This is a genomic window from Lederbergia sp. B243.17, assembly GCF_057657925.1.
The window spans coordinates 1-57,671 of the sequence record NZ_JBWBKF010000093.1 but is presented as its reverse complement, the minus strand read 5'-3'; the positions used below and the strand labels follow the sequence as shown (position 1 = coordinate 57,671).

The window sequence follows — 57,671 nt, the reverse complement described above, 5'->3', positions numbered from 1 at the left end:
TATAATCTTGTGCTAAAACTTGAGGATCAACAATTCGCTGAAAGATCGTTCCAAGATAATGGGATATGGCCCATGTATTCGTCAGTCCTTCAACGAGAGGTTCTTTATAACCCGCTTTTTGAAGGCTTTCCAGAACATCGATGAACTCATCATACGTCTTCGGGATGCTGATGCCGTTTTCCTCAAATACCTTCTTGTTATAGAAGAATGCCTTGCCATCAACCGTAAAAGGAATACCATACGTAACGTCGTCAAAAGTAAAACCTTCATATTGCGACTCGATGATGTTGGACCCCCACTCTTGATCCTCATCGATAACCCCATTCAATTCCATTATTCTGCCGGAGGATACCAGATTTTCTGCAAAGGAGTTTGACCAAGCTGAGAAAATATCAGGTAAATTGTCGTTTGATACCAAAACCCTGATTTTTTCTTTATAGGAGTCGTTCAAGACAGAATCAACGTTAATGTGTACATTCGGGTTCTTTTCCATATACTCTTTGATTTTTTGGTCATAGAAAGACTTTCTTGGCTCATTGGGCCACCTATGGAAAAAGTTAATTTCAACTTGCCCATCTTTTGCAACGGTACGCTTGCCATCGGAACTGCAAGCACCCAATATAGATATCACGAATACAAGGCTGATCAAACATGCAAATACCTTTCTCATTACAAACCCCCATTTCCAAATTTATTGGTATCCCTCTTACTTATCCGGCGATCAATAGTCCATTTTCCACATATATCTTCTTACGGACAGCGGATGTCCTGTATGCTCTGCCAGCCCGTCTGCATAAAGCCTCAAAACAAACCCTGCGAGAGCTGGTCCGAAATACTCCTCCAAATCCTTATCAATGCCGCTGTAATCGAAGGTTTCCACATCTACCACTTCCACCTTCTCGCTGAACTTTTCAGCAAAGTCGATCGCTCTTTCATCAAGCGGCCTGCTCGGTCCATCGCCTTTCACAATTAGGAATGGGACATCGTAATCGGTGATTTCAAATGGTCCGTGGAAATACTCGCCGGAATGGATGGCATTTGAATGGATCCACAACATCTCCATTAACAAACAGCTTGTAAACGAATAGGCATGATGGATATAAGCACCGCTCGCCATCGTATAAATTAATTTCTCTCGCTTATTTTTTCTTCCATATTCGTCTGCGCGTTTGCTGAATAGCGCTACGTTCCGATCAATTAAGCCCTGCAGATTGCCGATTTGCCCTAAAAATCTTTGAAACTTTTCATTTGGGGAGAAAATATTCATCAATTCAAAAATCAATGTATAGTAGATTCCCGTTTCTCCATCGATCGCATCAGAACCGTCTTTATAGTTATAGTGAATGGTGAATTCAGCCTCTTTGCATAGAGGGGATTCCGTTTCCATCGAAATGGCTGCTGTCAAAGCTCCTTTTTCTCTAGCAAATGTGGCTGCCTTCACTGTTTCAGGGGTAGTGCCGGAATGTGATCGCAAGATGACCAAACTATTTTCCCCTAATGACTTTGGATTTCTATGGATAAATTCATTTGATGTATACACAAAGCTTGGAAGTTCCGTTTCTTTTGTAAAGAAATAATCTCCGAATGATAGCGCTGCCATTGAACCGCCACAAGCAACGAAGAATACGTTTTCAATATTCCTCGACTTAACAGCCTCTACCACTTGTTTAATTTGTTCCTCATGTTCTCCCTTCATTTTCTTCAATCCCTTTACCTCTTCTTGTACCAAAACACCATTCTCTTGTTTCATGTTTACACCTCCGATTTTTATAACGTCATATAACGTTATATTGTTTATCAGTTTACACTCGTAAAACCGGAGTGTCAATCGTATTTTTTAAATTATTTATATATTTGACTAATTCAGTGCATTCGGTATATACGTCTGTAATTTTCCTCCAATTTTCACTCTGATTTACCTACTGGGAGGACGAAGAGAGCAAAAAAGACTCTCCCTTAAGGTGACGTCCAGTTGGCCTGAGGCTCAAGTTTCAGGCGACAGGAGTTTTTGGCTCGGGATAATTCGGTAAATTGGTAGATAACTTTCCTGAGGCGGTAGATACTTTTGCCGAGGCGTACATACTTTTCTTGAGACATACATACTTTTCTTGAGACATACATACTTTTCTTGAGGCGTACCTTGATTGCCATATGGCGGTAGGTACTTTCCATTTATCCACGAAAGGAAGCCTTGCCCCGCGGAAAACGACCGCCTGGAGCGCAGATCCACGGGGTCAAAGGAAAAACCAAGAATAGGGAATCGCCCCATTCTCGGTTTCCAGTTCTTTTATTGACTTTTCAGCGGGCTGCCTTAAAGTGAAGTCCTGACCGGGTCATGCCCACCACATATCCGCCGGTTTTTCTTCGATATTGATCGCTTTCAGATTTTTTACCGCTTGCCTGAAGCCTTCGTCGATCGACATGATCGGATCTTCGTGTTCGATACTGATGACATAATCATACCCGTACGTGCGCAGGGCGCTGATAATGTCAGACCATTCCTTGATGCTGTGTCCGTAACCGACCGAACGGAAGGTCCAGCCGCGGGTCTGGACCTTTGAGTAGGGCTGCATGTCGGTCAAGCCGTACATATTGACGTTGTCCTGGTCGATGTATGTGTCTTTTGCATGGAAATGATGGATCGCATTCTCTTTTCCGAGAATTTTAATCGCTGCAACCGGATCGATCCCCTGCCACCAAAGATGACTCGGATCCAGGTTCGCTCCGATGGCATCGCATGTCGCCTCACGCAGTTTCAACAGTGTGTGCGGAGTGTGGACGGAGAAGCCCGCATGAAGCTCAAGGCCGATTTTGACCCCGTGGTCTTTCGCGTATTGGCCAACCTCTTTCCAGTAAGGGATCAGCTTCTTTTCCCATTGCCATTCATAGATATCAGAGTAAACCGTCGGCCATGGTGTGACCGGCCAGTTTGGCACTTTCGACCCTTCATGCGCTCCCGGTATGCCGGAAAATGTATTGACGACCGGCACATCCATCAGCTTTGCAAGCCGAATCGTTTTACGTAAAGTCTCATCACACTCTTGGGCTTCCGCTTTGTCCGGAGAGACCGGATTGTTATGGCAGCTGAACGCGCTGATCGTTAAGCCGCGGGAATGAATTTGATCTAAGTATTTCTTCCGCTTGTTCTCATCCTCAAGCAGTTCATCCACATTGCAGAAATGATTCCCCGGGTTTCCTCCCGTACCGATTTCCACCGCTTGCAAGCCGGCGTCTTTTACATAATCGAGCATTTCCTCAAATGATTTCTCTGCGAATAGAACGGTAAACACACCAAGTTTCATTTGACTGCCTCCCTTGTCCAGCTTTCTTCTTATTCAGCTGCTTTGATAAATCTCCTCAATCACCCGGTTAACCTGGATCGCCTGTTCCACCTTCACTACAGGTTCTTCCAGACCAAGGCAGCTTTTGACAAAATTCTCAGCCTGCCGCAGTCCGGCCTCCCCTTCGTTATGGGCAGCGGTATCCGTTTCACTGACGAGGAACGTGCCATATTTAGGCTGGTATAGTTCAAATGGATAGACACTGAGCCCGCCTTCTGTTCCCGATAGGCTGAGGTGCATCGTATCTTCCTTGATGTTTGCAGCCCATGAACATTCAAACTGGAGCGATGCCCCGTTCTCGAATGTCATATAGGCGGTGACATGATCGTCGACGTCAAATGTCGCGTAATCAAACGTTCCCCAGTCATTCAATTGGTCTGCCCTTTTGCTGACACTGTTGTAGGTAGAACCCACGACTTTAACTGGTTCTGGGTTGTCCAACAACCACAAAGCCGCGTCAAGCAAATGGCAACCATAGTCGATTAAGCTGCCTCCGCCCTGCAATTCACGGTTGGTGAACACTCCCCAGCCAGGAACTTTCCTTCTGCGCATCGCCCGCACTCTGACGACGAGCGGATCTCCGGCAATTCCATCAAGCATTGCTTTTTTCGCTGTCTGGAGTGCATCGGTAAAACGGTAATGATAGGCGATGGTCAGGATTTTCCCCGACCGTTCGGCTGCACTCTGCATCGCCAAACATTCTGCAGTTGTCATCGCCATCGGCTTCTCGCACAGGACATGGACGCCCGCCTCTAAGGCAGCAATCGCAATTTCCGCATGGAACTTGTTCGGCGTACAGATGGTCACCGCATCAACTTTGGAGAACAGCTCCTCATATGTTTCGCATACAAACGGAACATCGAATTTTTCTGCCGCTTCTTTTGCCCGCTCGGGATTGCTGTCGGTCAAAGCTGTTACTTCAACGATTTCTCCCAAGCTGAGGTAAGCCGGGATATGCCTGCTCTGGGCAATTCCGCCTGTTCCGATGATTCCCATTTTCAATTTCTGCATGTTACCCTCTCCAATGTTTAAGGACTTCGATGTATCAGGATTTGCTCGTGATCGTTTCCAGCGGTTTAGCGTTTCCGTATACTGGTCTCGGCCTTCCGGAGCCGCATGCCCATTTCACCCCATTTTGGATTACCTTTTGAATCTCTTTGTTATGGTAAGTCGGATACGTTTCATGGCCCGGACGGAAGTAGAAGATCTTCCCGTTGCCCCGTTTGAATGTGGCGCCGCTCCGGAACACTTCTCCTCCTTCAAACCAGCTGATGAAGACGACTTCGTCCGGTGCCGGGATGTCAAAATGCTCCCCGTACATCTCTTCTTTCTCAAGCTCAATATACTCGCCGAGACCTTCCGTGATCGGATGGCTCGGGTCAACTATCCAAAGCCTCTCTTTGTCGTCCGCTTCCCGCCACTTCAAGTCACAGGAAGTGCCCATCAGCTTTTTGAAAATTTTGGAGAAGTGACCGGAATGAAGCACAATCAGCCCCATCCCTGCAAGCACCCGCTCCTTCACCCTTTCGGCAATCTCATCTTCGACTTCATCATGGGCTTTATGCCCCCACCAGACGAGCACATCGGTCTCCGCCAATTTTTCTTCCGTAAGTCCATGCTCAGGCTCATCAAGCGTCGCAGTCGACACTTGATGCCCGTCTTCCTCTAGAAAACCTGCGATCGTACGGTGAATTCCTTCAGGATAAATATTCCGCACCGTTTCATTTTCCTTTTCATGACGATATTCATTCCAAACCAATATATTCATCAAATTCCCTCCTAATCATTAAAAAAAGTGTAAGCGCCTTGCTCAGCCCGACAAGCATAGGTCAATTCCCGAGGAATAGTTTTTCAGCTGCCACAGAGAGTGACTTGTCACCTCGAGGGGCTAGGCGCTGGTGCTAGACAGCTTTTTTCTCTCAGTCAAAATAAACGGCTTTTCCACTTTTGGCCGACTCATAAATCGCTTCGAGGATTTTTGTGACAACGAGCGCCTCCTCCGGCTTCACGAGTACATCGGTATCATGGATGATGGCATCAATCCAGAGTCGCGCTTCCAAATCTGCCGCATCCTCTGTCTCTCCCTCATAAAAGTCGACCCCGCTATTGTCGAGTTCAATTTTTGTTGTATACAGCTTGCCGAACTCCTCGCCGTTGATCCGCAAGCCGTCTTTCATATCGGCGCCCCCTTCCGTCCCGGAAAGGGAGCACTTCGCTTCATCCACTTCCAGTGAATTGAGCGCCCAGCTTGATTCAAGCATGATCGTAGCTCCATTTTTCATCCGGATGAACCCAAAGGCCGAATCCTCAACTGTAAACTTCTCCGGATCCCATGGCCCCCAGGCATTCGCTGCATCGGCCTTTTTGCTCAGCTTGTGAAAAGACGAGCCCATAACCGACTCGGGTTCATAGTTGTCCATCATCCACAGGGTCAAATCCAAAGCATGAGTGCCGATGTCAATCAACGGGCCTCCACCCTGCTTTTCTTCATCGAGGAATACCCCCCATGTCGGGACGGCACGCCTGCGGATTGCATGAGCTTTGGCAAAATAGATGTCCCCAAGATCGCCTCTCTTGCATAGCCCTTGCAAATATTGACTGTCTGGACGGAAACGGTTCTGATAGCCGATCGTCAGTTTCTTTCCGGTTCTTTCGGCAGCTTCAAGCATCGCCTTCGCTTCCTCGGATGTTTTTGCCATCGGCTTTTCACACATGACATGTTTCCCAGCTTCAAGTGCGGCAATCGAAATTTCCGCATGAGAGCTGTTCGGCGTACACACATGAACCGCATCGATTGCCTTATCTTTTAAAAGTTCCCGATAATCGGAATGGACAGAAGCCCCCTCCTCGCCGAACTGTGAAGCTGCCGCTTGCGCCTTCTCCAATTCAATGTCACAAAAAGCAACGAGTTTTACATTGTCCAATTTTGCAAGGCTCGGCAAATGCTTGCCTAACGCAATACCTCCACAGCCGATAATGCCAATGTTTACGATCTTCTCCATCTCTCTCTACACCCTTTCTCTGAATAGAACTCTTTCACTTATCCTGCATATTTCCACTGCTGCAAAGACTGCCAGCAAACAGTGGTTTTAAGGGACAACCCGTCCTTTAGCTTCACGATTATTCCTTCACCGAGCCCGACGTCAGGCCGGAGACAATTCTCCGTTGGAAAATCAGGACGAGAACGACAATCGGGATGGTCACAATGACGGTTGCCGCTGAAATGTCCCCCCATGGAATTGTATATTGGCTCTGGTACATAGAGATGCCGACCGGAACTGTCCGCCAAACATCATCACTGTTAATCGTCAGTGCAAATAAGTATTCATTCCAGGCCGCGATAAAGACGAGAATTCCCGTCGTAAACACACCCGGCGCCGCAAGCGGAAAAATGACCTTGCGGAACGTCTGAAACGGACTTGCTCCATCAAGCTTTGCCGACTCCTCCAGCTCAAATGGAATTTTCTGAAAGAAAGTAGACAAAATCCAGATCGCCAGCGGCAAGCTGATCGTAATATACGGAATGACAAGCCCAAGGTAGCTGTTCCGCAGACCGAGACCAGTCACCAAGTTGAACATCGGCGAAATGATTGCGATTTGCGGGAACATCGAAGCGGCAAGCACGAGGCCGAGGATCAACCCTTTCCCTTTAATCGGCAGCCTCGTGACGGCATACGCCGTGAATGATGCAAATCCAAGCGACAGAATCGTTGTCAACGCCGAGACGACGAAGCTGTTCAGCATATAGCGGAGCAGCGGCCGGTTTGACAATGCCGCATCATATGAATCCAGTGACGGATTGGAAGTAAACCATTTGAACGACGAAAAGATTTCGCCGGGCGGCTTGATCGATGTTAAAAACACCCAGATAAACGGGAACATGACCAGGAAGACAAACACCGCCAGAAAAATGTAAAAACCGATTCCTCCTCGCTTATTCATCCTGCACCCTCCTCATTTCGTACGCCCTGCAAACAGCTCGGAGCCGATCAGTTTTACATATGCGAAACTGATGAGGCCTACACATAGAAAGACGATGACCGACAGGACCGAGCCTTCTCCGAAGTTCTGCTGGGCGAACAGCGTTTTGTAAGCATAGACGGAAATGGACTCTGTCGCATTCGCCGGTCCTCCTCCTGTCAGCACATAAATCAAGTCGAAGACCCTGAATGCATCAAGCGTCCGAAACAGCAAGGCGACTAAAATCGATGACTTCAGCAATGGAAGAGTAATTTTCCAGAACTGCTGGTACTTGGACGCCCCGTCCACATCCGAAGCTTCATACAGGGACTGCGGAATCGTCTGCAACCCTGCGAGCAGCAAGAGCGCCATATAAGGGGTCGTTTTCCAAACGTCTGCGAGAATGATGGAAAACAATCCGCCGTTTGAAGTCGATAACAGCCACGACTTGTTCGGGATCAGATGGAGCGATGACAAGTAATGGGCGATGATACCCGACTGCCCGTCATAGAGGAAACCCCACATCATAGCGGCAACCGCGGTCGGAATGGCCCACGGAATCAGCACGGAGGCGCGTATAAAACCCCTGCCTTTGAAGGAACGGTTGATCAGAAGCGCAATCAGTAAACCAATTACAAGCTCAAGCACGACCGAAACAACAGTGAAAAATGTCGTATTCCAGAGGGATTTCCACATCCGTTTGTCTTTCATGTATTTGCCGTAATTTTTCGCCCCGACAAAATTGGATTTGAGGATTGAACCGCCTGTAGCTTGGAGCAAGTCCGCAGTCTGCTGAAATTGGCCGCTTACCGCCGGGTCCTCAATCGATGCTGAAATGTCGGTAAGGTCCTTCGCATACTCATTCAGCTTCCCGCGGTATTCCTCCGCAAAGTCATTATCAATTTTCGAGTATTTTAGCTCCTGGTCTTTTACCGGCTTGAAACTGGCGAGCAACTCATCCACTTGTTCCATTTTCCTTTTGATGGTATCGTCGCTTGCAAGCTCTTCGTGGTAATGGTCAATTCCCTCTTTGATAGTGTCGATCGTTTGAACAGCATCCCCGCCGCCGGCTTTGCTTTTCAAATCATCGAGCTGGCTGCCGAGAAAAAAATGATTGTCCACATAGCGCTCTAAATCGATTGTCGCATTCAGCATCCGCTGGGAACGCGATGGGTCATTCAGCCTGTAATCAAACAAGCTGTTATAGAAGGACTGTGCAACCGGCCAGAGAACAACGACGAAAACGAGGATCAAAGATGGGATGACCATTGCATACCCGAGTTGTTTTTCACTCAATTGGAATTGGCGTTTCTTTTTTTCCATTCTATTCACCCCCGCTGGGAAGCCCGGCACCATGATGAATAAAAAGCAAGATGAGAGATTTCGCCCATCTTGCTTTTTTTGTTAATCAAGGATCCGCTGCCTCATTCCTTTATTGCCTGTTCCATCTTCGTCTGCATATTTTCCGCTGCTTCTTCCGGTGTCTGATCTCCTGTCAACACCTTAGAAATTTCAATCTGCATGATATCGGAAATCTTCGGATAAATTGGTGAAACAGGACGCGGCACAGCTGATTGCAATACCTTTCTGAACTCAGGGTTCGCAAAGAGCGAGCTTACTGCCTGCACTTCCGGGTCATCGTACAATTTCTCGATTGTTGGCGCCCTGCCTCCATTTACTGCTGAAATCTTTTGTCCTTCCGGTCCGGAAATGAATTTAATAAATTCCCATGCCTCTTCCGGATGCTCTGAATAACGGTTGATCATCGTCATCCAGCCTCCAAGTGCTGCTGCATTTCCTGCATCCCCCGCCGGGAGCATCGCCATTTCCACCTTGTCGACGATCTGTGAGCGTTCCTTATCATTGGAGGAAGACATCATGTACGGCCAGTTTCGTGCGAACACTGATTTCCCCTCAATCCAGGCATTTTCCGTTTCGATTTCTTTAAAGTTCAAAATGTTCTCTGGTACAAAATCGGATCCTACAACTTCCTTCATTTTTGCAATCGCCTTGACCGTCTCAGGGCTGTTGACAACGACATTGTTGTTCTCATCGACAACCTGGCCGCCGTATGAAGCGATGTATTCAATTGCATTGGTGATCAGCCCTTCATACTGGGCCGCTTGCATAATATAGCCGAACTCAGTTCCGTTTTCACCTTTGAGAGAGGAGGCCATCTCCATCAGTTCATCCCATGTTTTTGGCGGTTCTTCCACAATATCAGTGCGGTAATAGAAGACACCGGCGTCCGTATATTGCGGCATCGCCCACTGCTTGCCGTTATACTTTCCGGCCGCAACGGTTCCCGGGAAGTATGAATCCATATCAATTCCGTCCCTCTGGATGAATCGGTCAAGCTCCAACGCATAGTTTGCCTGTCCGAACTCGGCCGGCCAAATGACATCGGCATTAAAAACATCAATCTCCGAACTCTTCGAACTGAATGCGGTTACATATTGATCGTGAGACTGTCCGGTATCAGCCGGCATTTCTCTCTGTTCCACTTTGATATTCGGATGTGCTGCCTCAAATGCTTTGATTACTTCTTCCGTTGCCGGTGTTGTATCCACCCCGCGCGCATAAACAATCGTTACCTGTTCTTCTTTTTTGCCGCTGTCTTTTCCATCGGAATCTTTTCCCGGTTCGCTGCTGCCCGTTTCCTTCCCTCCGCAGGCCGCCAATACAAGGATCAAACTGAAAATGAATACAGTTGCCAACAGATTCTTCCGTGTTTTCATGAGATATCCCCCTCACATTCGTTAAGTATCGTAAGCTATCAAACTTCAATTTCCGAAAAAATGATATCGATTACATTTACTTTGAAAGCTACTTCCCTTTATCGAACGATCGTTTCACCTCCTGTTACCACTAAAAATAGTACCTGGGAGCTCAAGGCAGTCCAACTCTCACGATGTCATTTTGAAAACGATTACATTTACCGATCATTATACAGCACGCCAATTATAAGTCAATTAAAAACATTAAAAAATTTTAAAATCCGACTATCCTCTCAAAAAGCCGCCCTCCGAATGAATCGTTTGGCCTGTAATCCATCCGGCTTCCTCACCGGCAAGAAAAGCAATGATTTTCGCCGCGTCTTCCGGCAGTCCTGCCCTTCCCAATCTGAATTTCGGCTCCAGCTCCGCCTTCATTCCATCCGTCATCCAGCCTGTATCAGTCGGTCCCGGGTTCACCGCATTGACAGTCAGACCAAGCGGTGCCACCTCCGCCGACAGCGAAAGGGTGAACGAGGAAATTGCCGCCTTCGTCGCACTATACGCCAGTTCCTCCATCATCGGTCCCTGCTCCTGACCGGAAGTGAGATTAATAATTCGACCGCTCTTCAATCCCGATCTTTCAAATCGACGGGCAAATTCCACACACAGAAGAAAGGTCCCTCTTATATTTACTGCATAATGGGCATCAAGTATTTTGGCATCCAGCTTCCGGTACCCGTCCCGCTCGGAAAACGCTGCGTTATTAATCAAAATCTCCGGAAAACGGAACAGTTGAGAAGCCTGGCCGATTATATCCGCTGGAGTTTCAGGATCAGCCAAATCTGCTGCCCCCTCAGCGCAACGAACGCCGAATGATTCAATTTCCCGGCGGAAGTTCTCCACCCATCCAGTTTCAGCCTGCCAATGCGTAAAGTAAATATCGGCTCCGTTCTCTGCCAGTTTTCGGCATGTGGCAGCACCGATTCCCCGGCTGTGACTGACACCTGTCACGATTGCCATTTTCCCTCTCAGCCCATACACAATGAACCGCCTCCCTTATGTTGACTCGCGAATAATCAATTCATGCTCCAATATCAAACTCTCTACCTCTTTGCCTCTTATCTTTTCAATGATCATTTCTGCCGACACACTGCCCATCCGGTACATCGGCTGGGAGACCGTCGTCAAAGAAGGGTAGGTCATATTTGAAAAACTGATCTTATCAAAGCCGATGATGGCGATATCATCCGGTACCCGATACCCGTTTGCATGAATTTCCTTCAAAGCCCCGATCGCCAGCATATCCGAAACCGCAAATACAGCAGAAGGACGATCATCAAGACTGAGCAGTGCCCGCATCGCTTGCCGGCCGCTTTCGAAGTCAACGCCGCTCGTATGGTAGATCCACTTCTTTTCAACCGGAATGCCGAATTCCTTCAAAACCCGCTCGTACCCTGCCCTGCGCTCGCGGGCATAGAGATACTTCTCATCTGAATTGATCATCGCCACTTTGCGATTGCCAAGACGGATCAGATGCCTCACTGCCTGGTAAGCAGCCAATTCATTGTCGATGGAAACGAATGGAATACTTTTATCTTCATCAAACTCACTGCAGCGGACGACCGGATATTTACTTGCCAGCTCATGAAGATGCTGCTGATTCACCGTCGGATCCATCAAAATGATTCCGTCGGCAAGCCGGTTCCGGATCATATTGAAGTAAATCGCCTCCCGCTCCGGATTGGAATCGGTTTGGCAGAGAAGAATGTTATATCCTTTTTCGATTGCCGTATCTTCAATCCCTTTGATGATATCCGAGTAAAACGGATTGGAAATCGTCGGCAGCATGACGAGCAAAAGCCGGCTTTCCGAATTCCGCAGATTCCTTCCGAGCGCACTCGGCTCGTAATTAAGCTCCCTGATCGCCTCCGCTACCTTGTTCCTCGCCTTCAATGAAACCTTCTCCGGACTGTTCAGCACCCGTGAAACCGTAGCAACCGAAACCCCCGCTTTCTTAGCGACTTCCTGTATTGTCGCCATCCAACCACCTTCTGTCTCATCTCTTTGTAATCGATTACATCAATAGTAAGGTTGGTTGGGGGTTGTGTCAATAGCAAGTGTTCGCCACCATTCTGCTAAAAAGAATAAATCCGTATTATTTATGGAGGACTTTCACTTCTCCTTCTCCAGCAATAATAACGGTATCTGTCATGCCAACAAACAGGCCTGTTTCCACAACACCTACTAACTGTTTTAGCTGATCATGCAATTCAGCCGGATCGGGAATGAGTGCAAACGGGCAATCCAGAATATAGTTGCCATTATCCGTAATGAAGATGTCACCGTCTCTTTTTCTCAATAAAGGCATTGCCCCTAAACCTTCAATCCTTTTTGCCGTAGTCTCCCATCCAAATGTAACGACTTCGATGGGAAGAGGAAATGTCCCCAGTTGTTCCACCATTTTGGATTCATCTGCAATAATGATAAGTTTGCCCGCCTGAACATCGACCAATTTCTCGCGCAGCAGTGAACCTCCCCCGCCTTTGATCAGATTAAGTTCCCCATCAATTTCATCTGCTCCATCTACGGCTAAATCTAACCCATTGGCATTGGAAAAGTCAGTCAGTGGAATGTTGAATTCTTCAGCCCATTTTTCAGTTGTGAAAGATGAAGGGATCCCTTTTATGCATAATCCCTCTTGTACCCGCTCTCCCAATCTTTTTAAAAACCAATATACCGTGGAACCTGAGCCCAATCCAAGAACCATGCCATCCTCAACAAATTCCGCGGCCCGTTCCCCCGCTGCCTTTTTCATCACATCTGTAGATTTCATCAAAGAATTGCCTCCTCATTCCTGTTACAGTATATTGTACTCCTTTATGAATCATTCAAAACAACATGTTCATATATATCCTTCCCATTGTTTTTGTACCCGCCTGTCTCTCCAGTTTCAAGCTCGCTGGCGGCAAGCTTTACAGCGGCTGTGTCGTTTTCCATTTGCAAATAAGCGAGCACCTTCATGAGGCTGCCTCTCCTTATTCCGTCCGTTCGCAGGGCAAAGTGATTAAATTCTTCGATGCTCAGTTCATGCTGCATAGGAAAGCCTCTGTTTTCGCTTCGAGATCCTGTCATGCGTCTAGACATTCTTCATCGGATGGGAAAACCCTCTTTTACAAGCCAAACAGGAAAAGACCTTGAAAGGTCGGAGCCGATCAAGGTCTAAAATGAACACTATCAGATTTGCAAAGACTCATCAGCCTTTCTCTTCTGAAAATCCACATCTTTATAGTAAGCACTTTTTACAAGGATATTCGGTCCGAGGCATTTGACGGCCGGGCAATGACAATTCAATGATTTGGCAAGCGGCTGGCCGATCCAGCGGTCGTACATCGAAGGGAGCGCTTCAGTCTGAATGTTGCCAAGCGGAGGCGTATCCCCGAAATCCGTAACGATGACTTCCCCTGTAAAGATATTCACATTTAAACGTGATCTTCCGTCCGGGTCATTTCGGAGCGAAACATTTTTGCTGCTGTACAGCCGTTTCAACAAAGCGACGTCCGCTTCATTGCTGCTGCACGCATAAAAAGGAAGCGTCCCGAACAGCATCCATACATCCTCATTCCGATAATCGAGAATCCGATGGATGGCCCCGCGGATTTCGTCCAATGAAAGCACTTCGAGGTCTGCGGCGAAATCGCTCGGGTACATCGGGTGAATCTCGTGCCTTGCGCACTTCATCTCCTCTACAATCTGTTTGTGAATATGTTCCAGATGAGGCAGTGTCCGCTTATTCAACATCGTTTCCGCCGAAACAAGGACCCCCGCTTCAGCCAAGGCACGGCTATTATCAATCATCCGCTGGAACTGCTCCGCTCTCCGTTCACGTGGCGGCTTCCTTTCCATATTCGCAAAACCGCCGTCGATAAAATCATCGACCGTTCCCCAGTTGTGTGAAATATGCAGGACATCCAAGTATGGCGCAATTAGCATATAGCGTTCCAACGGCATCGTCAGGTTTGAATTGATTTGCGTCCGTACTCCTCGTTCATGGGCATATTGCAACAATGGCAGCACATATTGCTCCACCGACTTTTTGGAAAACATCGGCTCTCCGCCCGTAATGCTGATGGCGCGCAAATGCGGAATCTCATCAAGTCTCTTTGTCAAAAGTTCAATCGGCAGCGCGTCCGGATCTTTATGCTGCAGTGTATATCCTACTGCACAATGCTCACAGCGCATATTGCACAGATAGGTTGTCGTAAATTCGATATTTGACAGCGTCAGCTTGCCATATTCTTGCACATCCAAATAGCTTTCCCAGGGATCGTATTGCGGGCTCATCGTATGGGGTCTTTCTTTAATCGTGGTCATGCTCCGTCTCCTTTTGACTCTTCATTACTCTAGTCTATCATTCCCTTATAAATTTTATCACAGGAATCGGGTCGATGCGGGGGAACAGGGCTGGCGGACTATCTTTTACAAGGTATCTCCCCCTCGTCGTTCCAACAAAATACCTTGATTCGAAGCTATGAATAAATTCCCTGGTGCAAGGACCATTTACCCAAAAAAATCCAGGTTAGGAGCAGTTTACGAACGACCCGGGAATAAATAATTCATTTTAACGTTGATTTAATGCCCCAACCCCTATAGAATAAAAAATCTAATAACGGACATTTCATTCTATTATTAATAAAATGTTCGTATTTTAAATCAGGAGGATACGAAAATTATGAAAAAAGAGCAGTCCGGACGTTTTTTAATTGCTATTATGATAGGGGCTTTATTGCTCGCTGGTTGTTCAACCTCTCCAGGAGGGAAAGATACCGCTCCGCAGAGGGAAAAGAAAGAGGAACAGCCAATTGCCGTACAAGGGGCTATGGATATGGAAATCTCGGCACTGCTTGGGGCAATGAAAGACTATAAAGAAGAGAAACAGGGAAATTACACTTTTTATGCCGGAAAGATTGATGACATCCCAGTCGTAATCTCCCGTACGGAAATCGGCATGGTTCATGCTGCCGCTTCGACCGCCGTGCTCATCGAAAAGTATCAACCAAGGGTAATCATCAATCAGGGAACCGCAGGCGGCCATGATCCAAACTTGCATGTTTTCGATACTGTCATCGGAACAGAAGTTATGAATATCGGGAACATGCGCACTGAACATATGGATGAAGGGCAAGGAATGAAACCCGAGGATTGGAACTTCATGACCACAGGCATGAGAGAAAACAAAGAGTTGAAAGAATACGAGTCCTTTGCAAGCGATCCAGAACTGGTCAAAGTTGTATTGTCCGTTACAGATCACTATAAACATGGTAAGGTAGTGAAAGGTAAAATTGGAAGCGCAGACTTCTGGAACCGGGAAGTGGACCGCATCAAGTGGCTTCATGAAAAAGCCGGAACAAGCGCAGAAGAGATGGAAGCTGCCGCCGTCGCCCAAGTAGCAAAAGGATTTGGAGTACCCTTCCTCTCAGTTCGTACCATTTCCAACTCGGAGGTTTCAGGAGACAAAATCGAGGACTTGGAAACCGCAGGCAAATACGGCGCCGAATTTGCCGTTGACATTGTCAAAGCGATAGGAAAGTAACATGTGAGCATTTGGGCAGTACAAACCAAGTTTACGGTTTGTACTGTTTTTGTTTATCCGCATATGTTACCGCTTTGTGAACCATGGTGGAAAAATTTTGCTGAACGGAGCTAAAAACTGAATAATTTTAATCGAATATCCTCTTTTCCTGCAGTATACTAAATACTTAGATTCACTTTATTCAAGTGAGGGACTGGCTCAACAATTGTCCGTTTCAGCCTCTTCTATAAAGGGAATTTATAATCTACCATCCAAAACCGCTAATAGAAAGGCTGTGGAACAATGAAAACAAAATGGCTCATTTCCATTCTCGCTGTCATCTTGGTGGCCGGCTGCTCCGGCACAGGGAACGAGGACAAACAAAAAGAAACAACCGGCAAGGCGACCTCCCCGGATAATACTGCAGCGCCCGCTAAAGAAAAAGGACAAGAGAACGCAGATAAACCAGGCGGCGAAGATCAAAAGAAACCAAACGAAACTGCGGCTGGTGAAGAACAAACGAATCCGGACGGGCCTGCGATTGATAAAGAACAGAAAGAAATGGCGCTCAATACGCTTCGTGAGCTTGTAAAGGAAGCAAAAGAAGGGAAAGTCTATAAGCAGGAAGAGTTCTATGTCGGCAAAACAACTAAAGAGGACGTTCACAAGCGAATAGGCGATCCGGAAATATCGGAAAATGGCTATGACCGTTATAACGGCTCGATGGGGAACCCTTCCATGGCCTTCTCCTATGACGAAAAAGGTGTTATGAAAGAGGCGCGTTATTTTGGAACACAAGTTGAACGCCAGACAAACCTTGGAGGCATTGCAATTAAGGATCTGGAAGAACAGCTAGGGGAGCCTGAGGAAATTCGGAAGATAGAAGCAACTGGCGAAAAGAATTATGTGTATCACGTCGGCGATTATGAGCTCCAATTTATCATCGGCGACAATGGCACTCCTGATCATGTGAACTTGAAAGGCTGGAAGTAATAATCCTTGGCAGCGAGCAATTTTCGCTGCTTTCTTAATTTATGGGAAGGTTGCTGAGAAGTTTCCAGTATGGTAGGTTGTGAAAAGAGAAATTCGATAGTGAAACACATCAAGAGATTTAAAGAAAAAGAGAGGTTTTTAGCATGAGAAAAAAAAGGCATGTCCTATTTGCGACGCTGGCATCAATCCTGTTGCTGCTGGCTGCATGTGAGTCGGATAAACCACAAAAGCAAAGCGAAAATCAACCAAAAAAAGAAGTGCCAGCTCAGCCCGAACCGTCGAAGGAAATGGCAGAAACGGAAGATGAGCAAGATATCACAGCGGATAAGGACAAGGATGAAACAGCTGAAAAGGAAGTCCCAGCCGATGAGACGAACAATTTAAAGGATGAGTACCTCCTCCGCTTAAATGAGACGAAACAGAAAACCGATCATATGCGGGAAAATCCGGAGGACGATACAACCTTCGCAATGAAAAAGGCCGAAGGGGATATCTATGATATTTGGGATGGATTGCTGAATGAAATTTATGGAGTTTTGCAAAAGCAACTGCCGGCAGAAAAGATGGATCAACTAAGAAACGAGCAGCGCGAATGGATAAAAAGCCGAGATCAGAAGGCGAAAGAGGCTTCTTTGAAATATGAAGGCGGCACAATGGAACAGCTGGAATATGTAGCGGTTGAAAACAAACTGGCGGAAGCGAGATGCTTTGAGTTGGTGGAGAACTATTTAAATTGAGGTCGATGAGTCCTTATCAGTATCAATCAAATTTTTAGGCATAATGAAAAAACAGGAGGAGAAAAACGTACAGTTTTGATCTGACCCCTAAAAGTTAGAGTTTTATATTACGCAGCTAGTTGGCTGGCGTGAAGACGGTATTGAACCGGACTCATGCCAGCCAGTTTTTGTTTGATCCGTTTGTTGTAATACTTTATATAATCCTCGATAGCTCGTTTCAGTTCCTCATACGTACGCAGCGGTTCGCCATGATACATCTCCTGCTTCAGTAATCCAAAGAAATTCTCCATGGGTGCGTTGTCCAGACAGTTCCCCTTCCGCGACATGCTTTGGAATATTTTATGTTCTTTTAAGGTCCCAACCCATTTTCCGTGCTGGTAGTGCCACCCTTGATCCGAGTGTATCGTAGTCCGGTATTTCGCGTTTTCGATGATCTCTAGTGCTTCCTCTAATGGTGCCATCACAAAGTCAAGTGTCGGGCGCATACCGATCCCGTATGAAAGGATCTCCCCATTATATATGTCCATGATTGGACTCAGATAGAGTTTTAGGCCATCTGCACACTTGAATTCCGTAATATCTGTAGTCAGTTTCTGACATGGGATTGGCGTATTGAACCTGCGGTGAATACGGTTTTTCACCACGGAACCGACGGTTCCCTTATACGAACTATAACGACGTGATTTCCGGGTGAACTTATTGCCTTTCATTCCTAGTTTTCGCATAATACGCTGCACCTTTTTATGATTCACGACGAGGCCGCGATTCTTCAATTCCAGTTGAATTCTGCGATACCCATAATTTCCGTTATGCTCATTAAAAATGGATTGAATCGTTTCCTCCAGCCCTTGGTTAGGATTCTCCCGGCTCATTTGTTTTATATGATAGTGGTAGGACGAATCGGGAATGCCGACAAGCTGAAGAACATCCTTCAGTCGGAATTCTTCTTTGAGCTCGAATGATAGCGCCGCTTGTGCTTTTCTAGATAGCCGTCCGGATCCATCTGAAAAGCGCGCAACTTTTTTAGGTATTCCACCTCCAGCCGGAGGAGTTCATTTTCCCGTTCTAATTTCTGTTCACGTGTCATTTCATTCTGTTGTGTTGGCTTCTTAGTCTTCTTGACGTTCTTCGCTTTTTCAGACATGGCTGGCCGTCCTTTCGGGTTGTCCAGGGCTTCAGCACCACCTTCGAGGAACCTCTTTTTCCATGAAGAAATGAGCGGTGGGTTCGTCAGACCGAAGTGAAGTGCCGTTTCTGTCCGAGACGCACCTGTCCTTTTCATAAAGCTTAGTACATCCAGCTTGAATTGAACAGAATAAACTTCATGATTTTTCTTTCTCATTAACCCGTCCACGCCATATTTTTTGTAAGCTGACACCCACCCTCTGAGCTGTTCATGTGACTTCATTCCATATTTTTTTGCCAGTGTACCGAGCCCAAGTCGTCCAGTCAAATACTCATGGACAATCATAACCTTGAATTCTTCGCTATATTTAGCCATAAGAAAACACCCCAAAAGTTAGTTTTTGACTCTAACTTTTGGGGTGCACTTCATTTTTCTCCTCCTGCTTCATTTTTAAAAGCCATTCTGATCAGACAATTGTTTAAACCAAACTCCGCTTTTCTTCGTCGTCCGGGAGCCGTCCCCGTGAATATCGACAGCTACCAGTCCGTAGCGGTTTTTATAGGCATTCAGCCAAGACCAGTTGTCCATGAAGGTCCATACATGGTACCCTTTCACATTTGAGCCTTCTTGGAGCGCCTTGTGAATCCATTGCAAATGGTCTTTGTAAAAATCGATGCGATAATCATCATGGATGACACCATTTACATCCATGAAGCGTTCTTCGCCTTCGACTCCCATTCCATTTTCAGAAATAAAGCACTCGATATTATGATAGTTTTCTTTCAAGTTGATCAGGATATCATAAATTCCTTTTGCATAGATTTCCCAGCCGCGGTGCGGGTTGATCTTTTTGCCCGGCATGTCATAGTGATCAAAGTACCGTTCCGGCATGAACGGAGCATACGGATTTGGCATGTTTTCCTTCGCTTTGACACGGCGTGGCTGATAATAGTTAACGCCCAGAATATCGATTGTATTTTGCTTGATCGTCTCAAGGTCTCCCGCTTCGATTTTTGGCAGGAATCCTTCCGCTTTAATCAATTCCACCAAGTCTTCCGGATATTCGCCCTTTACTGATGGATCAAGGAATGAGCGGTTAAAAAAGGCATCAGCAATTTTTGCTGCTTGTACATCAGCCGGATGCTGGCTTCTCGGATACGATGGGGTCAGGTTCAAAATGATCCCGATTTTCCCTTCTTGCTTCTTCCCGCGGTATGACTCGATTGCTTTTGCGCTTGCCAGCATCGAGTGAAACGCGACTTGGACCGCTTTCTGAAAATCAACTAAATCAGGATAGTGAGCGCCGTAGAGATAGCCCATCTCAACCGGCACAATCGGTTCGTTATGGGTGAACCATTTCTTCACCCTGTCGCCAAAAAGATCGAAAGCAGTCGAAGCATAGGCTGCATAGGCCTCGACTGTCTCCCTGCTCTCCCAGCCCCCGAGCTCCTGCAAAGCGAGCGGCATGTCAAAATGATAGAGATTCACAAACGGCTCAATCTCCTGCGAAAGAAGCTCATCAATCACTTTATTGTAGAACTCAACGGCCTTCTCATTCACTTCACCCCGGCCTTCAGGGAAAAGCCGCGACCATGAAATCGACATGCGGAATGTGTTGTGGCCGGTCTCTTTCAGAAGCTGAATATCCGCCCTATATTGATCATAAAATTTCGATGTGTCTGCAGGTCCGACTCCATCAAAAAAACGGTTCGGCTCCTGTTCATACCAATAATCCCAGATGTTTTTCCCTTTTTCATCACGAGACGCTGCCCCCTCAATTTGCGTAGCTGAGGTCGCAGAGCCCCACCAAAATCCTTCAGGAAAACGATACTCTATTTTTGCCATTTCTCATTCCACCTTCCCCGTAATCAGAACCGGTATATGGATGTCGGCCGGCTCCTATCAACGAATGTAGGCCATGGTAAAAGAGCCCTGGTTTTGCAACCCGCTCTTTTACCACAGCCCATTATTTTATTTCTTAATCGTTTCGTACAGATCGACAAACTCATTGGCAAGATCTTTAAATGTAATAGAAGTCATCAGATGGTCCTGTGCATGGATGAGCAGTAAGGAGATGTCCGTTTTTTCTCCGCGGACTTCTGACTGAATCAAAGATGTCTGCACTTTATGCGCTTCAATAAGCTCTTGGTTTGCATTTTCCATACACTCTCTTGCTAGCGTGATATTCTGTTCCTTCGCAGCGTAGATGGCTTCAAAAGCATGACTTTTTGCATTTCCACTGTGAAGAATGATGTTCATAATTTGTTCTTCTATTTTCATTTCTCCATACTCCTTGCCGAACAATCAGGATTCCGGATTGTTTCCGATTTCTTGTAGCTTTTTCAATTCATTTCTTTCCGCCACTTTAATAAATGGAATGTAAATGACTACCGCGATGACCAGGTTCACAAAGGCCAGGGCTGCACCCTTCCAGGAACCGGTTGCCAAAAATCCTCCAATGACAGGCGGTGTTGTCCATGGAATGAAGGCGATTGTCTTTGGCACAATGCCCCATGCAATCATCAAGTAACTGAAAACGGTCAGGACGACAGGCGTCAGAATAAACGGAATGATCAACAGCGGATTCAATACAATCGGGAAACCGAATAGGATCGGTTCGTTAATATTGAAGAGAGCTGGTGCCGCACTTAGTCCAGATATATTCCGGTAATGCTTATGACGGCGCCCTGCAATGAATACTGCGATGACCAGCGCCAGTGTTGCCCCTGTACCTCCCAGGTACATGAAAGCATCAAAGAATGGCTTAGTTACAATATAAGGTATTTCTTGGCCGGCTGCCAATGCTTTGGAGTTGGCCTCGATTGCCGGCAAATAGACGGCTTGCATAACCGGTTCCATAATGTTCGAACCGTGAAGGCCGAAGAACCATAGTACGTGAATCAAAAGCGCAATGACAATCGCTGAACCAAGTGTGTTCGCCAATTTCGAGACTGGCGCTTGCAGAGCGTCAAAGAATGCTTGGTGAATGTCAGGAATTCCTCCGACTAGCATAAGAACTTTGATAAGACCGAAGATTGATAATGTGATCATTGCCGGGAATAGAGCGGAAAACGACTTTGATACCGCAGGTGGAACTGTTTCTGGCATTTTCATGATCAACTTTTTGTTTCCTAGCAATCTAGTGAAAATCTCTGTAGATACAAGTGCTGTAATAATAGCAATGAATAGTCCTTGTGCACCGGCCCATACGAGTGGAAGTCCTGATCCTTCAGCAATCGGCTGCATAATTGTAGCCAATGCAGCAAAAGAGACAATCCCTGTAGAAAGGCCATCTTTGTCATAAGACCTTGCGAGTTGATAGGCAATCGAGAAGGCGACAAGCATCGAAACTATACCGAATGTTCCGGTCCATACGCTTCCTCCGAACTGCTTCCACGTATCGCCGTGGAAAATGGTTTGCATAAAGTTCTGGTATGCCTCGATAGGCAGGTTGTTGATCAAAATGACCATTGAACCCAAAATCATTAACGGCATGATGGCTACGAAGCCATCGCGAATGGCGACCAGATGGCGTTGAGCGCCGATCCGGCCAGCGATTTCTACAAATTTATCCATATTTATCCCCCATACCCCTTAAAGTAGTGACAAAGCTTTTGTCAAAACTGCCTGCCCATTCATTGTTCCATAGGCAATGCTGTCAATGACATCAACCGGAATATTTTTACCCGCAACCGCTTTTTCAATTTTGTTTTTCAAAAAGCGAACTTGCGGTCCAAGCAACAACACATCAATTTCGTCAAAATGTCTATTTGCTTCAGCTTCTGATACGGCAAAAATCTTAACTTCTTCTCCCGCTTCTTTCGCTGCCTGCTCCATTTTTGTCACTAAAAGACTTGTCGACATTCCTGCTGAACAAACCAACATGATTGTTTTCATATCTAAATTCCTCCTATTTGGAACGTTGTAAGGATCCTATGGCTACATCATATCGAAGAAAGCCTTTGCATTGAAGGTAATCATTTTCCTGAGTCCAACGGAAACGGTCACACCCATCTTTCCTTTTAAAAAAAGAAGCCGGCTGCATCAACGCAGCCGGCCCTTCTTCTATTTGCTTCCATTTAGAATTTTCATCATTTCATCTGCAGTTTTGCATTTGATCGCTTTTTGCACGAGAGTTTTGTTTTCAACCAGTTTGATGAGCTTCTGATACATCTCATCCAAATCTCCCTGTGGATCTTTCTGGATGTTTAGCAGGCAAACGAACTGCACCATCCGCTGCTCATGCCACGGGATCGGCCGTTTCAATGTACAAACGGTCCAGAACGTATCTTTTGTTACGGGGGTCAAAGGATGTGGGATCGCCACTAAATTTCCAAAGCTTGTCGGAGCTGCAACTTCCCTTTCAAGTACATTTTGCACATACTCTTTTGTAACAAGGCCTTGCTCATACAATTGGCCGCACAGAAAGCGAATCACCGCTTCTTTATCTTCCAAGTCTTGTTGAAGGAAAATCCGCGACTCATCCAGATAGCGGGAGACGCCTTGCGGGTGGGATGAAACGAGATATTTCCGAATCTCCTTTGCATCATCTTCGCCTAAGAACGTATTTACGACTTGAACCGGCACGCCCAAGTCCTCCTTGATCGGGATGGTACTGATAATAAAGTCGATCGACGATAAATCATGCTCGCCCAGCTTGTAATAGTTTGTCGTTGCCACGATTTCCAGCTCTTGCTCAAACAAACTCCGCAGACGATAATAGAGCAATTTTGCACTCCCCACTCCTGAAGCACAAACAATGAGCACCCTTTTCGTCCGCCTTTGCTCACTTTTCAGCCGTTCCAACGCAACCCCGATATGAAGGGCAATATAGGCAATCTCATGCTCGCCAACATCTTTTTCCAAATATTCTTCTATGCATGTGCTGGCAATAACGGCCCCTTCAAATGCACTCGGGTACTTCGTCTTTATCTCTTGCAGCAAAGGGTTCCGGATATTCATGTTATAGCGCAGCCGATTCATTGCAGGACGAATATGGAGAGTCAGCGCTTGGATAAATTCGTGATCCTGGGAAAAATCCCAGTTTAATTGCATTTTCAATTTGCCGAGCATGCACTGAATGATTCTTCCTGCCTCATCAAACTCACTGAACTCTGTTAATTCCTTTTCATGCAGAAGCTTTGTGCCCAATAGATGGACAATGATATATTCAATTTCCGATTCCGGAAAACTTAGCCCCGTGAAGTTCTGGACTTCTTCCACGATCTCCTCGGCGACAATTCTCTCGAACGGGTATTCTTTAACAAACGGCTCGGTCATTTGCTCGATGACGAAACCTTCTTCGATTCGTTTGAAGGCAATTGCAATATGGGTTGCCAAATTTTCCAGCGAGATATCCGAGATCTCGATTTTATATTCGTTTACTTTCCGAATGATCACTTCTTTTATTTTTTTGAACTGCTCAGGATCGAGCAAATAACTCGGTTCCTCATCCAGGCTGGATTCATGATTTCGGTTGAAAATGTAATTGGACAAGCATGTTCTTTTCATATACTCGTCGCCTTCAATTTTCGTCCCGTAATGCGGACGCGTGACCAGCCTCAACTGATACTTGTTAAGGATTTCCCGCAATATCTTTATATCGTTCTGGATGGTTGATTTTGAAACAAACAGTTCATCCTCAAAGGATTCCAATTTAATCGGCTCTCTTTCGAGCAAAAGCCGTTTCAATATATAAGCGACCCGGTCTTCTTGAACAGAAAAGTCGTAACCGTTTTCACCAGCCGGATCTTGAGTCCATTGTCTGAATGCATGAAGGAACACTTGAGGCTCCAGCACCTTCAGCTGGTACCCCGTTCCGCGAATCGATTCAATCTCAATACCGAATTTCGGGCATTCCGGCTGCATCGTTTTTATTTCATTGCGGATTGTCCGATCACTGACTCCAAGTTCTTTGGCAAGCCATTCTGCCGTAACAGGATCCTCCGCTTGCGACAAAGAAGACAATATCTCCACTTGGCGTTTTGAAAACATACTTCTACCTCTTTTCTCTGACGACTCGCAGCTGACTGGGCTGCCTATCGCAGCCATACGCCTATTTTACACCGAAAAAGGCAGAAAGGCTTTTTTTCAGACTTTTTTACTAGTGAGGCGGACGCCATTGTGTTGATATATTACGTTACAAAAGTTGTTGGCATTACCTACTATAGCTAAAAAATGTTTGGTATATCATTCGTCAAATTTCTCCACTTCCTTTAGGACTGCTTAAAATTAAATACAATCAGTAGAAAAGATAGAAAGAATAAGTAATGTAACTTAAAATTGAAATGACATCGTTAGAGGGGGAAAGTCCATATATGAGCAATTGGAGCACAATTGATGAATTACGCAATATTTTTATTGAGAAATATACGAATTCAAGATTAAGCAATGAACTGGAAAAAGCTTGCAGTGAAGAATATGAATTGATGAGAGACTATAACGGCAGACAAATTTTAGAATTACTTCAAAACGTGGATGATGCGTATGGTGATAAGAAAAAAGATAAAAACCTTGATAAGAATGAAGAAGTAGAGGTCACGATTACATACAGAGACAACATTTTGGAAGTTGGGAATACAGGGACTTCCTTTACAAAAGAAACGATTGAAAGGCTGTGCTTGGGACGAGCAAGTAATAAATCCTCAAAAAACATCGGAAATAAAGGTACTGGTTTCAGATCGTTACTGAATGATGCCGAGTGGATCGAGTTGTACTCTGGGGATTTTTCCATCAGATTTAGTGAGGATTTTGCTAAAAATTGTTTTGAAAAGCATTCTCATATTGGGCTGATAAATGAACAATTGATGTCCTGGAAAAAAGACTATCCATTGTGTTTTCCAATAATGAATTGTCCCGAGCAGATTGAAATGGTTGCCTCAGAATTTGATACCTTAATACGAGTGAAACTTAAAGAACGAAATCAGGTAAAAGAATCGGGAGTAACGAAGCAGTTAACACAACCTTTTTATAAATCCTTGCTTTTCCTTCCTAACATCACCAAAATCACCATTGCTTCCAATCAGGAGATTCGAATTGCGGAAAAATTGGCTGACGGGATAGAAGTGTTAATTGAGAAAACTGTAAACGGTATGAGCGAACCTGCTGAAGAATACTTTGTCTTTGAAAAGGACTTCGAAATTGATGACAAAACTGCTGTCCTATCAATTGCAGTCCCAAAAGATAGTAATTATGATTTCAAAAAAGAAAAGTTGCACTGTTACTTCCCTATTCGTAACTTTCCAACTCCCATTAACGCTCTAATACATGCACCATTTATTACAAATAATTCTCGTGATGACGTTCCTAATGATACGGAGGAAATCAATAAAAAAATATTTGATAAAGTCCTGCCCTTTATTAAGTGCGTTGCAGAGACACTAGCGAAGCCTGAATATGCTGATACAGCCATAAAAATGGTTACCCCTATTCAAGACAATAAGCTATGGGATAGTGATTTCTTTAATTTTCACGATAAATATTTGGACTTGCTATCAAATGCGAAGATTCTACCTACTGTAAATGGAGAATATATTTCAATTCAAGATGATCCTAAGTTACTAACGAGTCCATTTCCTGCCGAATTCAAAGGTGAAGAATTTAATTACTTATTACAACTCTCAAAAGTAGAGCATGTTGAGTTGGTATCATTATTATCAGAGTTTGTTGATTACGATGGATTAAATTTCTCAGCAGAAGATTTAGCAAGAAAGATTAATGTTATTCAAGACAAGTGGGGTATCCCGACTCGCATTAACGTGTTTTTGTGGTGGAGTGCTTATTTTGATGATGATATTGTTCCGAATCTGTTGATGGATGGCCGAGATAACTGGATTCAAAAATCAGACAAAGTATTTTTACCAACTGATGGTGGGATTTCAGTCTTACCAAATGAATTAGGATGGGTGAAACTTTGTGTATTGGATAAAGATTATGTTGATGAGCTAATTTCTCAAATTAAGGGGAATTATAGTGAAGAATGGAAGAAACTAAACGAAAAATTCAGCGCAGAAAGAACTGGTGACAAACGTTTACTCGATACATTTAGCAAACAATATTTAGCTATAGAATTCACGGAGCAAAGCAGTTCTGATTTAATCATAAGTACAATTAACCGCCAAATCGATCATCAAGATAAAGCAAAGTCGTTTATGAATTGGTTCTTTGAAAATTATCGTGACAAATTGACTCAGGGGAGCGAGCTTTCAAAAGTACCATTCAATTTACCGAATGCGAACGGAGAAATTTATCCGTCAACCAAACTGTTTCTTGGCGAAAATTACGGAAATCCATTAGGTGACAAACTTTTTGCCAACACTACATATTCTGCTTTAATGGAACCGAACAAACTGTACCAAGGAAGCGATATTGATGGATTTACAGATTTTATAGAAACATGCGGAGTAGCAAAATTTCCATTGGTCGAACCAAAACTGCTCACAAAAAACGATGGGTTTAAAAGTTTCATTGCTGATAAATATTCGGACGAAATTGATTTCAATATCAATTATTTAACCTCTATGAGCATAGAAAATATAGAAAATCTGATTAGTACCCTGGATACTTCCGATATTGTTGAGTGGGTTCGTATTGATGAAGATCTCCGTGAGTTATTGTACTCAAATCGAAAAGAATCGAATGCTAAACAGCAAACGAACTGGAATGGACTGTATTTCAATTCCAACGAGTACATCAAGTACGTGTTAAATATAACGCCGTGGATTCAATTTAATGGCCATAAATACTCACCACAACAGATAGTAAAGTACGAAAAGTTGAAAGCGAATATCAAGGATCTCTACGGTGTATCCGAACATGACTTGCTTGAACTTGTTGGAAATGACCTTATACAGAATCTTGATTTTAAGGATTCCATGGCCCATCTTAATGACGCTGATATAAAGAGAATTTTAGATGAACTACCGACCTTTGATAAAGGTGAAATAAGCCGAAAACTCTACACGGAGATAATCAAATTCAAAAAAGATAAAGAACCTGCCTATTCCCCTGAAGATATTCTTGTACTAGCTAAAGATGGAAAGTTTTATCGTGTTCACGATGTAAAATATGCTGATAAGAAAATCCCAAAAGCGATGGAAAATCAGGAGCATTTCATAGCAATACCCGTAAAACAAAACATTTCCACCATCAATAAATGGCTTGGCGTTGACCGTTTTAGAACCCAGTTAGAGTTATTTTCGTTTATTAAAGTCGATTATAGTCTAGAAAATTTCAAACAAGAAATTGATACGATAAAAACGGCCGTTTTATCGACAATTGATGATAACAAAGCGAATGTTGATAAAATAAAAAGAATCCAAATTATACCTTGTAACGAAATTGTTGCGATTGATAAGGAGCAGGATAATCGACAAATACAACTTGAAGATTTTTACTTTGTCGATGACGGAAGGGACTTTTACCTCAAATTACCTAGCGGCTTAAAACCAAGCATTGATCAACTGCGTTTGTTAGATGGGTTTTCAAATTCAATCGTGGATATTTTCAAGCAACTGTTGACACTTGAATTAGATCCCAACTTACTTGAACTTCTCGTATCAAAAGATGCAACAAGAAAAAGAGAGAAGATATCTGATGAATATGGTGTTGACAGGTGGAACGAGTCATATGAATTGCTTTTCAGTGAAAATGCCCTAAACAAAATGGTCATTGACTATTTTTCCGAAAATGGAGCAAGCAGCAATACTTTAACTCAGATAGAGGATGTTGATTTCTCATATCTTCTAAGAGACTCAGATTATGCGATTGTAATATCCAGCTTGAAGGATATCAATAAAGATATATCTGATTTTAATACCCTTTCTGAGTTGATAAATATTGATGTGAGAGAATACTGGCAAAAGATAGTTAGACGATATCTGGATGAGCATGAACAAGAATTTGCAGACAAGTTGTTTAGTAAACTCGTTTCTAGTGGCGACATTGAAAAACAAAATAGATTTCTAGTTGAGCTTAATGAATATAAATATTTTACCGCTAATCCTGAACGTATAAAGAACTCAGTTACATTTGATTTGGCTCAAGCTGTTTATGAATTCTTCCCTGTATTAATGGACAACGTGGAGAAAAAGGATATCAGAACAATTTATAAGGAAAATTATGATGAGTTAAACCCTGATAATTTGTTTGCTGATGAAATAGCTAACAATCAAAAAGCACAAATCATGATCTATTTCCAAAGGAAGGATGAATTCAAGAACTGGTTATTATTGCAACAGCAAAAGGTAGAAAAAGAACAAGCCGAAAAATCTATTGATCCCTATAAACAGTTATTAGGTGTTGTTCCTGAAAAACAAGAGATCGAATATCATGAAACAAAAAGATTGCCCTCTACTAATGGAAAAAGACATAGTGGAGCTTATACAAAAAGTGCTGAGGAGAAAGCAAATCATGCTAAAAAAATTGTTGGGAACAAAGGTGAGTTAGTCATTTATAATTTACTTTGTGAACAATATGGCAAAGAAAATGTTTTTCCAAAGTCTGAGGCATTTGTCGAAATCGACATTCTAAAGCCAGGACAAGCTAGTTCCGGAGAATATGACTTATCTTATAAGGATGAACACGGAAAAACCTTCTTTGTTGAGGTGAAAACTGGAGATGGAAATTCCTTCATTATTACTCCAGGTGAACTAGAGTTTGCGAAACAAAATCCCGATCAATTTAAATTGTATTTAGTATCAGAAATTGATTCCAGTGAACCTAAGTACAAAGAGATGCCACCACGTTTTTGGGAAGATGATAAGTTCCGATTGAAAAAAGTTATTGAAAGAATAGATGTAGAATTTTAGTAAACCCGAATTAAAAAAGCGGACGGACCTCTCGGTATGCGTCTGAGTGCATTCAACGAAATCTGGCACCTGTATGATCAGGGAACTCGGAGATTCCGTTGGTTGAGATCGAGGGTTTGGAGCCAGCTGGCAAATTGCGGGTCAGAGTTTGTAGTTTAACACGAGAAGAAAAAAATGAGCAAATATGGGCAGCCTAAACCGGCAATTGGTTTAGGCTGTTTTCATTGTGCTACAAGATGTATTCCATACAAGTTCTACTATTGGTTCGATTTCCTCAACAAGTTCTCGCAAACTGGTTATACCCAGAAAGGGAGCAATCATCCTATTGTTTATCCCATTATGTGTCCTCTAAGGTCTATAAACCCTTGATTGCTTGTACAAATTCAGCGGCAAGCGTATCATCCACTATGTTGTAGTCCTGTTCGTGAGGGGGTTCTGCAAATCCGAAGGAAACATTATTCGTTGTGGTCGGATCCTTTCTCCAGCTCGTGCATGAGCTGTGATATTGGAGAATCCCCGTTTTGTTCTTTAAGAAGGAAGCATTTACGGCATTGACGCCGCCGCCGGCCAAAATTTCGATTTTGTCACCATATCTCAGCTGCAGGTTTTCCAGGAGATCCGAACCTTCCACTGCAGTAGTTTTCAGTCCACTCGTTAATACTCGATTTACGCCTAAATCAATTAATTGTTCTATTGATTGATACGGATCTTTCACACAATCGAAGGCTCTATGAAATACCGCCTCTTTATTGGCTTTATGAAGCATATCGACGATTCCTTTGCTTTTAATCATATCAATGCCGAAGTTTTCATCTATGCAGCCGAACGCGATTCCTTCGATATTGTATTCGATGATCTCTTCGATGTCTGACAGTATCGTCCTGTATTCATAGTCATTATAAAAAAAACCGCCGGGACGCGGCCGTACCATGATAACAACAGGAATTGTACAATGTTTCACTACTTCTTTTATCGTTCCGACAGAAGGAGTCAATCCAAGTAAATACATCGCATTATTCAGCTCAATCCGATCGGCACCTGCTCGTTGTGCATTCAACGCATCTTCCAAACTCCCGCAGCATATTTCAGCTACTTTTTTCATTATTCTTTGCCCCCTTCTATATATGCAGTAAAAGAGCTTAGGTCCTCCTAAGCTCTTACGCTGTAATTCTACTAACCTTTTATGACAACAAAGGAATTCTAGGTTGGTATTTCTTCATGACATCTTTGTTATGCTGATCAGATCCGTCAATATTTCCGCTGAGGAAGACAGGCGGATTGAATCCGTTATCTGCCATTATTTTAATCGCTTCTGCAAATATCGCGTTTAGCAGAACCGCTCCAACAACTGTAGAGGTCGGGCCGAATGGTACAGGCACCTTATCGTATGAAAGGATTGCATCCCCTTTAACCGAATGATTATCAATCACGAGGTCAACAGAATCGCAAAGACGCTTACCGCTCGCATGTCTTGATGGCTGGCTTTGCGAATACTCCAAGGATGTTATCCCGATTACATACGCACCTTTTGCTTTTGCGGCATTGGCCACATCAACCGGAACCGGATTTCTTCCCGAAGTTGATAATACGAATACGACATCACCCGGAAGAATCTCTTCTTTTTCAAGGAACTCTCCAACATAATCATTTTGTTTCTCGAGGTGTGAAGAACGCACTGCTCCTTCATGAAGCATTAACGGCTCTATAAGGATCGGTTTAATAGGCACAAGCCCTCCAGCTCGATAGAATACTTCCTCCGTTAAAATGTGGGAATGTCCGCAGCCGAATAGTTGGATAATTCCACCGTTCTGAATTGCTTCAGCTACCTTTTCCGCTGCTTCTTGCATGCGATCCTTCTCTTCTTTTTCTACGATCTCCAACCGATCTTTCACTTTTTCGAAGAATTGAGTTAGCATTTATTTTCCCTCCATTACCAAGTATACAATCTTTCTGACTTCTTCAGGGATCGTTCTTCCGGTTTCTTTATCAATCGTTGAACCGAACACATGCGGCATAAATAATGGAATCCCTGTAGGACGAACTGCATTTACGATGTCGACGATATTTTCTGAAGTAATCCCGCCTGCCGGTTCTATCGCCTTTATTCCCTTATCCGCTGCTATTTTACATAGATAAACGAGTTCATCTAAATGGGTTCTGCCTTTTAAAGGCATAAATTTAATCGATTCGATTCCGAGCGCTAAAGCAAGATCAACCAGATCTTCGACTTTCATTTCAACACCTGTGGATAATGAAACATATCCGACTTTTCCCGAAGGGGCTACCAGGCCATTCACAATCTGTTCCATGCCTTTTGCGTGTAAATATCCATTTGAAAAAGACGTCTTAACAAATGGCTGATTAATATGGCCGGGGTTGGAGCCTTCGGCAATTTTCAATACTTTTTCCCAGTTAGCCGGGTTGCCATTATCACCAAGACCAATGCTGACCACTTCAGCTACTTCCTTTAATTCATTAACCTTTTTGATGCCATCCTCAATGTTTTCAAAATCAGAGGAAACAATGCCGGGCACAATATATCCTTTGCCTGCTTCCATGATCTCCTCAGCATTTTGCTTGTCCTTTGCCAAAAAGTTAAACAGGAGGAAGTTGTCTATTTTATTTCGCTTCATTAATATCATTTTTTTGCACCTTCTATCAATTTGACTATGCTATCAATGGCAGCTTCGATAATTTGCTCGCCTTTTTCTTTTGTCGCAAGCTTTGCATCACCCAGGACTGCCGAGTCGGTGAATTCTTCCCAAGGCGTTGGGGTAACATCCGCACTTTCCGGTATAACGGGAATGTCCGTAATGGCTTTCGACATATCGACATACTCCTCAGCCAAATAGAGCATATAGGAGGTCTCAATCTCGCACGCATGAAAGTAGGTGGCATGGGAAGATTCTGTTTCTCTTACTTCTTCGATCACTTTTTTAGTGCCAGGATAGAACAAGTACAAAATGTTGAAATCAGGGTACTTCTGATAAAGCTTCCTGGCTGCTTCTTTAAGTGCTACTGCATTGCCCAAATGGCCATTAATCATGGCAAACACTGTAAAGCCCTGGTCATATAAGCTTTCTCCGATGTCGACCAATAAAGAAATCAAAGATTCATTGCTGACATTTATGCTGCCCGGAAAGTTTTTCAAACTCCATACTTGTCCATAAGGCAAGGTTGGCAAGACGAAGGCACCGGTTCTTTCTGCTACTTTTTCTGATACTCGCTCAGCCAGATAGTTATCGGTACCTAGAGGAAGATGCGGGCCATGTGCTTCCACGGCGCCAATTGGCAATATCGCAATCTTACTCTCTTCTATCTTCTCTTTAATTTCAAAAGAGTTCTCATTTTGAAAGATCATGGTAGCACCTCTTTACTTTTTAAATGTAAAGCATCGAGCCGGATTCTCGACAAAAAACTTCTGGATCAGTTTTTCACCATCGAAGCCTTGCCGATTGGCATCGTCGATAAAACGGGGAACCCATTTCGCAATAATGTACTCAAGCCCAAGACCATGATCGTAATGCTTGTAATACGTTTTTCTCGCCGTATCCCCGCTGACGAGAATCTGATCTTCATAGCCTTTTTTCACGAGCTCCAAAATGCACTGGATCCGTGTGCTTTCAGGAGCATATTTAATTTTTGCGATTCCGTCAAAACTTAAGTATGCCCCCGTTTTTGCAATTTGTTCGTGGTAGTAAGGGTCTGGATTTCGGTCCATATGGCCAAGGCTCAAATATTCCAGATTCACATTTTCGCTTTTTAAAAGTTCAAGTTGTTCCAGCCCCATAGTGCCAGCCTCTGTGTGCGAATGAACAGGTGCCTTCGTTTCATGGTGGGCTCTGGCAACAGCGCGCAATGTTTTTTCCTCGAGCGGAGAAATCCGGTTATAGCCTGTTCCGAACTTAACTTGCCCCGCTCTGAATGGTGTGCCCTCAAGCCCTTCTTCCACTTCGCTTATGACGAATTCGGCAAGCTTATTAATCGAAGTCTTATCAATCCATTCGGCATATGTTTCATAATCGCCGATAATCGGCTTTAATTCTTCCTTGATCCGTGCATCCCATAAAAAGCTCTTGTTAAAACCGGCAGTTCCAATAATTTGGATGCCTGTTTCATCAGAAATTTCTTTGACTGCCTGAACATCACGGCCGTAATCGATTGCTGTTGCATCGACAATCGTCTTTCCGCCGTGACGTTTAAAGTCTTCTACATCCAATTTGGATTTTTCTTTATCGTCAAGCAATAGATCATCTGCCTCTCGCTGAACCCAGTAATCAGGCCGGCAGACGATATGTTCATGTGAATACGTAAATCCCATTTCTTCTGGTTTGATTTCACCTTTTAGTGTGCGAATAAAGCTCATGATTGTCCCTCCTAAAAATTTCAATGAATCATACGATATAAATCCGACAAGTGGATACATGCCGGATTTATACGGGTTTAAAACAATAGCTGGGCGATCGCCTTGATAATCGGCCCGAGGACAAACATATCAGAGTCTGCTGCCCACATCGCCGTATCAGGGATAGTAGAATCCAACAGGAATTTAACGGTAATATATTGCCCCCAAGATACGATTGTCGCTGTGACGAATCCGCCAATCAGTGCTCCGCGGACACCTCCGGTTGAGTTGCCGAACACACCGGCTGCAGCCCCGTGGAAGAATAATACGATCATCGTCGGCACAAATACATAGGAGACTGTATTGCCTAAAATCATCATCCAGATTAACGCACCAGCAAATGAGCCTAAAAAGCCGAGAATGACTGCGTTCGGTGCAAAGGTAAACAGAATTGGAGCGTCGAGAGCCGGCTTGGCACCGGGAACGAGCCTTGTCGCAATCCCATTGAATGCCGGTACAATTTCACCGATAAACATTTTAACCCCGAGCAATACAATCGCAATCCCGCCGGCAAATGTCAGTGATTGAATGATAGAGTAGATGATAAAGTTCTGATCTCCCGCTTGCGAAATCAGCGCTTCCGCTCCCGGTGTATTTTTCGTCATCAAAATCGCAGCCCCGATGAAGAATAAGATCCCCATTGTCAAAGCAGTGATGACATTTGAATCTCTTAAAAACTCAAGCCCTTTTGGCAGCTTGATTTTTTCCGAATCATTTTCCTTATTTCCAAAAACCTTGCCGAGTAAAGCCGCCAACAAGGCTACGACAGCAGACGTGTGACCTAATGCAATATTGTCATTGCCCGTAATTTTTCGCATGAAAGGCTGGACAATCGCAGGCTGAATCGTCCAATACAGACCCATGAAGACAGACAGGAAGATGACGAGCTTCACAAACGAAACATCACCGACTGCATCGATAACAATCCCTGCAAAAATCATTGTCGTCCAGAACATCATATGTCCTGTCAGATAGATGTACTTAAAACGAGTAAACCGGGCGAGCAGCACGTTGATGATAAACCCGATAAACATTGCGAGCGTGACTGCTGAACCGTACTTTGAGTTGAACGCCTCTTGACCTAAAAAGTTTCCAAATGAAGTATCCTGCAGCCCAAATACTTCTTTCCACATCGGTTCAAATATAGTGAGAGCGCCTGAGATAACAGCTGCGCCGGCATTGATAATCAAGAATCCGATCATTGCCTTGAATGTCCCGCTGATTGTTTGGCTCGCCGTTTTCTTCTGCAGCAACAGGCCGAGCAAAACGATTGAGCCAAGCAAAATAGCAGGCACACCGAATATATTGGTGGCTATCCATTGAATTGCATCCATTTGCTATCCTCCGATTGTTTTTCTTAGTTAATATGATTTTGTAGAGCCGTTTTAATTTCATTCATATCAAAATAGTTATTTACGATAATAACTTTTGAAGAATGCCCTTCCAGGGATTGAGCCAATTCATTGCTTGTAACAATGAAATCCGGACGCTCGCTTGAAGCGCTGGATACATCTGTATTTTCCACTTCAGCCTGGACTCCCAATTCCCGCAGCACTGTTTCAACGTTCATACGCAAAATCAAGCTAGTTCCTTGTCCCAAACCACATACACATAAAATTTTCATTTTTAATTCCCTCCAATAATTTGTTTAATTTGTTGATAATTTACAGCGGACTCCAGCTTTTCAACGTTAGCTGGGTCATTTAACAGCATAATGAGCCTTTGCAGGATTTGCAGATGTTCATCACTTGATGATGCACCTAGAGCAAAAACAAATTTGACCGGGTCGTTCATTTCACTTCCGAAGGCAATCGGTTCTTTCAGCCTGATCATCGATACGGACGCTTCATTCACGCCGTCTTCCGGTCTTGCATGCGGCAACGCAATGCCAGGTGCCAATACAAAGTACGGTCCATTCTTCTGGTAGGATGCTATCATCGCCTCTATATACGATTCTTCAGCAGTCTTTTCCTCTACGAGCAGATTTCCCGCCAGCCTGATGGTGTGTTCTGGTGAAGAGGCCGCCACATCAAGTGCGACGAGCTTCTCGTTTAAAAATTTCATGGTGTCGTTCCTTTCTCTCCTTCACTAAGCGGAATAGGTTTCAATTAGTTGTCTAACGGATTGTACTGAATGTGCATCAATCAACTTCATAACATTTCCCGGTTCGGAAAACATCGTCGTTAATTGCGACAAAGCTTTCAGATGCATTTCTCCATCGATGGCAGCCAGTATAATGACAATGTTGACCTTATGCCGTTCCGATTCGGAGAAATGCACGCCTTCTTCCAAGCAAAGCAAGCTCATCCCTAACTTTTTCACACCATTTTCAGGCTTTGCGTGGGGAATGGCTACTTTGGGCGCGACGACAATATAAGGCCCCATTTGAATAATCATGTCGATCATCGACTGAACGTATGTCTCTGTGATGCAGCCATTTTCAAGCAAGGGCATGGCCCCAATCTTAATGGCGTCCTCCCAGTTCTTCACGCTTTGTTTGATTTGGATAAAGTCCCCCGTCAGGAGGCTGTTTAAGGATGGTTTTATCAAAACCGGCACCTTTGCCATTGGCTTTGTTAAGTATTTCCTGACGTCTTGTTCCAGGCCCGATAAATCCGTAATCGTTGCGTGCTTCTTAATAATTTCCAATAAGCCATCAACGGAGCTTGGCCTCTCCTTCGCATCTGCTCCGAGGAGAGCACTTACATTTTTCATTAAGCTTTCCTTCTCCGTCTCTGTCAGAATCGGACTTACGACAAAGACTGGCACGTCCTTTTTTGCGACCGGGGTGGTGGATACGACAACGTCAACGTCGTACACGTTTGTTTCATACTCTCTCAGTGATACGCTCCCAACAATATCAATCGTTAAAAACAATTCATTCAGCTGATGCTCAAGTAGTTTAGACGTGCCGACACCGCTTGCACAAACAATGAGCAGCTTTTTCCGGACGGCAGGCGTCACTCCGGTTCTCCGCATCCAGCCGCCAAAATGCATCGCAATCAAGGCGATTTCACTTTCGCTAATCTTTTTCCCGACTGCCTCTTCTAAATGGTGAATCACTCTTTTCGTCAGGAGGAAGATGTCCGGATACTTTTCCTTCATCAGCTCAGCCATCGGATTCTCCACTTCAAGTTCGTATTTAATCCGGTAATAGGACGGCTTTACGTGCAGCAGCAAGTTCTTTTCCAACAAGTCCCGTTCCTTGAGAAAGACACAGGCATACGTTTCAAAATCGGTTACCATCTTAGAAACGACTTCAACCAACAAGGACGTCTCCGTATTTTCATTCTTCTCCGGGAGCTCCTGAGACGACTGAACCTTTGAACTTAATAAATGCTTAGCAATGTAAAGAATCTCGTCATGCGGAAAATCGACTTGAAAAACATAGGAAAGTTTTTCGGCGATTTTAAAAGCAGCTTTGTATTCCTTCGTCACCGTTAAGACCTGCTGCTCGACTGTATCGATCATAATCTTCTTGCCTTGCATCAAGCGTTTTCCAAAAAAGATAAGCCGGAAGGTCAAACTATTAAAAAATTCATCCGTAAAGTGGACATTCAAATCAACTTCGCTCTCCGCTACAATCATCTGAACCGCATTGAGTTCCTCCAGCTCAAAAAGATTGATTCTATTATCGATACTGGAATCAGCAAGGTTCAGCTTCGTTGAAATTCTCGAAAGCAACGTCTGCCAGCCCTCATTGGGAAGCACGTTGGAAAGATAATAGACAATCGCTTTGCGTTTATCCTCTTCCTCGCCCCTGACCCGATAACCCGACTTTCTCTCAGATATAAGGGACAGGCGGAATCTTTCGATCTCTTCTTTTAAAACTTTAAGATCTTCAATAACGGTGTTTCGGCTAACACGCACCTTCTCTGCCAGGTCCTCGAGAAACAATGGAGTATCCAATCCAAGCAGATAAAGCGCAAGCCACCCTTTTCTTTCTTTTGCGGAATAATCATAATGCCAAGATTTGAACGTTTTGATTTTTTCCGGTATGCTTTTGGCCGTCTCTGCCTCCAGGGCAAATCCCAACCCTCTAATCTGGCTGACAGGTTGAAGGTCATTATCCTCGAGCCAATCATTGATCTTCTCGATGTCATAATAAACAGTCCGCCTGGAAACCTTAAGCTTTTCCATAATTTCTTTTATCGGAACATAGGATTCCGCATGAACCAAATAAGAAAGCAAAACAGTACTTCGCCGATCTAAAGACATGTTAGGGTACCCCCTTTATACGGCTGTAAAAATGTGCAAATAAACTTAAAGTTTTGCCTTGATATATCAACTGCTTGTCTATATCATATCTCCTCAATATGTAAATGAGGAGACCAAATGATGCCCACTGCCTTTGTGCAAAATTGGACTATTGCTATTCTAAACCGTGCAATCGCTCACACATATGACCAATACAGGCTGGAAATCAGGCAGATATAGAAGAGAAAAGACGCTCCCTTTATGGCCATTTGCTAAATGACCGGCGGAGTCGTCTCTAAACATAATACTCGGGAAAATTATATCACTAAAACATTTGAGGGCATCAATAGGAGATGTATGGTTATTGTGCAAGGAGACATAGACGTGCGATTGGAAGTGAAAATCAGTTGGTAATATGGTAGAGAGATCTTTAGCAAAGGTATTTTTCGAGGTCTGTCCAGAAAGACAGTGAAAACTATTTCCTGGACAGCCTCATTTCTTTGTTATGTAAAAAACAATGTTAGTTTCTGTTGCTTTCCGTTCCGGGGCACGCTTTCCGCGGGGCAAGGCTTGAGCTTCCTCAGTCGCTTCGCGCCTTGCGGGATCTCAAGACCATACTAGGCCCGCAGGAGTCGGCCCCTGCACTTCAAGCAACGGCTAGGCAGGTTGGACGGAAACCAAGTTATCTTTCCAACCAAATTAATAGAAAAAAATCAATTCCTCAACCGGATGCAAGCCATGGTGCCATTTAAATGGAAGAATCGGTGTCACGGTACTAACTTAGCGTCTTTCATTACAATCGATTATGATACAACCAACTCGGTGGTAACGAACTCACTATTGGGTGGCATATTAGGTTTGAGGATTTAAGAAAATGACCGAGAAACCATCTCATGCAGATTTCCCGATTTCAAGACCGGTCCGTGTTTCTTTACTATTCTCTAACGGCTATTGTTTCTTTAACGAGCAATGGACCTTCGGCTAAGAAGGTCCCATTTGATTTTATTGCTGTCTAGGATACCCTAAGAAATATCAATATCATAATCCTTATGGTGATCTACTTTCTTCGTTTCGAGCAGTTGCCCGAGTTTGGCAGTAATGAAAGATACAGCTACCGCGAAAATGACGATTGCATAAAATCCTGCTCCTATCCCGATTCCCACGCCGCCAGCAAACAAGATCATCGCGGCAGAAGTAAGACCCTTTACTTTAAGCCCATCTTTCAGAATCATGCCGGCGCCGAGGAAGCCCAGGCCAGATACGATTTGGGCGGCGAGCCGCATCGGGTCCATCATTTTTCCGCTGTTGTGTGCACTGAGTGTTTCTGCACTTTCAATTGAGACTAGGGTGATCAAAGTGCAGGCAACACAGACATATGTGTAGGTTTTGACCCCTGCCGGTTTGCTTTTGAAGGATCGATCCAAGCCGATGAGGAATCCCAAAAAAGCACTAATACAAATACGAATATACATTTCTCCATAACCGCCAATATATTGTTCATAAAAGCTGATAAATGCTTGCATCTTTCTCCCTCCTCTCCATCCGGTCCACAAACGAATATGGTAAAATAACAGCAGGACATGCTTTTAAAAGTCCAAAACTTCCCCGTTTAGGAGAGAGAAACTTGAATATAGTCGATATGGTTGACTCATTCATCATTCCTTCTGTTAAAAAGGAGCAGGATTTTGAAAAGGCCATTAAAAGTGAGAGTAAAATTGTATTTATTTTAACTGGCAACCTAATTAATATGGAGCAATATATCAGTCAATTAAAAAGAGCGGGAAAGTACACATTTATCCATGTTGATTTTATTGATGGGTTGTCCAATACAAAAAGTGCCATTCAGTATATTGCAAAGACCTGGAAACCTACAGGCATCATTACAACGAAGATATCACTGATCAAGTTCGCGAAAGAGGAGCGGCTCAAAACGATTCAGCGGATTTTCCTCATCGACCATAACGCCATGCAAAAAGGGATCGAGACATCAAAAAACTGTATGCCTGATGCGGTCGAGGTCCTGCCGGGACTAATGCCGACTGTGATCGACAGCCTTACGAGCCAACTGGACATCCCCATAATCGCAGGCGGGTTGATGAGTACAAAACAGGAAATGCTCAGTGCGATTCAGGCGGGTGCCTTAGCCGTATCGACCGGCAACCCTGTTCTTTGGAGCGAGAAACTATAATGTTTGCAAAAGACCGCTTAGTTCTCCGACATTCTTCAATACATAATCAGGTTTGATTTCGGAGACCGTCACGTCATCCGCTGTGGAAATTCCCGTTAGGACAAGCACTGAACTGATGCCGCTTTGGTTTCCCATTAATATATCGGTCTCCAGGCGGTCCCCAACGATATAGCATTGATTAGAGGGAAGTCGCAATATGTTGTTTACCAAATAATCAGACAGGTATTTGGATGGCTTTCCAATTACGGCTTCTATCTCTTGCCCGGTCGTTGCTTGTTTTCACCGTTCCTTTCGTAATATCACTAGCCGACTTCTTTTGGATAATAAGTCCGATAAATGATATCAAAGCAACCAGTACGGCCGGTGTGCTTAATATATCCATTATCAGTTTTAGGATTCTTTCGCCCACGTTTAAACCCTCCTCACACCTATTGTTTTTGGATTTACAGCAAACCTTTCTGCTGCATTGTTTCCTCAAGCTTGCTTCGAAGACCGTCCATATCGATGATGCTTTCAATAACAATGACTTCTCCTAAATGGTTCATTCCATCGGCTATATCTTTTGCCGCGATGAAAAGATCTGCTGAATTTGGAGTTACAGAACTAAGATCTGAATGTTCTACCTCAACCCCACTTACCCCAAGTTCAGATAGAATCTGTTTAACATTCATCTCCAACATAAAGCTGCTGCCCAATCCCGATCCACATACTGCCATTATCTTCATAACTAAATCCTCCACTGTATTAATTGATCTCGGAATATTATTCAATTAGTTTGAAAACACCACTCGTAGAATCCATCTCTTTTAGAATCTCAATATTGTTTTTCTCGCTTAGCAGTTTTGTCAACTGCGCCAATGCTTTGAGGTGAGTTGTATTATCGATGGCTGCTATACAAAACAGTAAACGCACAGGATAGTCAGCGTTATTTAAAAAGCTGACTGGGTGATTTAGTTTCAAAAAACTCATCCCTACTTGATTGACCCCTGATTCAGGTCTCGCGTGAGGAATAGCCACCTCAGGGCCAATAATTACGTAAGGTCCTAACGTTTTAATGTTTTCTATCATTGCGTCGATATAAGAGGTTTCAATAGCGCCTGATTGAAGCAATGGTCTTGCTGCCACCTTAACAGCTTCTTCCCAATCGGAAACCTGGTCAACTAGCTGCACGGTCTCTTTCGTTAATAAATCCTGTAACACAGGTTGATTCCTCCCTTGATGATTCACCTTTTTGTGAAATGTCATTTGACTAAGTTCATTTTGCAAACCTTGTTCATCATAGATATTGCCATAATGTCCGATAGTGCGGATGATGTCCTTTATGCTAATATCTTGGTAGCTAATTCCAAATAAGTGCTGATATACTTCATTTACCAAGCTGTTTTTCTCGTTCGGTGTCATGATCGGTTTTACATAAAAACATGGTAAATCTGTATCTAGTAATACCGTTGAAAAAACCAGATCGTACTGTCCCCCCTCACCCCCTTTAAATTCTTGTAATGACATAGTGCTTTCCACCTTAATCTCCGAAAATAGAGATTCAATTTGATGTTTCACCATCAAAGAAGAACTGACCCCACTTGGACACACAACCACTGCTCTTTTCTTTTTAGGTATCTCCTGTATTGGTTTTTCCAATTGCGCCCCAAAGTGAATGGTAATGAAACCTATTTCTTCTTCAGGCATTGTGATATTCAGAATAGTGCCGATTGATGTCAGCATTTTCTTGACAATTGTATAAAGCTCTTTATGTTCAGTTTTTATTTGTTTGAGCAACGGATTACTGATTGGAATCCGATACTTCATTCGGAAATAAGCTGGTTTGAAGTGTTGGTATAAAGTACGAATCAATTGATCTTTATTTTGGAAAACAATGCATGCTTTAGTTTCAAACTCCAATACGAGCTGTTCACATATTTTGTATAAAATATCGTGCTCTCTTTTATGGATTGGAAAGTCACCAAGTGACAATCCCAACAACTGTATGGTGAAATAATAGACCTCAGGCTTACTCTGCTCATATTGCAATTGTTTAAATAATTCTTTGGCGACGCCCCACATTGGATCCGATACCAACAAATTTATTTCATCTGTATGGAATTGGATGAACTTTTTTTCTTTTTGGCGGAAATAATATAGTAGGAGAAAATAAGCAAATGGCTTTATACGTTCCTCGACGAACTTCAATTTGAATTGGGTTTCTATCTTTAAAAGAATCCGACGAATACCATTATAGGAAACAGTCCCTGTTCTGTCGGATAACAAATAATCCAGAAGCTCTTCATAATATGGGATACTCAGTAGACGGGTTAGGCAGTGCATGACTAATATTCGTTTATCAAACTCTGTTCCTTTGAGGTGATATCCTTTCTGCCTGGAGTATCGGATTTCCACTAGAAATGATTGATTTGCACTATTTGCTTTTTTAACATCCGCGATAACAGTATTCTTGCTAACTTGTAACAACTGTGTGAAATGAACAGATGATATTGGTTCTTCCCTAATGAATAAATAAAGGATAATCATTAATATTCTTTCTTCTTCAGTCAGAACAAGATTAAAATTTCGACGTACAGTTTCCCGTGTGCTCCAATATTGGGCAACCTCCTCGGGAACTTCAATTAAGGAAGTGCCTTTATAAGATATTAAGGGGAGTCCATTACTCATTAGCCAGTCGTTGATCTTTTCCAGATCATAAGTAATCTGTCTCTTTGTTAACTGAGTTTTTTCGATAACCTTATTCATGGTTGTGTTCTTTACTCTAAAAAGGTAATTCAGCAACAGCGCTGGACGCCTTTCAATCATTTTGTATGACCTCCTGTATCAATCATATAATAAAGCGCTATCATTTCGACTGGTCGTTGGGCACAAATTATGTTTGACTGTTCTGACAAAATTACGCTCATTTTATTCGCCTTCTCCTCTTCCTTAATGGACACTCCAAAATATACATACTATAGTTAAATAAAAATATCAGAGGAGACATGAATATGTATTTAATGGATTATCATCATCATACAAGCCACTCATTCGACTCTAAAGCAACCATGGGCGATGTTTGTGCACAAGCTATCAAAAACGGTATAAAAGAAATCTGTTTTACCGAACATTTCTCTGTCAACCCTGATTCGCCGACTTATGGCCATATAAACTTTCAAGAATACTTGAATGATATAAGAAACTGCCAAGAAAGATACGCTGAAGATATTCCCATCAAAATTGGTATTGAACTTTGTGAACCCCATTTGTTAGCTGATCAATACGAGCAAGCACTTCATAATTTACCTCTCGATTTTGTATTAGGGTCGGTCCACAATATTAATAACCAAAAACTACGTATAGTCCTTAGTGAGTATGAGACGGATGCCTATGCTCTCTATTTTTCCGAGTTATATAAAATGGTTTCGGAAGCCGATATAGATGTAATTGCTCATTTTGATTTAATTAAGCGTTATGCATATAAGGAATATGGAATCTATTCTTTTAAGGAATATGAAGGCATTATTGAACAAACACTAAAAAAAGCAATCGAAAGGAATATAGGTGTAGAAATTAATACGTCTGGCCTAAGAACTGAGTTGTCCGACACCATGCCATCGCTACTGATTCTCCAAAGATACAAACAACTAGGTGGAGAAATAGTAACGATAGGATCTGATTCTCATAAATCTGAAACTGTAGGTGCCAATTTTTATGACGCAGCTAAACTGGCCCAACAATGTGGTTTTAAATACATATATCGATACGAACGCAGGAGGCCTATTCCGGTTCTGTTAGAATAACCAGATACACAATTTTTCTCTTCCTGTTTGTTGGAGAAAGAAAAAGACGCCTTTCGCCAGACATTTCGCAAAGGCCGGCGGAAGGCGCATCTAAAACAAATGATATTTGAATATGATTAGTTCCTAACGAAGAGACCAAAGGGGAGATTTTCAGAACTAGTTACGTGATCCTGTTGGAGAATTATCAACCTGGGATGGCTGGATTTCTGGCATATGAAGAAACTATGAAATCAGGAAAAAATTGACCACAATATCATCCAGATAAGGACTCTGGTGTCGGCCAAACTTTCCGATCATAATGATATTTCCCCTACGTCTTTCTCCTCATCATTTTAGTCCTTCTCTCTCACCACTCCATCAAATGCCGCTTGATAGATAATGCGGATATCTTCCTTTTTCAATTCCATCGGGCTCCTTGCCAGCAGCCTTGTCTGCTTGACGGCATCCTCCGTTAAGCGTTCTAATGCGCTCTCAGGAATATCGAATCCTTTTAAAGATGAAGGGATCTTTACGTCCTCGACCAAAGCACTGAGTACCTCAATGCATTTAGCAGATGCCTCCTCTGTTGAGACCTTTGGGGCAGGATGGCCCATTGCATCCAAGATGTCGTGCAGCTTATCAGAGCAGCTTTGCCGGATATAACCCATGACATATGGGAGCAGGACAGCATTCGAATCCCCATGCGCAATATGGAATTGACCGCCGAGAGGGTAGGCAAGAGCATGAACGCCTGCCACGCCTGCGTTGAAGAATGCAAGGCCTGCCAGATAGCTGCCGTAGCTCAAATCAGAACGAGCCTTTTCGTTTTCGCCATCTTCCACCGCTGTCCTTAGAGAACCACTGATCAGATTTATCGCCTTCATCGCCAGGGCATCCGTGACAGGATTGGCGTTCTTAGAGACGTAGGCCTCAATTGCATGTGTAAGGGCATCGACCCCGGTAGCGGCTGTAACCTTTGCTGGTACGGAAACTGTCAAGGCGGGATCAACGATTGCTGCATCCGCAAGCAAGTAGTCATGGGTCACAACATCCTTATTCGACTCGAGGGACAGCACCGAAATATTCGTGACCTCTGAGCCTGTTCCTGAAGTGGTGGGAATCAGAATCTTCGGCAGGCCCTTCTTCTCAATCCTTCTCATCCCCGTCAGATTGAGATAATCAGCCACGTTCCCCTCGTGCACCGACAATACCGCCGCCAGCTTGGCCAAGTCGAGAGCACTGCCTCCGCCCAGTCCTACGACAAGATCATATTCATGCTCTCTTGTATACGCAACGAGCTTTTCAGCTACTTCAAGCGGAGGTTCAGGAACGACGTCCGTGTACAGTTCCGTATGAAACCCCGACTCTCGAAGAGGTTCCTCCAGCTTGTCAGTCAGACCGATTTTTGTTAAAAATGGATCGGTTACAATCAGAATCTTTGTTGCTTGTAATCTTTTGCATTCATCTGGCAATACGGACAGGGAGCCCCAGCCCACATAGCTTGTCGGAGTAAATGTTACCTTCTGCATACGCACCCGCCCCCTTTTATTCGTAGTAGCCTTCTGTCGATTTCCTGAATCCCTTGAATTGAACTGGATCATGGCCGAACCAGACTTGGGAATTCGTTTCATTAGCAAGCCTGCGGATCCTTTCAACGGTAGAATTGTATCCAACAGAGTCGTAGATAATGCCCGGCGGCTTTACCGGAGGCCCAAAACTCTCAGCTGTATAAATCGCATCGGAAGCAAGGATGATCCCGCCCGTATCCGGCATATTTACATGCAGGCCAAGCATTCCCCATGCATGACCGCTGCCAAAGTTGAGCACTTCGATTCCTTCAGCCAGCTTCACATGGTCTTCTCCCCGCTTGATGACGCGCCATTGCAGATTGTTCTTGATCCACATATCAATGTCTGCCCAAATATACGCTCCTTCCTTCACATTGCGAGCATAGGTCTGTAAAGTGCCGTTAAATTCATCTTCTTGGACGATAATCGTCGCATTCGTAAACAATTCCAGGCAGCCAGCATGGTCAAGGTGCAAGTGAGAAGCAACAACATATTTTATATCTTCCGGCCGGACATTCAATTGCTCAAGCCGGTGATGCAAATAGCACTCCTCCGGCATATTGATCGGGAAAGCCTTTTGCGTGAACTCTCCCCATCTTCCTTCTGGACCCATGGAGTTCGGATTGCAAGCCGTGTCAAAAAGGATTTTACCCTCAGGATGGTCAATCAAGACTGTGTATACAGGAAACTCAACAAATTCATTCGGCTGGTTTGGATTGTCGATCGTGGCCGGATTGTGCATGGCGATCATATAGTTTTTATCCATCCGCATTGTTCCATTGTCCATTACATACAATTTCGGGTGTTTCTTGATTACATTCATACCATTGTCATCTCCCTTTTTTAAATTTTTTGACTGAATATACAGAAATGAATACGTAACCATTTCTCTATAAAAAAAATACAACCGGTCAAAAGGATGTATTTTTCCCAGTTGTTTTTCTTAAAAAGAGTTTAACAGATTCTGTCTGTCGTATGCAAGCGCTTTCTGACTCGATACTATCAAATAATTTCTCAATCGCAGTCAAGCCCAGATTCTTACCGCTCACCGTTCCAACCGTGGTCAGGTTTATCGCATGATGCTTGCTCAGTTCGACATTATCGATGCCGATCACGCTAAAGTCCTCTGGAATGCAGAAACCCTTATTCAGGCAAAAGTCGATCACTTCAAGTGCAATGGCATCAGTGGCTGCACAAATGGCTGTTGGAATGCGATCCTGGCTGACAATTTCATTCATGACACGATGAATCTCTTCCTTGCTCGTATCTGTGAAATATAATGAAGCCTCGCCTTGGTCACTCTCTCCTCTCATCGCTTCCATAAATCCTTTATGCCTGCCAAAAAAGGTGCTCATCGTCTGCGGGCCTCCGATCCAGCAAACATCCTTGTGTCCAAGCGATAGGATATGCTCCGCTGCCAGCCTGCCTGCCCTTTCATTATCCAGCTCCACAAATCTCTCATTCTTCTTATGCTTCCGGTTAAAAGTAATAAATGGAATGCCAAGCAGCTCCAACTGGTCATAAAGCGGATCATCAAACAAAATCGATGACAAAATAATCGCGTCGGTTTTTGCTTCAAGAACGGCGCTATATATAGACTCCAGATTGTCGTCGGCCCCAAAATACACATTCACTTTATAGCCGCGCCTATTTGCATAATTGACGATTTCCGTCGTCGAATCCACGAAAAACGGGTTATGCAGCGGGCCTGATATGAGCGTTATCACTTTCGTCTTCTTTTGAACGAGCGATCTTGCAATCTCATTCGGTATGTAATTTAGCTCCTCAATCGCCTTTAATACCTTATCCATTGTTTTCTGTTTCACCAACTCAGGAGTATTCAGCACTCTTGATACCGTCGTCTGGGAAACACCTGCATGCCGGGCGACATCTTTGGAAGAAACCACTCTCCGCCCACCACCCTTCCATCTCGCTGTTTGCTTCAGTTTATCAAAAACAAGAGTTTCAGAAAAGTACTCCTTCCTGTCTTCTGTATCTAGCGGAAATAAGCATCGATCAGATTTGTCCTTTCCTTATTCTCTTAGAAAATTTGGAAACCTGAACCAGGTCCGATATTAACCAGGCGAAGTTTCCCCATCGCATGGTTTGTTTGGATTATTTAATTAGTTGGGTAACAAGATTGAGTGAAAGATCATCATCTCTCAGTGAAAAGCATATAAGATTATGCGAATGGATAACGAAAGTTCAATACCGTCAAAAAAGCCAGCTGATCATTTTGATCGACTGGCTTTAATCCATCTCGTCTTACTTTGAAGTAATAGTCAAAGATAATGTTTTAAAATAGAAAGTATCTCTGGATAGCTTACAACGTTTCTACATCAAGGGTTGCTCCAGGCGGCAGTACTGCTTCCACTTTGTCTCTGACATGTTGATTGAGCAGAATTTCCGCATCCAGGATGGATACAATTCCTTGATCCGTTGATGAGCGTATGAGTCTTCCTAGTCCTTGTCGCAAGCGAAGCAGCATATATGGCAGGTCCACTTCTTCATATGCTGAATCAGCAGCTTCCCGTTTAGCCATAAATACAGGATCTTCCGGCGGATAAGGCAGTGACCAAATAATTACGTTGGATAATGAAGGTCCCGGTACATCCAGACCCTCCCATAGGCTTGCCGCACATAGTACGCTTTCCTCAGTATTTTGGAACTCAGATATAAGGCTGCTGATCTCACGGTCACCTTCATACAGCATCGTATAAGGTGTGAAAGATGGATGACCTGAAGCGGCTTGTTTGAACTCGAGAAGCTCATTCATTGTTCTAAATAACAATAGAGCTCGTCCGTCGGTGCGTTTGATCAGCTTGGCTGCAAGGGCCAGTTTTTTCGCCGCAATATCCTTACTTTGAATCTCTTCGTCTTGCAAAAGTTCACTCGGTGCTATTAGCTTCATCTGCGTCTCGTAATCATACGGAGAGTCTACGGAAAAAGATAAATATTCACTGATTCCGAGACTTTCTGTAACGTAATCAAAAGATCCGTCAACCGACAAGGTTGCTGAAGAGAATACAATCGGCATCTGAAGACCGAATACCCGCTCCTCCAGCACTTCCTTAACCGTTTGCGGCATAATGGCAAGTGTTGCAGCACCATCCTCATTTTCTTCCGCCCAGCATATGAAGGTATCCGGCTCACGAAACAGATGAAGCACAGTTTGGATCATCTCCAGATGCTCTTCAACGATACGCAGCTTATATTCATCAAGCGTATGCAAGCCACTCTCAAAGACCAGTTCTTCATCAATAGCCTCAATTGTACTTTTCCAACGATTCAGCTCCTTTAGAAGCTTCTCATCAATAAGGATTCGTTTCCGATCAGAACCAGGTATCGCTTCACTTTGTTCCGCTACCATTGAAAACACAAGCTGACTCTGTTCAATGGAGTCTTCAATTCGTTCGGCCAGAGCTTCTCTGATCTCTCCATCAAGTAGACGAGTAATAATCTCCTCAAATGCGCTATGCTTCAGCTTATAACTGAGGGCATGCTGTGCTGCCGATTCGAGTAAATGTCCTTCGTCAAAGACGACTGAACTATGCTCCGGGAGCAGTGGAAGCTGACCTTCTCTTTTTCTACCTTCATAGGTCCACACATGCTCCATGTAGTAATCATGAGAACAGATAATAAGGTCTGTAGATTTTCGATAATGATCCCGAGCTAAGGTCATGCCACAGCGATGTCTTTTATCACATACAAAACAATCCTGAAATGAATCCCAGTTGATTTTATTCCACTGTCCATCATTCAGATGCGGGTATTCCTTACGATCGCCGTAAGGGTAAAAAGATTGCATTGTTCCTGGGGTATGAACAAAATCAGGAAGATTTTTATACACGTCTTCAATAACCGCCGCATCTTCATCCTGAAGACGAACTCCATCTATTTTTTTGAGACATAAATATTGATCATGTGATTTGCCGAGCCGCGCATCAATCTGTAAATCCAAATAGCGGGCAAGCTTGGCTATATCTCCTTCCTGTTTCACAAGTTGCTCTATGAGCGACTCATCTGCACAGGCAATTACTGCAGGCTTACGTGTATATCTTGCATAGTTAACGGCATAAAGCAAATACACAAGTGTTTTCCCCGTACCTACTCCGGCTTCTGCAAAAATAGTTTTCTTATTGGCATAAGCTCTTTCCAGTTGGTAAGCCATAAATATTTGTTCATCACGGATATCAAACCCATGTTCAGGTAACACATCATAAAAAACATCCGCAACCCAATCGCCCACCTGCTTGACGAACGGTTCTGACGGATTATAGGAGAAAGGATATCGCTCCACACATACGCCTCCAACACAGTCATATTGTTATTAGGAAAGCTAGAATTATCTCATGAATGAAGAGGTTTGGCAACCTGTCTTATGAGCGAGCATACGGAATACGTCAAATTAACTCCGCAAGCTGCGGAGCTGATGCATCCGTCGCCCCTCGGCTGCCATATAACCACTAAGTGTACGTTGAAAAATACGATGGACAATCGATGATCTAGGCCCGAATATTACCGGCGTCCGGCAAGGATTGGTCGTTCCTGCTTATATGGAAGATGTCAATTCGTTTGAGGATTTGAAGGACTGAGTGTGGAGCTGGGGCTGCTTAATGAGGCGGTATGCTGCTTTTAGCGTTCACGAGGGCTTGTCTGGCAAACTATATTGGACGGTGCCCTGGTATTATGAATGTACTGCTCAGGCAGGATGTACATATAGATGTCTCTTACGAAAGGAAGTGACAGGAAGTGTGCATTAATAAGGACGTGAACAGAATGATCACTTTGTTTTTGAAAGAGATTGGAACGAGTAAACTGCGATTTCTCTAAAAAAGGTTTCAGGTCTCACTACAAGGGAAGGACCTGCGGAAGGGAAGAGTCCGGCCAAAAGACCCGACGGAAGCAGAGTTATCCAAGACCTCCATAACAAGGAATGCCAACTCATAAGGTGCCAGTTTCCCGAATAGTTCAGAATTCAGTGAGAACCTGGCACCCGGTGTGAGGGATTCACATTAGGAGACTTTCAAGCTGATGCGCGGGACGTCCCTTGCATCATGAATCGTTGTCTATAGTATTCGCTAACACCTCAAACCCCAAAGAACCAAAGGCAAGCAGCTCTAAATTGTTTTGATAATTGTTTTTCACTTTATCCAAAACTTCTCTGTAGTAAACTGGTATCCTTTCTTCTAAAAACTCTACATACTCTATTAAACAATTGTGAAAAAGCTCTACATCCCCTATAGGAAATAATCGAACAGTCTTTAGCGAAACATACTTTTGCTCATCAGTCATTGCAGTAAATTCCCTTTCGCGAATATCGCTAATTTCCTGCTCGATTTCTTGTTTTGTAAGAACTTCATTTTCAGTCATAGAAATACTAAAGTCTTCATCATCCCACATGATCCCAAGCTTAATTTTATTATTTTGGTATATAGGTGTGATTATTAATTCGGCATATTCGCCGGTTTTGATTATTTCATCAACCAACTGCTTTAACTCTGTAAAACCACTATGTCTTCTATTTAAGTTGTGATTATAAATAGTAAATTCATGAACTAAATCACAAACCTTTCCGGGTTTTTTATTTATCATAAAGTGTCACTCCTTATAATCCACTGTCTGGAACCCAATCTGCTTTATTTAAATCTGCTACCTGAATGACTTTTCCTGTTCCTTTATCTCATAAGCTCCCAAATGAACTTGGACAATAAGAGTATTTATACTGCTCTATGTACCAAGGAGGTTGACATCACGCCTAGAGTAAAGCATTCAAAAGAATATAAATTACAAGTGATCAAAGAGACGACTGAGACAGGTAACAAGCTATCCTATGGCAATGATCAATTCCTCATTTAATCTTTTCATCAGCTTCTCATCTTCAACATACTGAAAATCTTCCAAGCGACTATTCCTAAAATAAACACCTGCATTGTTTTCGTATGAATAAGCTGCTTCCTGTATAAAATTTAATATAAGGGGCGACTTATTAATAAATTGCTTGTTGTAATAAACCTTGTCACATGGCAATCCAGGAACGTCTTCAATCAAGCGCCCTATCCCTTCTACCCCTCTTTCTACACCAATAGTTCCATATAAAGGGATGAGTTTTTCAAAAAACATCAGTGCTATACTTTCAATAAGCTTAAAGCGGCTGGTTATCTTTCCTGTATCATTTTCCCCATCAATTAAATAATCATAATTAAACAATAAAGAAACTTCATATGACCATTTATCTAAAAACATAACCTGCAATCTAGCGGGAATACCGCTATCAAATCTTAGTTCAAGTGCTGATAATACGAATCTACTCAACAATTTCTCTGAGAAAGGGGAAGAAAGTTCTTCAACCCCTTCCCAGACTACACTGTAATCTACTGTTTCTGGATTTGCTTTTAATAAATCCATAGTTTCGAAGGTTGCACCTATACTATCAAAAGCTTGTATCAAGCCATAGATTTTATCGGAATCATAGCGACCTTTGATACAAGAACTAATAATTAGATACTCTCCATCTTCCATATCCATTACTTTCCCTCACTTTAAATCAAACTTTTCCATATGGTTTTCACTCAACCGGACAACCGTTGCTACCCTACCAGCATTTGGGCCGCTTTTATAAACGTATACGGCAACATTATTACCGCGAGCATCTACTTTGTAAAACCCTTTGACTCCATCCTTTCCAAGCATATTATCAAAAGATTTAGATGGAGTTCTCATTCTTTTGCGGTTTGTTTATTCCAATTTCCAAATCCTAAGTCTTTGCCATGTTTAAATGCATGTTGCATTCTGCTTTGATTACTTACAGCAAAGTTAATTCCGTCTTCACTAAGGTGAATTGGGCTATTAATTTCCTTCTTCCCGTCAGAAGAGTCTTTTCCAGAGTCCTTGCCTTTATCACCATCTTCATTATTCCCGCCGCCGTTCTGTTCCTTGCCACCCTTACCGTTTATGCTGTTACTGTTGTCCTTGCTATCCTTTCCATTCTTGCCGCTCTTGCTCCCCTTGTCATCGATCGCTTTGATGCTTAGCTTATCTATGATTTTATCAAACGCTTTGATCTTTTTGACGATCTTGGCTGGCTTGGCGAAGGATTGGACGAGGCTGTCGATTCGTTTCGGCAGGTTGACCTTCTTGCCGGTCCGCGGGTCGATTCCGGTCGCAAAAGCTTCGATATGTGCGAGCATCCCAACTGTCATGTCATTGGTCAAGCCTGTGTAGAATTCCTTTGTAAGTAGCCCTTGCCCGAACGCTTTCATTGATTCCCATGATAATAACGACTTGGCTGCACTTTGGAGATCCTTCAACAGGCCTCCGCTTGAAAGGTAGTCATTCGTCTCTCTCCACCATTGTTGAATCTCTGCTCTGGCATCCCCCGAATCGATATAGTCAGTCACATCCGCAGGCAGCTGCGCCAACCCATTCTTGAGGCGCTTGATATACGCCTTCATCTCTTCCGGAGACGCGAGAAGTTCGAACAAGCTCATGTCTACATAGTCCTTTTTCTCCCCTTCTTCCGAAAGTTCCTCTTCATGCTCTTCCTTCCAGTCGTCCGGCACATCTTGCTGCCTGTCCTGCTCCTTGTCCAGGTCCCAGGCCGGCGGTGGTATATCCTATGCGAACGTCATCAGCAGAAACAGAGAAACATAAGTTTTCAATGCTATTATTCTGCAATAGCTTGAATCTAAAAACCTTGAAAGGCAATTAGCCAATCAAGGTTTTAGAATTCAATAACTATCCTCAAACAGACAATTATATATTGTAACATCTTCCTCTTTTAACTCTAATGAAATATTCGGCACTACAACATTAAGAAGATCTTCGTCTAGTGTTTGGATTCCATTATTTTTTAATATTTCTAAAACCCCTCTACTAATTCTCTCTGTTTCTTTATTAATTGGATGATATGCTTCATGTAGTTGTTCAGCACCATCATTGTAGTTATACCTAACATATCTAACCACTGAGTACGGGGCAATTAATGAAATCATAACCATCACCCCTATTATCTCTTGATTTCCCTTAAGATAATCGTTAAATTCATCACTACCTATTCTAAAGTTCGGACTTAGAGTTGATTGAATAAAATAAGAAAAACACGTTGAATAATTAAAGTCGGTAAGATTATCGATGAATATCTGTTCTACCACATCTTTAAACTCACTAACCCAATATTCCTTATCAATATACTTTGCGAGTATATATTGAAAATCACCTTTTCCATATAATCTATCAATTGTCTTAAGTAATTCCTCTTTCATCATATACCCCCATTACTTCACAGGATAGCCATGAATATTTAACACATCCTAACTTTGATTACGTATGGTTCCCTTCCGGCAGTTTTATTGGCACTCATCCTCACTAAAAAAGCCCATACTCTTTTAAGGCTTCTCTCATTACTGGACATTATTGATTTTTTTATAAACTTTTAAAATTGTTGTATTTAAATCACTGATCTCTGAGAAATGCCATTCAAATGTCGTTTAAACACTTTTCTGAGTGTCTGTCTCGGCAGGTTAAGACCTTTGATAATTGGCGGATCGACCGCCCTTCTTTAAGTTGCCGTCTTCTGATAAGCTCAATATTAGCCAACTTTAACAACCTTTTTCCGAATTTAAACCCTCCGAATCTGTCAGAAAAAACTTGGTTAGGTAACTTATCTTTAATATTAAACGTAGCAAATACCAACTCTTCTAGTTCTTTAAATTCTTCATTATTACTTAAAAAGAGACTTTCCATGTTCATTAATCTCCCTCCCCCCTATTTAATCTTAATTTCAAAGTAAACCCTTTGCTCCCAATAGGATAAAAATCAGCAGTTGGACCTCCTGTAGACTTAGCACCTTCACGAAGAACATATTTAGCACCATCTTTAGTTAAAATGGTGATTTCCCCATCTTTTAAGGTTGTTTTTTTCCAATCATCTTTCAAAAGGTTTTTTTTCAAAGTCTGCTTTTAAAACATCTGTTGCTCTATTTGCATAACGGCTACCAGGTTTCGTTGCATCCTCATATTTAGTGGCGTTATGTACTTTTTCCTTTCAAAACTCTGTACTTCTATTTTGCATTACACAGCATTTAGCCAATCAAGGTTTCATCCATTATCTAATTGTATATTTATCTATCCAATCCTTAATGTCTTGCTCTACATGTAAATAATCATCTGGACTATCTTGTAAATCGACTCCAGAAACAACTTGAAGGAGTTCCCAAACAGTCTCATCTGAGATATTGGGTTCATCTTGCATTACATATTCTGAAGCCCAATCCGCAACTTCTTCTCTTGGTAGTTTTCCTTGTAAAATCAGCTTCAATTTATTAATAATCTCTTCTATAGTTGGCTGCCCCATTTTTTCACCACTTTCCCAAATAACTTCCACCACTATCAAATAGGTAATGAACCTTTGACCCAGCAGTAAATTTAACATCAGGTCTCACTTGTCTTATCATGCCATTATGGTCTACAGTTTCATGCCATGTTCTTTTTAGACCAGTTGAAGGGTTCCATTCTCTAACTACTCTCCGACCAGCCATTTCACCAGCTTTTGAAGCTGGAGTAACATCACCATAATATCTTATTCTGCCATCTGATAGCTCTCTTATTTCAGCCTTACCGTACTTTTCAGCTTGCTGATAATGGGTTTTTAATTTTTCAAATTGGGCAGCACTATGTGCGGGATTTCCTGAACCTCCATCTCCATCCTTCTTCCCATCAGAAGAATGCTTACCAGAGCCCTTGCCTTTATCACCATCATCATTATTCCCACCGCCGTTCTGATCCTTGCCCCCCTTGCTGTCATTGCCGTTACTGCTGCCGTTGCCATTTTTGCCGTCACCGCTATCCTGGCCGTTCCTCAATTGATTTCCTATATTGTCTCCCGCTGCAGGAGCATCCAGTAAAGGTGTTTCCTTCTTTCTTTCAGAGGAGTCCTGTCCTTTACTGCTATTAGCTTGATTCCCTCCGGCTTTCTGAACCTTGTCTCCATTGCTGGCACTGCTATTTTTCCCTTTGCCGCTGCTCTTGCCATCCAGCTTCTTGATGCTCAGCTTGTCGATGATTTTATCAAACGCCTTGATCTTCCTTCTAACCTTGGCCGGCTTGACGAAGAATTGGACAAGTCTGTCGATCCGGTTCGGCAGTGATCTTCTTGCCGGTGTTCGGGTCGGTGCCGGTCTCGAATGCTTCGATGTCCGCCAGCATGCCGACGGTCATATCGTTGGCGAATCCGGTGTAGAACTCTTTCGTGAGCAGTCCGGCCCCGAATGCTTTCAGTGATTCCCAGGATACGAGTGATTTGGCTGCGCTCTGGAGATCCTTCAGGAGGCCGCCGTTTGAAATATAGTCGTTCGTCTCCTTCCACCACTGCTGGATCTCTTTTCCCGCATCCCCCGATTCAAAATAATCATACACGTCAGCAGGCAGCTGCGCCAATCCGTTCTTGAGGCGCTTGATGTACTCCTTGTACTCGCCGGAAGCCAGGAACTCCCACAGGTTCATGTCCGTATAGTCCTGTTTCTCCCTGTCCTTTGAGAATTCAAAAACCACCTTAACTGACTTTTAGCCAATTAAGGTGGTTTCATTCATATTGCTTTTAATACTTCCTTAACTATATCAGAGACACTTAAACAATAAATCGGCTCTTTTATTCACTTTCCTCCAAGAGATTAACGGTTGCGAGAAGCAAAGTATTTCAAATTCCCCGTCGGTTAAAGTTATTTCAGCTTCTAAAGCATCTTGTGAAATCCAATGTATTTTTTATTTATATCCGCTCCTTCCTGTGGCAGATAAACCCTAGGGAGAAAAATGTCTAATTACACTTCCAAATAAGTTCGCCATTCTCCAAGAAAATATTACTAGGTTTATTTAGCTTAGAAAGTTCTAATAGCTCTCCTTCTTTAATAACTTTATTTGAAAAGTTTTTTTCTATTGATAATATTTTTAACGTACACGCAAAATATTCTTCATATCCTACTTCTTCTAATTCTAATCCATTATCTGTTTCATAAATTGTATCTAATTCTGCTTTAACCTTTAAATTGTTTCCCCACTCTACTACAACTCTTGTCCCATTTGGATACCTATTTAATGCAGAAATAAAATCATCCATTGATACACCTCTCTCTAAGGTCTTGCTGGTACAATATGTGCACCGTTTTTCGAGTAGTGAATAATACCTTTGGTTGTCTCAAGAGCCCTTCCGGTAGTAGGATCAACCCATTTTCCTATAACCTGATTAAAGTTTACCCTCTCTTTATTTTGACCTATCCACTCACCTTTTCCGGCATATTTATCTAATAGTGTTTGTGCATTACCTGTGAAAATACTTTTGCCTTCTTGATAATTCGAATGACTGGGTATATGTTTTCCTTGTTTTCCTGGATGAACTTTAGCTTCAAAACCATTTATTGCTTTACCCGTACCCTTATCCCCATCCTTCTTCCCACCAGAAGAATCCTTGCCAGAGTCCTTGCCTCCCTCGCTGTCATTGCCGTTACTGCTGCCGTTGCCATTTTTGCCATCACCGCTATCCTTGCCGTTCCTCAATTGGTTTCCTATATTGTCTCCCGCTGCAGGAGCGTCCAGTAAAGGTGCCTCCTTCTTTCTTTCAGAGGAGTCCTTTCCTTTACTGCCATTAGCTTGATTCCCTCCGGCTTTCTGAACCTTGTCCCCATTGGTGGCACTGCTATTTTTCCCTTTGCCGCTGTTCTTGCCATCCAGCTTCTTGATGCTCAGCTTGTCGATGATTTTGTCAAATGCTTTAACCTTCTTGACAATCTTTGCCGGCTTGGCGAAGGATTGGACAAGGCTGTCGATCCGGTTCGGCAGGTTGATCTTCTTGCCGGTCCGCGGGTCGATTCCGGTCGCGAAGGCTTCGATGTCCGCCAGCATGCCGATTGTCATGTCATGAGCAAGGCCTTTGTACGTTTCTCCTTTGAAAAGTGACTTGATAAGCTCCTTTGGAAGAGCAATTGCCGCATCCTTGATATCCTTCAGTAGGCCCCCGTTGGAGATGTAGTCGTTCGTCTCCTTCCACCATTGCCGGATCTCTTCGCCGGCATCTCCGGATTCAAAGTATGCCTTTACATCGGCAGGCAGCTGTGCCAAGCCGTTTTTGAGGCGCTTTACATACGCCTTCATCTCTTCCGGAGACGTGATGTTACCGTCAAGTAGTTTTGAACACTTTTTGCTAACTAGGATTGAACATGTTCTTCTCTGAATATGGTGCTTCTGTGTTTGATTCGATAACTGTCCTCATTCAGGTGGATTACTTCGACCCGATGAAGGAGTCTGTCCAA

General features: G+C 43.4%; 55 protein-coding genes and 2 pseudogenes (1 of these 57 running past the window's edge). 6 read left to right on the top strand and 51 right to left on the bottom strand.

Annotation, left to right across the window (positions count from 1 at the left end):
• From AC0TWI_RS19680 to yfkAB, 14 genes are all read right to left on the bottom strand, one after another.
• Positions 1–670: the 5' portion of an ABC transporter substrate-binding protein gene (locus tag AC0TWI_RS19680; protein ID WP_488128041.1), read on the bottom strand. Its footprint begins 605 nt before the window's first position; 670 of the gene's 1,275 nt are visible here — the first part of the coding sequence; it begins with the start codon at positions 668–670; its stop codon lies off the left edge, out of view.
• Positions 671–721: 51 nt separating this feature from the next.
• Entirely contained in the window at positions 722–1,750 is a 1,029-nt protein-coding gene (locus AC0TWI_RS19675; RefSeq protein WP_488128040.1) for an SIS domain-containing protein, read from the bottom strand.
• Between the two features lie 583 nt (positions 1,751–2,333).
• Complete coding sequence (locus AC0TWI_RS19670; protein WP_488128039.1) at positions 2,334–3,302, bottom strand: sugar phosphate isomerase/epimerase family protein; 969 nt, start codon at positions 3,300–3,302, stop codon at positions 2,334–2,336.
• 33 nt (positions 3,303–3,335) lie between these two features.
• On the bottom strand, positions 3,336–4,352 hold the full coding sequence (locus AC0TWI_RS19665; protein ID WP_488128038.1) for a Gfo/Idh/MocA family protein: 1,017 nt from the start codon (positions 4,350–4,352) through the stop codon (positions 3,336–3,338).
• Between the two features lie 34 nt (positions 4,353–4,386).
• The gene (locus tag AC0TWI_RS19660) at positions 4,387–5,109 is read right to left on the bottom strand and encodes a ThuA domain-containing protein (RefSeq protein WP_488128037.1); all 723 of its coding nucleotides are present in this window, start codon (positions 5,107–5,109) and stop codon (positions 4,387–4,389) included.
• A 151-nt stretch (positions 5,110–5,260) separates the two neighbouring features.
• Entirely contained in the window at positions 5,261–6,343 is a 1,083-nt protein-coding gene (locus tag AC0TWI_RS19655; RefSeq protein WP_488128036.1) for a Gfo/Idh/MocA family protein, read from the bottom strand.
• Positions 6,344–6,461: 118 nt separating this feature from the next.
• Entirely contained in the window at positions 6,462–7,283 is an 822-nt protein-coding gene (locus AC0TWI_RS19650; RefSeq protein WP_488128035.1) for a carbohydrate ABC transporter permease, read from the bottom strand.
• A gap of 12 nt (positions 7,284–7,295) precedes the next feature.
• Entirely contained in the window at positions 7,296–8,624 is a 1,329-nt protein-coding gene (locus AC0TWI_RS19645) for a carbohydrate ABC transporter permease (RefSeq protein ID WP_488128034.1), read from the bottom strand.
• A 101-nt stretch (positions 8,625–8,725) separates the two neighbouring features.
• Positions 8,726–10,039 (bottom strand): ABC transporter substrate-binding protein, encoded by a 1,314-nt coding sequence (locus tag AC0TWI_RS19640; RefSeq protein WP_488128033.1) that lies wholly within the window; start codon positions 10,037–10,039, stop codon positions 8,726–8,728.
• A 264-nt stretch (positions 10,040–10,303) separates the two neighbouring features.
• Entirely contained in the window at positions 10,304–11,038 is a 735-nt protein-coding gene (locus tag AC0TWI_RS19635; RefSeq protein ID WP_488128078.1) for an SDR family oxidoreductase, read from the bottom strand.
• Between the two features lie 36 nt (positions 11,039–11,074).
• Positions 11,075–12,058: a LacI family DNA-binding transcriptional regulator gene (locus tag AC0TWI_RS19630; protein WP_488128032.1), complete on the bottom strand. Its 984-nt coding sequence runs from the start codon at positions 12,056–12,058 to the stop codon at positions 11,075–11,077.
• Between the two features lie 115 nt (positions 12,059–12,173).
• Positions 12,174–12,851 carry a ribose-5-phosphate isomerase RpiA gene (gene rpiA, locus AC0TWI_RS19625; protein WP_488128077.1) on the bottom strand — a complete coding sequence of 226 codons (678 nt, stop codon included), beginning with the start codon at positions 12,849–12,851 and terminating at the stop codon, positions 12,174–12,176.
• A gap of 44 nt (positions 12,852–12,895) precedes the next feature.
• Positions 12,896–13,114, bottom strand: a complete 219-nt coding sequence (locus tag AC0TWI_RS19620) for a hypothetical protein (RefSeq protein WP_488128031.1) — start codon at positions 13,112–13,114, stop codon at positions 12,896–12,898.
• A gap of 138 nt (positions 13,115–13,252) precedes the next feature.
• Positions 13,253–14,389, bottom strand: a complete 1,137-nt coding sequence (yfkAB, locus tag AC0TWI_RS19615; protein WP_488128030.1) for a radical SAM/CxCxxxxC motif protein YfkAB — start codon at positions 14,387–14,389, stop codon at positions 13,253–13,255.
• Positions 14,390–14,747: 358 nt separating this feature from the next.
• Between yfkAB and AC0TWI_RS19610 the strand changes: the two genes are divergently transcribed.
• The 3 genes from AC0TWI_RS19610 to AC0TWI_RS19600 all read left to right on the top strand — a co-directional run bounded on the left by AC0TWI_RS19610 (position 14,748) and on the right by AC0TWI_RS19600 (position 17,317).
• The gene (locus AC0TWI_RS19610; RefSeq protein WP_488128029.1) at positions 14,748–15,608 is read left to right on the top strand and encodes a 5'-methylthioadenosine/S-adenosylhomocysteine nucleosidase; all 861 of its coding nucleotides are present in this window, start codon (positions 14,748–14,750) and stop codon (positions 15,606–15,608) included.
• 282 nt (positions 15,609–15,890) lie between these two features.
• The gene (locus AC0TWI_RS19605; protein WP_488128028.1) at positions 15,891–16,580 is read left to right on the top strand and encodes a YjgB family protein; all 690 of its coding nucleotides are present in this window, start codon (positions 15,891–15,893) and stop codon (positions 16,578–16,580) included.
• A gap of 143 nt (positions 16,581–16,723) precedes the next feature.
• Positions 16,724–17,317 (top strand): lysozyme inhibitor LprI family protein, encoded by a 594-nt coding sequence (locus tag AC0TWI_RS19600; RefSeq protein ID WP_488128027.1) that lies wholly within the window; start codon positions 16,724–16,726, stop codon positions 17,315–17,317.
• A 107-nt stretch (positions 17,318–17,424) separates the two neighbouring features.
• On the opposite strand, the gene AC0TWI_RS19595 is transcribed toward AC0TWI_RS19600, so the two are convergent.
• The 7 genes from AC0TWI_RS19595 to AC0TWI_RS19565 all read right to left on the bottom strand — a co-directional run bounded on the left by AC0TWI_RS19595 (position 17,425) and on the right by AC0TWI_RS19565 (position 24,437).
• Positions 17,425–18,348, bottom strand: coding sequence for an IS3 family transposase (locus AC0TWI_RS19595; RefSeq protein WP_488128076.1), 924 nt, complete (start codon positions 18,346–18,348; stop codon positions 17,425–17,427).
• Positions 18,249–18,818: a helix-turn-helix domain-containing protein gene (locus AC0TWI_RS19590; RefSeq protein WP_488128026.1), complete on the bottom strand. Its 570-nt coding sequence runs from the start codon at positions 18,816–18,818 to the stop codon at positions 18,249–18,251. Before AC0TWI_RS19590 ends, AC0TWI_RS19595 begins: the two co-directional genes overlap by 100 nt.
• Before the next feature lie 75 nt (positions 18,819–18,893).
• Positions 18,894–20,288, bottom strand: coding sequence for a glycoside hydrolase family 1 protein (locus tag AC0TWI_RS19585; protein ID WP_488128025.1), 1,395 nt, complete (start codon positions 20,286–20,288; stop codon positions 18,894–18,896).
• Positions 20,289–20,414: 126 nt separating this feature from the next.
• Positions 20,415–20,723, bottom strand: a complete 309-nt coding sequence (locus AC0TWI_RS19580; protein ID WP_488128024.1) for a PTS lactose/cellobiose transporter subunit IIA — start codon at positions 20,721–20,723, stop codon at positions 20,415–20,417.
• Positions 20,724–20,747: 24 nt separating this feature from the next.
• Positions 20,748–22,019 (bottom strand): PTS sugar transporter subunit IIC, encoded by a 1,272-nt coding sequence (locus AC0TWI_RS19575; protein WP_488128023.1) that lies wholly within the window; start codon positions 22,017–22,019, stop codon positions 20,748–20,750.
• 18 nt (positions 22,020–22,037) lie between these two features.
• Positions 22,038–22,340: a PTS sugar transporter subunit IIB gene (locus AC0TWI_RS19570; RefSeq protein ID WP_488128022.1), complete on the bottom strand. Its 303-nt coding sequence runs from the start codon at positions 22,338–22,340 to the stop codon at positions 22,038–22,040.
• A gap of 168 nt (positions 22,341–22,508) precedes the next feature.
• On the bottom strand, positions 22,509–24,437 hold the full coding sequence (locus AC0TWI_RS19565) for a BglG family transcription antiterminator (protein WP_488128021.1): 1,929 nt from the start codon (positions 24,435–24,437) through the stop codon (positions 22,509–22,511).
• A 323-nt stretch (positions 24,438–24,760) separates the two neighbouring features.
• On the opposite strand from AC0TWI_RS19565, the gene AC0TWI_RS19560 reads away from it, so the two are divergent.
• Complete coding sequence (locus AC0TWI_RS19560) at positions 24,761–29,251, top strand: protein NO VEIN domain-containing protein (RefSeq protein WP_488128020.1); 4,491 nt, start codon at positions 24,761–24,763, stop codon at positions 29,249–29,251.
• A 355-nt stretch (positions 29,252–29,606) separates the two neighbouring features.
• Here the strand turns inward: AC0TWI_RS19560 and AC0TWI_RS19555 are convergent, their stop codons facing one another.
• From AC0TWI_RS19555 to AC0TWI_RS19510, 10 genes are all read right to left on the bottom strand, one after another.
• Complete coding sequence (locus tag AC0TWI_RS19555) at positions 29,607–30,353, bottom strand: copper homeostasis protein CutC (RefSeq protein ID WP_488128019.1); 747 nt, start codon at positions 30,351–30,353, stop codon at positions 29,607–29,609.
• Between the two features lie 79 nt (positions 30,354–30,432).
• Positions 30,433–31,167 carry an SIS domain-containing protein gene (locus AC0TWI_RS19550; protein WP_488128018.1) on the bottom strand — a complete coding sequence of 245 codons (735 nt, stop codon included), beginning with the start codon at positions 31,165–31,167 and terminating at the stop codon, positions 30,433–30,435.
• Positions 31,168–31,893, bottom strand: a complete 726-nt coding sequence (locus AC0TWI_RS19545) for a KDGP aldolase (protein WP_488128017.1) — start codon at positions 31,891–31,893, stop codon at positions 31,168–31,170. It abuts the gene before it with no gap.
• Positions 31,890–32,612 (bottom strand): creatininase family protein, encoded by a 723-nt coding sequence (locus tag AC0TWI_RS19540; protein ID WP_488128016.1) that lies wholly within the window; start codon positions 32,610–32,612, stop codon positions 31,890–31,892. Before AC0TWI_RS19540 ends, AC0TWI_RS19545 begins: the two co-directional genes overlap by 4 nt.
• Before the next feature lie 12 nt (positions 32,613–32,624).
• Positions 32,625–33,617 (bottom strand): phosphotriesterase family protein, encoded by a 993-nt coding sequence (locus AC0TWI_RS19535; protein WP_488128015.1) that lies wholly within the window; start codon positions 33,615–33,617, stop codon positions 32,625–32,627.
• A gap of 77 nt (positions 33,618–33,694) precedes the next feature.
• The gene (gene ulaA / locus AC0TWI_RS19530) at positions 33,695–34,990 is read right to left on the bottom strand and encodes a PTS ascorbate transporter subunit IIC (RefSeq protein WP_488128014.1); all 1,296 of its coding nucleotides are present in this window, start codon (positions 34,988–34,990) and stop codon (positions 33,695–33,697) included.
• Between the two features lie 23 nt (positions 34,991–35,013).
• Positions 35,014–35,280, bottom strand: a complete 267-nt coding sequence (locus tag AC0TWI_RS19525; protein WP_488128013.1) for a PTS sugar transporter subunit IIB — start codon at positions 35,278–35,280, stop codon at positions 35,014–35,016.
• Between the two features lie 2 nt (positions 35,281–35,282).
• A complete protein-coding gene (locus AC0TWI_RS19520; protein ID WP_488128012.1) occupies positions 35,283–35,720 on the bottom strand; it encodes a PTS sugar transporter subunit IIA in 438 nt (145 codons plus the stop codon).
• A gap of 24 nt (positions 35,721–35,744) precedes the next feature.
• Positions 35,745–37,874: a BglG family transcription antiterminator gene (locus AC0TWI_RS19515; protein ID WP_488128011.1), complete on the bottom strand. Its 2,130-nt coding sequence runs from the start codon at positions 37,872–37,874 to the stop codon at positions 35,745–35,747.
• A gap of 1,001 nt (positions 37,875–38,875) precedes the next feature.
• Positions 38,876–39,376: an MgtC/SapB family protein gene (locus tag AC0TWI_RS19510; protein WP_488128010.1), complete on the bottom strand. Its 501-nt coding sequence runs from the start codon at positions 39,374–39,376 to the stop codon at positions 38,876–38,878.
• Between the two features lie 101 nt (positions 39,377–39,477).
• Between AC0TWI_RS19510 and AC0TWI_RS19505 the strand changes: the two genes are divergently transcribed.
• The gene (locus AC0TWI_RS19505; protein WP_488128009.1) at positions 39,478–40,041 is read left to right on the top strand and encodes a glycerol-3-phosphate responsive antiterminator; all 564 of its coding nucleotides are present in this window, start codon (positions 39,478–39,480) and stop codon (positions 40,039–40,041) included.
• Here AC0TWI_RS19505 and AC0TWI_RS19500 read toward each other — a convergent pair.
• The 4 genes and pseudogenes from AC0TWI_RS19500 to AC0TWI_RS19485 form a co-directional block, all read right to left on the bottom strand.
• Positions 40,036–40,236 carry an HAD hydrolase-like protein gene (locus AC0TWI_RS19500; protein ID WP_488128008.1) on the bottom strand — a complete coding sequence of 67 codons (201 nt, stop codon included), beginning with the start codon at positions 40,234–40,236 and terminating at the stop codon, positions 40,036–40,038. The genes AC0TWI_RS19505 and AC0TWI_RS19500 overlap by 6 nt on opposite strands.
• Positions 40,237–40,315: 79 nt before the next feature.
• A pseudogene (locus AC0TWI_RS19495) lies at positions 40,316–40,450 on the bottom strand (PTS transporter subunit IIC); the annotation flags it as partial.
• A gap of 34 nt (positions 40,451–40,484) precedes the next feature.
• Positions 40,485–40,766, bottom strand: coding sequence for a PTS sugar transporter subunit IIB (locus AC0TWI_RS19490; protein WP_488128007.1), 282 nt, complete (start codon positions 40,764–40,766; stop codon positions 40,485–40,487).
• A gap of 37 nt (positions 40,767–40,803) precedes the next feature.
• Positions 40,804–42,846: a BglG family transcription antiterminator gene (locus AC0TWI_RS19485; RefSeq protein ID WP_488128006.1), complete on the bottom strand. Its 2,043-nt coding sequence runs from the start codon at positions 42,844–42,846 to the stop codon at positions 40,804–40,806.
• Positions 42,847–43,031: 185 nt separating this feature from the next.
• Between AC0TWI_RS19485 and AC0TWI_RS19480 the strand changes: the two genes are divergently transcribed.
• Positions 43,032–43,823: a histidinol-phosphatase HisJ family protein gene (locus tag AC0TWI_RS19480; RefSeq protein WP_488128005.1), complete on the top strand. Its 792-nt coding sequence runs from the start codon at positions 43,032–43,034 to the stop codon at positions 43,821–43,823.
• Positions 43,824–44,155: 332 nt separating this feature from the next.
• On the opposite strand, the gene AC0TWI_RS19475 is transcribed toward AC0TWI_RS19480, so the two are convergent.
• The 16 genes and pseudogenes from AC0TWI_RS19475 to AC0TWI_RS19400 all read right to left on the bottom strand — a co-directional run.
• Positions 44,156–45,337, bottom strand: a complete 1,182-nt coding sequence (locus AC0TWI_RS19475; RefSeq protein WP_488128004.1) for an iron-containing alcohol dehydrogenase — start codon at positions 45,335–45,337, stop codon at positions 44,156–44,158.
• A 10-nt stretch (positions 45,338–45,347) separates the two neighbouring features.
• A complete protein-coding gene (gene ahlS, locus AC0TWI_RS19470) occupies positions 45,348–46,193 on the bottom strand; it encodes an AhlS family quorum-quenching N-acyl homoserine lactonase (protein WP_488128003.1) in 846 nt (281 codons plus the stop codon).
• An 88-nt stretch (positions 46,194–46,281) separates the two neighbouring features.
• Positions 46,282–47,277, bottom strand: a complete 996-nt coding sequence (locus tag AC0TWI_RS19465) for a LacI family DNA-binding transcriptional regulator (RefSeq protein ID WP_488128002.1) — start codon at positions 47,275–47,277, stop codon at positions 46,282–46,284.
• Between the two features lie 416 nt (positions 47,278–47,693).
• A complete protein-coding gene (locus AC0TWI_RS19460) occupies positions 47,694–49,670 on the bottom strand; it encodes an ATP-dependent DNA helicase (protein WP_488128001.1) in 1,977 nt (658 codons plus the stop codon).
• A 755-nt stretch (positions 49,671–50,425) separates the two neighbouring features.
• The gene (locus tag AC0TWI_RS19455) at positions 50,426–50,965 is read right to left on the bottom strand and encodes a hypothetical protein (RefSeq protein ID WP_488128000.1); all 540 of its coding nucleotides are present in this window, start codon (positions 50,963–50,965) and stop codon (positions 50,426–50,428) included.
• A gap of 231 nt (positions 50,966–51,196) precedes the next feature.
• A complete protein-coding gene (locus AC0TWI_RS19450) occupies positions 51,197–51,898 on the bottom strand; it encodes a hypothetical protein (RefSeq protein ID WP_488127999.1) in 702 nt (233 codons plus the stop codon).
• A gap of 191 nt (positions 51,899–52,089) precedes the next feature.
• On the bottom strand, positions 52,090–52,932 hold the full coding sequence (locus tag AC0TWI_RS19445) for a hypothetical protein (RefSeq protein WP_488127998.1): 843 nt from the start codon (positions 52,930–52,932) through the stop codon (positions 52,090–52,092).
• A 168-nt stretch (positions 52,933–53,100) separates the two neighbouring features.
• Positions 53,101–53,634: a hypothetical protein gene (locus tag AC0TWI_RS19440; protein ID WP_488127997.1), complete on the bottom strand. Its 534-nt coding sequence runs from the start codon at positions 53,632–53,634 to the stop codon at positions 53,101–53,103.
• Between the two features lie 214 nt (positions 53,635–53,848).
• The gene (locus AC0TWI_RS19435; protein WP_488127996.1) at positions 53,849–54,121 is read right to left on the bottom strand and encodes a hypothetical protein; all 273 of its coding nucleotides are present in this window, start codon (positions 54,119–54,121) and stop codon (positions 53,849–53,851) included.
• Positions 54,121–54,306 carry a hypothetical protein gene (locus tag AC0TWI_RS19430; RefSeq protein ID WP_488127995.1) on the bottom strand — a complete coding sequence of 62 codons (186 nt, stop codon included), beginning with the start codon at positions 54,304–54,306 and terminating at the stop codon, positions 54,121–54,123. The genes AC0TWI_RS19435 and AC0TWI_RS19430 overlap by 1 nt, the downstream gene beginning before the upstream one ends.
• 169 nt (positions 54,307–54,475) lie before the next feature.
• Positions 54,476–54,724, bottom strand: a complete 249-nt coding sequence (locus AC0TWI_RS19425; protein WP_488127994.1) for a DNA-binding protein — start codon at positions 54,722–54,724, stop codon at positions 54,476–54,478.
• Positions 54,725–54,728: 4 nt separating this feature from the next.
• Positions 54,729–55,232, bottom strand: a complete 504-nt coding sequence (locus AC0TWI_RS19420) for a hypothetical protein (protein ID WP_488127993.1) — start codon at positions 55,230–55,232, stop codon at positions 54,729–54,731.
• 226 nt (positions 55,233–55,458) lie between these two features.
• Positions 55,459–55,920 carry a hypothetical protein gene (locus AC0TWI_RS19415; RefSeq protein WP_488127992.1) on the bottom strand — a complete coding sequence of 154 codons (462 nt, stop codon included), beginning with the start codon at positions 55,918–55,920 and terminating at the stop codon, positions 55,459–55,461.
• 262 nt (positions 55,921–56,182) lie between these two features.
• Positions 56,183–56,482 carry a hypothetical protein gene (locus AC0TWI_RS19410; protein WP_488127991.1) on the bottom strand — a complete coding sequence of 100 codons (300 nt, stop codon included), beginning with the start codon at positions 56,480–56,482 and terminating at the stop codon, positions 56,183–56,185.
• Positions 56,483–56,496: 14 nt separating this feature from the next.
• Complete coding sequence (locus tag AC0TWI_RS19405; protein ID WP_488127990.1) at positions 56,497–57,513, bottom strand: polymorphic toxin type 50 domain-containing protein; 1,017 nt, start codon at positions 57,511–57,513, stop codon at positions 56,497–56,499.
• Between the two features lie 53 nt (positions 57,514–57,566).
• Positions 57,567–57,671 (bottom strand): annotated as a pseudogene (locus tag AC0TWI_RS19400) (ATP-binding protein); the annotation flags it as partial.

Bases quoted from the DNA above. Each gene is read 5' to 3' on its own strand.
- AC0TWI_RS19675 (WP_488128040.1), bottom strand. From the start codon at position 1,750: ATGAAACAAGAGAATGGTGTTTTGGTACAAGAAGAGGTAAAGGGATTG.
- AC0TWI_RS19670 (WP_488128039.1), bottom strand. From the start codon at position 3,302: ATGAAACTTGGTGTGTTTACCGTTCTATTCGCAGAGAAATCATTTGAG.
- AC0TWI_RS19665 (WP_488128038.1), bottom strand. From the start codon at position 4,352: ATGCAGAAATTGAAAATGGGAATCATCGGAACAGGCGGAATTGCCCAG.
- AC0TWI_RS19660 (WP_488128037.1), bottom strand. From the start codon at position 5,109: ATGAATATATTGGTTTGGAATGAATATCGTCATGAAAAGGAAAATGAA.
- AC0TWI_RS19655 (WP_488128036.1), bottom strand. From the start codon at position 6,343: ATGGAGAAGATCGTAAACATTGGCATTATCGGCTGTGGAGGTATTGCG.
- AC0TWI_RS19650 (WP_488128035.1), bottom strand. From the start codon at position 7,283: ATGAATAAGCGAGGAGGAATCGGTTTTTACATTTTTCTGGCGGTGTTT.
- AC0TWI_RS19645 (WP_488128034.1), bottom strand. From the start codon at position 8,624: ATGGAAAAAAAGAAACGCCAATTCCAATTGAGTGAAAAACAACTCGGG.
- AC0TWI_RS19640 (WP_488128033.1), bottom strand. From the start codon at position 10,039: ATGAAAACACGGAAGAATCTGTTGGCAACTGTATTCATTTTCAGTTTG.
- AC0TWI_RS19635 (WP_488128078.1), bottom strand. From the start codon at position 11,038: ATGGCAATCGTGACAGGTGTCAGTCACAGCCGGGGAATCGGTGCTGCC.
- AC0TWI_RS19630 (WP_488128032.1), bottom strand. From the start codon at position 12,058: ATGGCGACAATACAGGAAGTCGCTAAGAAAGCGGGGGTTTCGGTTGCT.
- rpiA (WP_488128077.1), bottom strand. From the start codon at position 12,851: ATGAAATCTACAGATGTGATGAAAAAGGCAGCGGGGGAACGGGCCGCG.
- AC0TWI_RS19620 (WP_488128031.1), bottom strand. From the start codon at position 13,114: ATGCAGCATGAACTGAGCATCGAAGAATTTAATCACTTTGCCCTGCGA.
- yfkAB (WP_488128030.1), bottom strand. From the start codon at position 14,389: ATGACCACGATTAAAGAAAGACCCCATACGATGAGCCCGCAATACGAT.
- AC0TWI_RS19610 (WP_488128029.1), top strand. From the start codon at position 14,748: ATGAAAAAAGAGCAGTCCGGACGTTTTTTAATTGCTATTATGATAGGG.
- AC0TWI_RS19605 (WP_488128028.1), top strand. From the start codon at position 15,891: ATGAAAACAAAATGGCTCATTTCCATTCTCGCTGTCATCTTGGTGGCC.
- AC0TWI_RS19600 (WP_488128027.1), top strand. From the start codon at position 16,724: ATGAGAAAAAAAAGGCATGTCCTATTTGCGACGCTGGCATCAATCCTG.
- AC0TWI_RS19590 (WP_488128026.1), bottom strand. From the start codon at position 18,818: ATGGCTAAATATAGCGAAGAATTCAAGGTTATGATTGTCCATGAGTAT.
- AC0TWI_RS19585 (WP_488128025.1), bottom strand. From the start codon at position 20,288: ATGGCAAAAATAGAGTATCGTTTTCCTGAAGGATTTTGGTGGGGCTCT.
- AC0TWI_RS19580 (WP_488128024.1), bottom strand. From the start codon at position 20,723: ATGAAAATAGAAGAACAAATTATGAACATCATTCTTCACAGTGGAAAT.
- AC0TWI_RS19575 (WP_488128023.1), bottom strand. From the start codon at position 22,019: ATGGATAAATTTGTAGAAATCGCTGGCCGGATCGGCGCTCAACGCCAT.
- AC0TWI_RS19570 (WP_488128022.1), bottom strand. From the start codon at position 22,340: ATGAAAACAATCATGTTGGTTTGTTCAGCAGGAATGTCGACAAGTCTT.
- AC0TWI_RS19565 (WP_488128021.1), bottom strand. From the start codon at position 24,437: ATGTTTTCAAAACGCCAAGTGGAGATATTGTCTTCTTTGTCGCAAGCG.
- AC0TWI_RS19560 (WP_488128020.1), top strand. From the start codon at position 24,761: ATGAGCAATTGGAGCACAATTGATGAATTACGCAATATTTTTATTGAG.
- AC0TWI_RS19555 (WP_488128019.1), bottom strand. From the start codon at position 30,353: ATGAAAAAAGTAGCTGAAATATGCTGCGGGAGTTTGGAAGATGCGTTG.
- AC0TWI_RS19550 (WP_488128018.1), bottom strand. From the start codon at position 31,167: ATGCTAACTCAATTCTTCGAAAAAGTGAAAGATCGGTTGGAGATCGTA.
- AC0TWI_RS19545 (WP_488128017.1), bottom strand. From the start codon at position 31,893: ATGATATTAATGAAGCGAAATAAAATAGACAACTTCCTCCTGTTTAAC.
- AC0TWI_RS19540 (WP_488128016.1), bottom strand. From the start codon at position 32,612: ATGATCTTTCAAAATGAGAACTCTTTTGAAATTAAAGAGAAGATAGAA.
- AC0TWI_RS19535 (WP_488128015.1), bottom strand. From the start codon at position 33,617: ATGAGCTTTATTCGCACACTAAAAGGTGAAATCAAACCAGAAGAAATG.
- ulaA (WP_488128014.1), bottom strand. From the start codon at position 34,990: ATGGATGCAATTCAATGGATAGCCACCAATATATTCGGTGTGCCTGCT.
- AC0TWI_RS19525 (WP_488128013.1), bottom strand. From the start codon at position 35,280: ATGAAAATTTTATGTGTATGTGGTTTGGGACAAGGAACTAGCTTGATT.
- AC0TWI_RS19520 (WP_488128012.1), bottom strand. From the start codon at position 35,720: ATGAAATTTTTAAACGAGAAGCTCGTCGCACTTGATGTGGCGGCCTCT.
- AC0TWI_RS19515 (WP_488128011.1), bottom strand. From the start codon at position 37,874: ATGTCTTTAGATCGGCGAAGTACTGTTTTGCTTTCTTATTTGGTTCAT.
- AC0TWI_RS19510 (WP_488128010.1), bottom strand. From the start codon at position 39,376: ATGCAAGCATTTATCAGCTTTTATGAACAATATATTGGCGGTTATGGA.
- AC0TWI_RS19490 (WP_488128007.1), bottom strand. From the start codon at position 40,766: ATGAAGATAATGGCAGTATGTGGATCGGGATTGGGCAGCAGCTTTATG.
- AC0TWI_RS19485 (WP_488128006.1), bottom strand. From the start codon at position 42,846: ATGATTGAAAGGCGTCCAGCGCTGTTGCTGAATTACCTTTTTAGAGTA.
- AC0TWI_RS19480 (WP_488128005.1), top strand. From the start codon at position 43,032: ATGTATTTAATGGATTATCATCATCATACAAGCCACTCATTCGACTCT.
- ahlS (WP_488128003.1), bottom strand. From the start codon at position 46,193: ATGAATGTAATCAAGAAACACCCGAAATTGTATGTAATGGACAATGGA.
- AC0TWI_RS19455 (WP_488128000.1), bottom strand. From the start codon at position 50,965: ATGATAAATAAAAAACCCGGAAAGGTTTGTGATTTAGTTCATGAATTT.
- AC0TWI_RS19450 (WP_488127999.1), bottom strand. From the start codon at position 51,898: ATGGATATGGAAGATGGAGAGTATCTAATTATTAGTTCTTGTATCAAA.
- AC0TWI_RS19440 (WP_488127997.1), bottom strand. From the start codon at position 53,634: ATGAAAGAGGAATTACTTAAGACAATTGATAGATTATATGGAAAAGGT.
- AC0TWI_RS19435 (WP_488127996.1), bottom strand. From the start codon at position 54,121: ATGAACATGGAAAGTCTCTTTTTAAGTAATAATGAAGAATTTAAAGAA.
- AC0TWI_RS19425 (WP_488127994.1), bottom strand. From the start codon at position 54,724: ATGGGGCAGCCAACTATAGAAGAGATTATTAATAAATTGAAGCTGATT.
- AC0TWI_RS19410 (WP_488127991.1), bottom strand. From the start codon at position 56,482: ATGGATGATTTTATTTCTGCATTAAATAGGTATCCAAATGGGACAAGA.
- AC0TWI_RS19405 (WP_488127990.1), bottom strand. From the start codon at position 57,513: ATGAAGGCGTATGTAAAGCGCCTCAAAAACGGCTTGGCACAGCTGCCT.